The 56,661-nt window shown below is 73.7% G+C and carries 50 protein-coding genes and 1 pseudogene (1 of these 51 cut by a window edge); 35 read left to right on the top strand and 16 right to left on the bottom strand.

Annotation, left to right across the window (positions count from 1 at the left end; all coding sequences use genetic code 11):
- Nucleotides 1-2,514: the 3' portion of an efflux RND transporter permease subunit gene (locus MTDSW087_RS13960; RefSeq protein ID WP_144764831.1), read on the top strand. The gene continues 675 nt to the left of window position 1, outside the view; only the last 2,514 of its 3,189 coding nucleotides appear in the window; its start codon lies off the left edge, out of view; its stop codon occupies nt 2,512-2,514.
- Between the two features lie 59 nt (nt 2,515-2,573).
- Entirely contained in the window at nt 2,574-3,089 is a 516-nt protein-coding gene (locus MTDSW087_RS13965) for a hypothetical protein (RefSeq protein WP_144764833.1), read from the top strand.
- A gap of 10 nt (nt 3,090-3,099) precedes the next feature.
- Here the strand turns inward: MTDSW087_RS13965 and MTDSW087_RS13970 are convergent, their stop codons facing one another.
- Nucleotides 3,100-4,179 carry a sensor domain-containing diguanylate cyclase gene (locus tag MTDSW087_RS13970; RefSeq protein ID WP_144764835.1) on the bottom strand — a complete coding sequence of 360 codons (1,080 nt, stop codon included), beginning with the start codon at nt 4,177-4,179 and terminating at the stop codon, nt 3,100-3,102.
- A 149-nt stretch (nt 4,180-4,328) separates the two neighbouring features.
- The gene (locus tag MTDSW087_RS13975) at nt 4,329-4,907 is read right to left on the bottom strand and encodes a sugar O-acetyltransferase (protein WP_144764915.1); all 579 of its coding nucleotides are present in this window, start codon (nt 4,905-4,907) and stop codon (nt 4,329-4,331) included.
- 194 nt (nt 4,908-5,101) lie between these two features.
- Between MTDSW087_RS13975 and MTDSW087_RS30155 the strand changes: the two genes are divergently transcribed.
- Nucleotides 5,102-5,254: a hypothetical protein gene (locus MTDSW087_RS30155; protein WP_186383844.1), complete on the top strand. Its 153-nt coding sequence runs from the start codon at nt 5,102-5,104 to the stop codon at nt 5,252-5,254.
- Between the two features lie 115 nt (nt 5,255-5,369).
- Here the strand turns inward: MTDSW087_RS30155 and MTDSW087_RS13980 are convergent, their stop codons facing one another.
- From MTDSW087_RS13980 to MTDSW087_RS14020, 9 genes are all read right to left on the bottom strand, one after another.
- Complete coding sequence (locus MTDSW087_RS13980) at nt 5,370-5,909, bottom strand: phosphate-starvation-inducible PsiE family protein (protein WP_144764837.1); 540 nt, start codon at nt 5,907-5,909, stop codon at nt 5,370-5,372.
- A 382-nt stretch (nt 5,910-6,291) separates the two neighbouring features.
- Nucleotides 6,292-7,926, bottom strand: a complete 1,635-nt coding sequence (locus MTDSW087_RS13985) for a cytochrome c (protein ID WP_144764839.1) — start codon at nt 7,924-7,926, stop codon at nt 6,292-6,294.
- Between the two features lie 79 nt (nt 7,927-8,005).
- Complete coding sequence (locus tag MTDSW087_RS13990; protein WP_238179049.1) at nt 8,006-8,452, bottom strand: hypothetical protein; 447 nt, start codon at nt 8,450-8,452, stop codon at nt 8,006-8,008.
- Nucleotides 8,436-8,933: a TspO/MBR family protein gene (locus MTDSW087_RS13995; RefSeq protein ID WP_373321965.1), complete on the bottom strand. Its 498-nt coding sequence runs from the start codon at nt 8,931-8,933 to the stop codon at nt 8,436-8,438. Before MTDSW087_RS13995 ends, MTDSW087_RS13990 begins: the two co-directional genes overlap by 17 nt.
- Nucleotides 8,930-10,138, bottom strand: a complete 1,209-nt coding sequence (locus MTDSW087_RS14000) for a geranylgeranyl diphosphate reductase (protein WP_144764841.1) — start codon at nt 10,136-10,138, stop codon at nt 8,930-8,932. The genes MTDSW087_RS13995 and MTDSW087_RS14000 overlap by 4 nt, the downstream gene beginning before the upstream one ends.
- Nucleotides 10,139-10,142: 4 nt before the next feature.
- Nucleotides 10,143-11,504 (bottom strand): BCD family MFS transporter, encoded by a 1,362-nt coding sequence (locus MTDSW087_RS14005; RefSeq protein WP_144764843.1) that lies wholly within the window; start codon nt 11,502-11,504, stop codon nt 10,143-10,145.
- Nucleotides 11,504-12,388: a chlorophyll synthase ChlG gene (gene chlG / locus MTDSW087_RS14010; RefSeq protein ID WP_144764845.1), complete on the bottom strand. Its 885-nt coding sequence runs from the start codon at nt 12,386-12,388 to the stop codon at nt 11,504-11,506. Before chlG ends, MTDSW087_RS14005 begins: the two co-directional genes overlap by 1 nt.
- Nucleotides 12,389-12,802: 414 nt before the next feature.
- Nucleotides 12,803-14,236 carry a transcriptional regulator PpsR gene (ppsR, locus tag MTDSW087_RS14015; protein ID WP_373321966.1) on the bottom strand — a complete coding sequence of 478 codons (1,434 nt, stop codon included), beginning with the start codon at nt 14,234-14,236 and terminating at the stop codon, nt 12,803-12,805.
- Between the two features lie 33 nt (nt 14,237-14,269).
- Nucleotides 14,270-15,151, bottom strand: a complete 882-nt coding sequence (locus MTDSW087_RS14020; protein WP_144764847.1) for a cobalamin B12-binding domain-containing protein — start codon at nt 15,149-15,151, stop codon at nt 14,270-14,272.
- Between the two features lie 436 nt (nt 15,152-15,587).
- Here MTDSW087_RS14020 and bchF point away from each other — a divergent pair, with 436 nt between their 5' ends.
- From bchF to bchI, 15 genes are all read left to right on the top strand, one after another.
- Nucleotides 15,588-16,091, top strand: a complete 504-nt coding sequence (bchF, locus tag MTDSW087_RS14025) for a 2-vinyl bacteriochlorophyllide hydratase (protein WP_144764849.1) — start codon at nt 15,588-15,590, stop codon at nt 16,089-16,091.
- A complete protein-coding gene (locus tag MTDSW087_RS14030) occupies nt 16,088-17,350 on the top strand; it encodes a ferredoxin:protochlorophyllide reductase (ATP-dependent) subunit N (protein ID WP_144764851.1) in 1,263 nt (420 codons plus the stop codon). Before bchF ends, MTDSW087_RS14030 begins: the two co-directional genes overlap by 4 nt.
- Nucleotides 17,351-17,398: 48 nt before the next feature.
- Nucleotides 17,399-19,051: a ferredoxin:protochlorophyllide reductase (ATP-dependent) subunit B gene (bchB, locus tag MTDSW087_RS14035; protein ID WP_425324723.1), complete on the top strand. Its 1,653-nt coding sequence runs from the start codon at nt 17,399-17,401 to the stop codon at nt 19,049-19,051.
- On the top strand, nt 19,026-22,757 hold the full coding sequence (locus MTDSW087_RS14040) for a magnesium chelatase subunit H (RefSeq protein WP_144764854.1): 3,732 nt from the start codon (nt 19,026-19,028) through the stop codon (nt 22,755-22,757). The genes bchB and MTDSW087_RS14040 overlap by 26 nt, the downstream gene beginning before the upstream one ends.
- A complete protein-coding gene (gene bchL / locus MTDSW087_RS14045) occupies nt 22,754-23,644 on the top strand; it encodes a ferredoxin:protochlorophyllide reductase (ATP-dependent) iron-sulfur ATP-binding protein (RefSeq protein ID WP_144764856.1) in 891 nt (296 codons plus the stop codon). The genes MTDSW087_RS14040 and bchL overlap by 4 nt, the downstream gene beginning before the upstream one ends.
- Nucleotides 23,644-24,549, top strand: coding sequence for a magnesium protoporphyrin IX methyltransferase (bchM, locus tag MTDSW087_RS14050; RefSeq protein WP_144764858.1), 906 nt, complete (start codon nt 23,644-23,646; stop codon nt 24,547-24,549). Before bchL ends, bchM begins: the two co-directional genes overlap by 1 nt.
- A gap of 29 nt (nt 24,550-24,578) precedes the next feature.
- Entirely contained in the window at nt 24,579-25,958 is a 1,380-nt protein-coding gene (locus MTDSW087_RS14055) for a BCD family MFS transporter (RefSeq protein ID WP_144764923.1), read from the top strand.
- A 22-nt stretch (nt 25,959-25,980) separates the two neighbouring features.
- Nucleotides 25,981-26,751 (top strand): photosynthetic reaction center subunit H, encoded by a 771-nt coding sequence (gene puhA / locus MTDSW087_RS14060; RefSeq protein ID WP_144764921.1) that lies wholly within the window; start codon nt 25,981-25,983, stop codon nt 26,749-26,751.
- Nucleotides 26,748-27,398: a photosynthetic complex putative assembly protein PuhB gene (gene puhB / locus MTDSW087_RS14065; RefSeq protein WP_144764860.1), complete on the top strand. Its 651-nt coding sequence runs from the start codon at nt 26,748-26,750 to the stop codon at nt 27,396-27,398. The genes puhA and puhB overlap by 4 nt, the downstream gene beginning before the upstream one ends.
- A 5-nt stretch (nt 27,399-27,403) precedes the next feature.
- Entirely contained in the window at nt 27,404-27,832 is a 429-nt protein-coding gene (gene puhC, locus MTDSW087_RS14070; protein WP_144764861.1) for a photosynthetic complex assembly protein PuhC, read from the top strand.
- Complete coding sequence (locus tag MTDSW087_RS14075; protein ID WP_373321931.1) at nt 27,832-28,140, top strand: hypothetical protein; 309 nt, start codon at nt 27,832-27,834, stop codon at nt 28,138-28,140. The genes puhC and MTDSW087_RS14075 overlap by 1 nt, the downstream gene beginning before the upstream one ends.
- Entirely contained in the window at nt 28,137-29,222 is a 1,086-nt protein-coding gene (gene acsF / locus MTDSW087_RS14080; protein WP_144764863.1) for a magnesium-protoporphyrin IX monomethyl ester (oxidative) cyclase, read from the top strand. Before MTDSW087_RS14075 ends, acsF begins: the two co-directional genes overlap by 4 nt.
- Nucleotides 29,223-29,226: 4 nt before the next feature.
- The gene (puhE, locus tag MTDSW087_RS14085; RefSeq protein ID WP_144764865.1) at nt 29,227-30,018 is read left to right on the top strand and encodes a putative photosynthetic complex assembly protein PuhE; all 792 of its coding nucleotides are present in this window, start codon (nt 29,227-29,229) and stop codon (nt 30,016-30,018) included.
- A gap of 223 nt (nt 30,019-30,241) precedes the next feature.
- Entirely contained in the window at nt 30,242-31,459 is a 1,218-nt protein-coding gene (gene hemA, locus MTDSW087_RS14090) for a 5-aminolevulinate synthase (protein WP_144764867.1), read from the top strand.
- Between the two features lie 291 nt (nt 31,460-31,750).
- Nucleotides 31,751-32,779, top strand: a complete 1,029-nt coding sequence (bchI, locus tag MTDSW087_RS14095; RefSeq protein ID WP_238178871.1) for a magnesium chelatase ATPase subunit I — start codon at nt 31,751-31,753, stop codon at nt 32,777-32,779.
- 494 nt (nt 32,780-33,273) lie between these two features.
- On the opposite strand, the gene MTDSW087_RS31570 is transcribed toward bchI, so the two are convergent.
- Nucleotides 33,274-33,825: a hypothetical protein gene (locus tag MTDSW087_RS31570; RefSeq protein WP_483403748.1), complete on the bottom strand. Its 552-nt coding sequence runs from the start codon at nt 33,823-33,825 to the stop codon at nt 33,274-33,276.
- A gap of 474 nt (nt 33,826-34,299) precedes the next feature.
- Here MTDSW087_RS31570 and MTDSW087_RS31575 point away from each other — a divergent pair.
- The 4 genes and pseudogenes from MTDSW087_RS31575 to MTDSW087_RS14115 form a co-directional block, all read left to right on the top strand.
- Nucleotides 34,300-35,331: pseudogene (locus tag MTDSW087_RS31575) on the top strand (VWA domain-containing protein); the annotation flags it as partial.
- Entirely contained in the window at nt 35,328-36,221 is an 894-nt protein-coding gene (gene bchO, locus MTDSW087_RS14105; RefSeq protein WP_144764871.1) for an alpha/beta fold hydrolase BchO, read from the top strand. The pseudogene MTDSW087_RS31575 and the gene bchO, both read left to right, overlap by 4 nt.
- A 97-nt stretch (nt 36,222-36,318) precedes the next feature.
- Entirely contained in the window at nt 36,319-37,869 is a 1,551-nt protein-coding gene (locus tag MTDSW087_RS14110) for a phytoene desaturase (RefSeq protein WP_144764873.1), read from the top strand.
- A complete protein-coding gene (locus tag MTDSW087_RS14115) occupies nt 37,826-38,926 on the top strand; it encodes a phytoene/squalene synthase family protein (protein ID WP_144764875.1) in 1,101 nt (366 codons plus the stop codon). Before MTDSW087_RS14110 ends, MTDSW087_RS14115 begins: the two co-directional genes overlap by 44 nt.
- Before the next feature lie 536 nt (nt 38,927-39,462).
- Here MTDSW087_RS14115 and MTDSW087_RS14120 read toward each other — a convergent pair.
- Entirely contained in the window at nt 39,463-40,359 is an 897-nt protein-coding gene (locus tag MTDSW087_RS14120; RefSeq protein WP_186383845.1) for a carotenoid 1,2-hydratase, read from the bottom strand.
- Nucleotides 40,317-41,858: a 1-hydroxycarotenoid 3,4-desaturase CrtD gene (gene crtD, locus MTDSW087_RS14125; RefSeq protein ID WP_144764877.1), complete on the bottom strand. Its 1,542-nt coding sequence runs from the start codon at nt 41,856-41,858 to the stop codon at nt 40,317-40,319. Before crtD ends, MTDSW087_RS14120 begins: the two co-directional genes overlap by 43 nt.
- Before the next feature lie 438 nt (nt 41,859-42,296).
- Between crtD and MTDSW087_RS14130 the strand changes: the two genes are divergently transcribed.
- The 12 genes from MTDSW087_RS14130 to pufC all read left to right on the top strand — a co-directional run bounded on the left by MTDSW087_RS14130 (nt 42,297) and on the right by pufC (nt 53,286).
- Nucleotides 42,297-43,169 (top strand): polyprenyl synthetase family protein, encoded by an 873-nt coding sequence (locus MTDSW087_RS14130; RefSeq protein ID WP_144764879.1) that lies wholly within the window; start codon nt 42,297-42,299, stop codon nt 43,167-43,169.
- Nucleotides 43,166-44,320 (top strand): methyltransferase, encoded by a 1,155-nt coding sequence (locus MTDSW087_RS14135; protein WP_144764881.1) that lies wholly within the window; start codon nt 43,166-43,168, stop codon nt 44,318-44,320. Before MTDSW087_RS14130 ends, MTDSW087_RS14135 begins: the two co-directional genes overlap by 4 nt.
- An 89-nt stretch (nt 44,321-44,409) precedes the next feature.
- Complete coding sequence (gene bchC, locus MTDSW087_RS14140; protein ID WP_144764883.1) at nt 44,410-45,348, top strand: chlorophyll synthesis pathway protein BchC; 939 nt, start codon at nt 44,410-44,412, stop codon at nt 45,346-45,348.
- Nucleotides 45,345-46,331 (top strand): chlorophyllide a reductase iron protein subunit X, encoded by a 987-nt coding sequence (locus tag MTDSW087_RS14145; protein WP_144764885.1) that lies wholly within the window; start codon nt 45,345-45,347, stop codon nt 46,329-46,331. The genes bchC and MTDSW087_RS14145 overlap by 4 nt, the downstream gene beginning before the upstream one ends.
- A 4-nt stretch (nt 46,332-46,335) precedes the next feature.
- On the top strand, nt 46,336-47,901 hold the full coding sequence (gene bchY, locus MTDSW087_RS14150; protein WP_144764887.1) for a chlorophyllide a reductase subunit Y: 1,566 nt from the start codon (nt 46,336-46,338) through the stop codon (nt 47,899-47,901).
- A complete protein-coding gene (gene bchZ, locus MTDSW087_RS14155; RefSeq protein ID WP_144764889.1) occupies nt 47,901-49,373 on the top strand; it encodes a chlorophyllide a reductase subunit Z in 1,473 nt (490 codons plus the stop codon). Before bchY ends, bchZ begins: the two co-directional genes overlap by 1 nt.
- Nucleotides 49,374-49,417: 44 nt before the next feature.
- Nucleotides 49,418-49,669: a hypothetical protein gene (locus tag MTDSW087_RS14160; RefSeq protein ID WP_425324722.1), complete on the top strand. Its 252-nt coding sequence runs from the start codon at nt 49,418-49,420 to the stop codon at nt 49,667-49,669.
- A 178-nt stretch (nt 49,670-49,847) separates the two neighbouring features.
- Nucleotides 49,848-50,081 carry a light-harvesting antenna LH1, beta subunit gene (pufB, locus tag MTDSW087_RS14165; RefSeq protein ID WP_144764891.1) on the top strand — a complete coding sequence of 78 codons (234 nt, stop codon included), beginning with the start codon at nt 49,848-49,850 and terminating at the stop codon, nt 50,079-50,081.
- 11 nt (nt 50,082-50,092) lie between these two features.
- Entirely contained in the window at nt 50,093-50,275 is a 183-nt protein-coding gene (gene pufA, locus MTDSW087_RS14170) for a light-harvesting antenna LH1, alpha subunit (RefSeq protein WP_144764893.1), read from the top strand.
- 85 nt (nt 50,276-50,360) lie between these two features.
- Nucleotides 50,361-51,188 carry a photosynthetic reaction center subunit L gene (gene pufL / locus MTDSW087_RS14175; RefSeq protein WP_144764895.1) on the top strand — a complete coding sequence of 276 codons (828 nt, stop codon included), beginning with the start codon at nt 50,361-50,363 and terminating at the stop codon, nt 51,186-51,188.
- 14 nt (nt 51,189-51,202) lie between these two features.
- Nucleotides 51,203-52,180, top strand: a complete 978-nt coding sequence (gene pufM, locus MTDSW087_RS14180) for a photosynthetic reaction center subunit M (protein ID WP_144764933.1) — start codon at nt 51,203-51,205, stop codon at nt 52,178-52,180.
- On the top strand, nt 52,177-53,286 hold the full coding sequence (gene pufC / locus MTDSW087_RS14185; protein WP_144764897.1) for a photosynthetic reaction center cytochrome PufC: 1,110 nt from the start codon (nt 52,177-52,179) through the stop codon (nt 53,284-53,286). Before pufM ends, pufC begins: the two co-directional genes overlap by 4 nt.
- A gap of 19 nt (nt 53,287-53,305) precedes the next feature.
- Here the strand turns inward: pufC and MTDSW087_RS14190 are convergent, their stop codons facing one another.
- Both MTDSW087_RS14190 and MTDSW087_RS14195 read right to left on the bottom strand, forming a co-directional pair.
- Entirely contained in the window at nt 53,306-54,313 is a 1,008-nt protein-coding gene (locus tag MTDSW087_RS14190; protein WP_186383846.1) for an SLAC1 family transporter, read from the bottom strand.
- A 1-nt stretch (nt 54,314) separates the two neighbouring features.
- Nucleotides 54,315-55,736 carry an aminotransferase-like domain-containing protein gene (locus tag MTDSW087_RS14195; RefSeq protein WP_144764899.1) on the bottom strand — a complete coding sequence of 474 codons (1,422 nt, stop codon included), beginning with the start codon at nt 55,734-55,736 and terminating at the stop codon, nt 54,315-54,317.
- A 175-nt stretch (nt 55,737-55,911) separates the two neighbouring features.
- Between MTDSW087_RS14195 and MTDSW087_RS14200 the strand changes: the two genes are divergently transcribed.
- Nucleotides 55,912-56,343, top strand: coding sequence for a DUF983 domain-containing protein (locus tag MTDSW087_RS14200; protein WP_144764901.1), 432 nt, complete (start codon nt 55,912-55,914; stop codon nt 56,341-56,343).
- Nucleotides 56,344-56,661: the final 318 nt, after the last annotated feature.

Here is a 56,661-nt window from a genome sequence, read left to right on the forward strand (position 1 = left end):
CGCAAGGCCACCGGCGTGCGCGGGGCCGGCTTCGTCGACACGGCGAACCAGCGCGTGGTGCTGCGCACCGAGGGCCAGGCCCTCGACCCGGAGGTGCTCGGCCGCACCGTCCTCGTCAACGAGGGCGGGGCGAGCGTGGTGCTGGCGGACGTCGCCACCGTGCGCGCCGCCCCCGAGCCGCCGATCAGCGCGGCGCTGATCGACGGCAAGCCCGGCGTGCTCCTGATGGTCGGCGCGCAGATCGGCGCCAACACGCTGGAGGTCACCGACCGCGTCGAGGCGGCGCTCGCCGACCTCAAGCCGGCGCTCACCCGCGAAGGGATCGCGGTGCGGCCCGACCTGTTCCGGCCCGCGAACTTCATCGCGGTCGCCAACGGCAACGTGCTCCAGGCATTGGGCATCGGCGGGGCGCTCGTCGTCATCGTGCTCTTCGTCTTCCTCGCCGACTGGCGCACCAGCCTGATCAGCGCGGCGGCGATCCCGCTCTCCCTCGTCGCCGCGGTGCTCGCCCTGATGGCGGCGGGCGAGAGCCTCAACACCATGACGCTGGGCGGCCTCGCCATCGCCATCGGCGAGGTGGTGGACGATGCGGTGATCGGCGTCGAGAACGTGGTCCGGCGCCTGCGCGAGCGGCGGGCCGCGGGCGATCCCACATCGTCCGCCCGCATCGTCCTCGACGCGATCCTGGAGGTGCGCACGGCGGTGGCCTACGCGACCTTCGCGGTGCTCCTCGTCTTCCTGCCGGTGCTCGCCCTGTCGGGGGTCGCGGGCCGGCTGTTCGGGCCGCTGGCGCTCGCCTACATCTTCGCGGTCGTCGCCTCGCTCGCCGTCGCGCTCACCGTGACGCCGGCGCTGAGCCTCCTGCTCCTCGGCGGGCGGGCGGGCGGACAGGCCGCCGGAGCGCACGAGCCCCCGGTGATGGCCTGGTCGCGGGCGCGCTATGCGGGCCTCCTCACCCGCATCGGGCGCCATCCCCGCTGGATGATGGCGCTCGCCGTCCTCACCACCCTCGGCGGCGCCGCGCTGCTGCCGCTGCTCGGCGGCACCTTCCTGCCCGACCTGAAGGAGGGCCACCTGATCCTGCACATGGCCGGCGCGCCCGGCACTTCCCTGCAGGAATCGCAGCGGATGGGCGTGCGGATCACGGACGCGCTGCGCGCCATCCCCGGCATCCGGGCGGTCGCCTCGCAGATCGGCCGGGCCGAGGCCGGGCAGGACACGGCGGGCACCCATTACAGCGAGATCCATATCGACCTCGACCAGGGCCTCGACGGGGCCGCCCAGAAGGCGGTGGAGGCGCGGATCCGGGCGCTCGCCGCCGGCTTCCCGGGCGCCCATTTCTCGCTCAAGACCTTCCTGACCGAGCGCATCGAGGAGACGGTCTCGGGCTTCACCGCGCCGGTCGTGGTCAACCTGATCGGCAACGACCTCGACCGCATCGATTCCGCCGCGAAGGCGGTGGCGCGGGAGCTCGCCGAGGTGCGCGGCGCCCGCGACGTGCAGCAGGTCTCGCCCGCCGGCATGCCGCAGGTGAACGCCTCCTTGCGGCCCGCGGACCTGCGCCACTGGGGCCTCGACGCGATCGAGGTGCTGGAATCGGTGCGCACCGCCTATCAGGGCGACGTGGTCGGCCAGTCCTATGTCGGCAACGCCGTGTTCAACGTCATCGTCATCCTCGACGAGCGGGCGCGGGGGCGGATCGCGGGCCTCGGCGAGTTGCCGCTGCGCACGCCCGGCGGGCGCTACATCCGCCTGTCCCAGGTCGCCGACATCTACGAGACCACCGGGCGCTACCAGGTGCAGCACCAGGGCGCGCAGCGCGTCCAGGCGGTGACCGCCAACGTGGTGGGCCGGGACATCGGCAGCTTCGTGGCCGCGGCCAAGCGCAAGATCGCCAAGGAGGTGCGCCTGCCCGAGGGCGTCTACGTCTCCTTCGCCGGCTCGGCCGAGGCGCAAGCCCAGGCGCGGCGCGACCTCCTCCTGCATTCGGGCCTCGCCGGGCTCGGCATCGTGCTGCTGCTCGCCGTGGTGACGGGCTCGGGCGCCAACCTCGCCCTGGTCCTGGTGAATCTGCCCTTCGCCTTCGTCGGCGGCGTCGTGGCGGTGGCCGCGACCGGCGGCCTGCTCTCGCTCGGCTCCATCGTCGGCTTCGTGACGCTGTTCGGCATCAGCTTGCGCAACACCATCATGATGATCGCCCATTACGAGCATCTCGTCGTGGCGGAGGGCCAGCCCTGGGACGCGGCCACCGCCATCCGGGGCGCCGCCGACCGGCTGGTGCCGATCCTGATGACCTCGCTGGTGACCGGGCTCGGGCTGATGCCGCTGGCGCTCGGCGCCGGCGAGCCCGGCCGCGAGATCGAGGGGCCGATGGCGATCGTGATCCTCGGCGGCCTCGTCACCTCGACGGTGCTGAACCTGCTCGTCCTGCCGGGCCTGGCGCTCCGCTTCGCCCGCTTCGGCGGGGAGGAGGCGAAGGTCGGAGCGGAAGCGCGGCCGCTCCCGCAGGCGTGAGGCTCCGCCCGGGCCGGAACCTGCTATGGAGGATCCCGATTCCGGAGGATTCGATTCTCATGCGTCCGGCCCTGCGCCTCGCCCTCGCGGCCCTGCTCGTCACCGCCTGCCCCGCCCTGTCGGCCCCGGCGCCGGCCGGGCCGCCGCCGAGCCTGCCGGCACCGCCGCTCGCGCCGCCAGCTCCGAATTCTCCCGCCAATCCCCCCGCGAGCCCGCCCGCATCCGACCCGCAGGCGATCCCGACCTTCCCCATGCACCGCGTGGTGCCGCGGGGCGAGGTGCGCGCCATCGGCTTCTTCACCTCGCTCTACCCGGATTGCTCCGCGATCGGCCCGGTGGTGATCCGCACGCTGAGCCCGCCCCAGCACGGGCGCGTCAGCTTCACGGCGGTCGATTCCTTCCCGCGCTACGGGCCGAGCGCGCCGCTCGCCGCCTGCAACGCCCGCAAGGTGCCGGGCACGCGGATGACCTACGAGCCGGAGGAGGGCTTCGAGGGCCTCGACGGCTTCCGCCTGCTGGTGATCAACGCCGACGGCACCGCCGCCGAGTACGACGCCAAGGTCTCGGTGCGATAGGGCGCGTCGATCAGAGCCGGACCAGCGCCGCCCGGGGCACGCGGCGCGCGCCCGGCGCCGGGTCGGCTTGGTGGTCGAAGCTGCGGAAGGTGTTCCGGGCCGCGGCCTTGGCCGCGTAGAGCGCCCCGTCGGCGCGGGCGAACAGCTCGGCCGGCTCGCAGCCGGCCTGCCGGGCGATGCCCACCGAGGCGCCGAGCTGCAGGGTCAGGCCCGCATGCCGCACGGGCTCGGCGAGCGCCGCCACGATCCGCGCGGCGAGACGCTCCGGCAGGGCGGGATCGGGCAGGCCTTCCAGGAGGACGGCGAACTCGTCGCCGCCGATCCGCGCCACGAGGCCCATGGGCGCGCGGGCCTCGGCGCAGGTCTCCGCGCAGACGCGGCGGATCCGGGCCGCCATCTCCGCGAGGCAGGCATCGCCCACCGCGTGGCCGTGGCCGTCATTGACCGGCTTGAACCGGTCGAGGTCGACGAGGAGGAGGGCGCCCCCGCCCCGGCCGCCGAGCGCGGCGAGGCGCGCCTCGAACACCGCGCGGTTGGCGAGCCCGGTGAGGGCGTCGCGCTCGGCGAGCATCCGCAGCCGCTCCAGCTCCTGCCGCTCGGCGGTGACGTCGCGCTTCAGCCCGAACAGCCGCACCGGCACCCCGTCCGCGCAGGCGACCGAGGCGCTGATCCGGATCCAGCGATGCTGCCCCTGGGCGGTGACGATCTCGGCGTCGAGATCGAAGCCGCGCCGGGCGGCCAGCGCCGCGGCGCGCACCCGCTCCAGCATCGCGAGGGAATCCGGCGGGTAGTGGTCGAGGGCCCGCCCGCGGCGCAGGGCAGTCCCACGCGGCAGCCCGAACAGGTCGTAGACCGCGTCGGTCCAGGTCAGGCTCTCGTCGGCGAGCCGGCACTCGAACACGCCGAACCCGGCCGCCGCCACCGCCTCCGCTGCCGGCCCGTGGGGCCGATCGCGGCTCCGGGCGTTCCGGGCCTCGACCTCGGCGCAGAGGGTGGCGAGCCGCTCCAGGCGGACGCCGCGGACGAGGGAGAGGCCGCAGGGGAGGGCGGGGCGGGGACGCGACGGGTCGGGAACGGCGTCGTGGGACATGCCGTGGGCTGGCCTGCACGTCGTGGAGCATGGAAGCGTGACTATGGCAGGATTGAAGTCCGGTTAACACCCGGGCTCGACCTGCCGCATCCGGTTCCGTCCCGGCCTGTCCTTGCGTTCGACCCGCCTCCACTCCGGCGGAGAGCGCCCTATCCGCGGATCCGCGCGGGGTTGCCGACGGCGACCGCGCCCGCGGGCACGTCGCGCGTCACCACGCTGCCGGCCCCGATGATCGCGTCGTCGCCGATGGTGACGCCCGGCATGATGAGCGCCCCGCCGCCGATCCAGACATTCGCCCCGATGACGACCGGGCGCCCGAATTCCAGCATCTGCCGGCGCTGGGCCGGATCGCGCGGATGGTCGGCGGTGAGGATCTGCACGCCCGGTCCGATCTGGGTCATGTCGCCGATGGTGACCGCGACCACGTCGAGGACGCAGCAATTGAAGTTCATGAACACGCCGCGGCCGAGGCTGATGTTGTAGCCGTAGTCGCAATGGAAGGGCGGGCGGATGTTGCAGCCCTCCCCGACGCGGGCGAACATCTCCGCCAGGAGCGCCTGCCGCTCGGGCTGGCCCAGGGTGTTCGTCGCGTTGTAGCGGTCCATCCAGGCGGAGACGCGCCGGTTGTCGGCGGCGAGCTCCGGATCGTCGGCGATGTAGAGGTCGCCGGCGAGCATCCTCTGCTTCTGGGAGCGCGGGTCCGCCCCTTGGTCGGCCCCTTGGTCCATGCTCTCATCCAGCTCGTTCGCGCGCGTCATGATCTCTCCGGGCTCGATCCGTCCGAACCCCACACATAGCCCGCGCAGCCGCCCGGATCAGGGACGCGGCGCTCTTTGGCCGGGGCGCTATCCCCTTCGGCGGCGCGTGCCCTAGTTCCCCTGGCCTCACGCGACGTCACGCGACTTCGGCCAGGAGGATCGGGATGGGCTTCTTTATCGTCATCGCCTGTTCGTGGCTCGTCGTCGCCGGGCTCGACATCCTGGCCTCCCGGCGCCGCAACGAGATGGAGGCCGAGGGCATCCTCGTGCCCCGCAGCGGCGGCTCGGCCTACCTGAACCCGCCGCGCCCGTACTGAGGGCCCTCTCCTCCCCATCCAGATCGGGCCTGCCCGATCTGGACAGGCAAGAACGGATCTCGGGCAGGCCCGAGATCTGCGGGGAGGGGGAGACGCGCGGTCCCGACCGCCGGCCTCAGCCCGTCTCGTCCGACCCGGGGGTGTGCTCCTCGCCGGCCGGGCGCCCGTCGTCGCGGGCGCGGTGGAGCAGGAAGATCGACGCCACCATGGCGAGGATCAGCCCGGCCAGCACGCCGAGCTCGATCATCGAGGCCTGGAACAGCGCCTGCTTCTCCGGCGTCCAGTCCTTGCTGTGGGTGATCTCCGAGGATTGCAGGGTCACCACCAGCACGCGCCGGATCGAGGCGATCAGCCCGACGATCAGGAACGGCTCGCAGGTCAGCTTCCCCGAGCGCATGGAGACCCGCACCGTGTGCAGGATCTCGACCAGCATCAGCAGGAAGAGCAGCCGGTCGACCACTTCGAGGAGCTGCGGCGCGCGGCCGAGCGAGTGACTGGCCTCCAGCGTCAGCCGCCCGGCATCGAACAGCGCGAGGATGGCGGTGGCCGCAAGCAACAGGCCGAGGATCGCGTAGATCGCGTGCTCGGTGTGCAGGAACAGGAAGGTCGAGGCCCGGGTCAGCGTGCCCGGCTCCTCCTGCGACTCGTCGGCCATCGCGCCCCTCCTGGTGCGTGCCTGCGGTCCGGCGGGATCCGGTCGGCCCACACCCCGCTCGCAGGTCATTCCCGTTCCCGTTCCCAAACGCCTTCCGCGAAAGGCGCGGGTCCCCTCTCCACCCAAGTCGGGCCTGCCCGACTTGGGCATCCGGGTGCGGATCTCGGGCAGGCCCGAGATCCGTCGGGAGAGGGACAGGGTGAGGGTCGAGAACGCGCCGGATAAGGCGGAGCCGGAGCCGCCTCACCGTCGCGACCACTCCGGAAGCTTCTCATCCCTCACCCCAACCCTCCCCCGAACGGGAGAGGGGGCGCGTCGCGCTCGGCCGATACCCTCGTGCGGATCCGATACGGTCTCTCCGCCGAGAGAGGGCGCCCCCGGCTCACGGCCGGGCCGGCGTCGCCGGCGCGCCGGCGCTCGCTCGCTTCTCCGGGTTGCGGGCCTGGCTGTAGGCGATGCTGGCGAAGGAGCCGAGCACCGAGGCCCAGGGGCGGGCGGCCTCCGGGGCGCCGGCCTTCTGGCGCTCCAGATAGGGGTCCTTGCCCACCTGGCAGAACAGGCTGGTGAGGCCGTTGACGAGGGCGTCGTCCACGCTCTGGCCGCCGGTCTCGGCCGGCTTGGCGCCGTAGGCCGCCTTCACCTGCGGCAGGAGCTGGGCCAGGATCGGCACGACCTTCTCCTGGGTGACCGGCTCGCGGGCGAGGCCCTTGAGCCGCTCGGCCGCGCCGGCCGAGTCGAAGGCCTTGCGCACCGTGTCCTGCGCGACCTCGGCGCAGGGGGCGTTGCCAGCGAGCATGGTCTGGGTCGCCGCCCGCGCGTCGGAGGCGGCGCTGTCGGAATCGATCACCGGCGCGCTGTTGCCCCAGCTGTTGCGGATGTAGTCCACGACGTTGCGGACCTCGACATCGGTCATCTCCTGGCCGATCGCCGGCATCGGCGCGTAGCCGCTCTGCGCAGCCAGCCCGCCATAGATCACCCGCAGCACCGTCTCGGGGCCCCTGGACTGCACCGAGGTGTTGCCGGCGAGCGCCGGCACCGCGCCCGGGATGCCCTTGCCGTCCGGCTGGTGGCAGGAGGAGCAGTAGGTGAGGTAGGTGGCGCCCCCCGGCGCGCCCTTGCCGTCGAAGGCCTGGAGGTTCTTCTCCTGGTAGGTCTGCTTGGCGGGGACCGTGCGCAGATACGCGACCATCGCCTTGAGGTCGGCGTCGGACATCTTCGAGAGCGATTCCTCGATGGTCTGGCGCATCGGGCCGGCGGCCACGCCCGGGCGGGTGCCCGGCGCCGTGCCGGTCTTCAGGTAGGTGACCACCTCCATGTCGGACCATGCGCCGATGCCCTGGTGGCCGTCCGGCGTGATGTTGGGGGCGTACCAGCCGTCGATGACGCCGCCGCCGAAGCGGCCGGCGAGGCTCGTATTGCCCACGAGCTTGCGCTCGTTGTGGCACATCCCGCAATGGCCGAGCCCCTCCACGAGGTAGGCGCCGCGGTTGACCTCGGCGCTGGCCTGCGGGTCCGGCTTGAAGCGGCCCTCGCCGAAGAAGGCGGTGCGCCAGGTGACGAGCGTGGTGCGCACGTTGAACGGGAAGGGGATCTCGTTGTCCTTGCGCGCCTCCTTCACCGGGGGCAGCGACTTCAGGAAGGCGAAGATCGCCTTGGTGTCCTCGTCGGTGACCTTGGTGTACCAGCCGAACGGGAAGGCCGGGTAGAGATACTCGCCGTCGTCGCCGATGCCCTGGCGGAAGGCGCGCTCGAAGGTGGCGTAGTCCCACTTGCCGATGCCGGTCTCCGGGTCCGGCGTCAGGTTCGGCGTCATGATCGCGCCGATCGGGGTGTTGAGCCGGTAGTTGCCGGCAAACGGCTTGCCCCCCGGCGCCGTGTGGCAGGCCACGCAATCGCCCGCCGTGACGAGGTATTTGCCGCGCGCGATCAGGTCGGGATCGGCGGGGTTCGGGTCCTGCGCCGCGGCCGGGGCGGCGGCGAGGAGCCCGGCGAGGGCGAGGGCGGCGATGCGGTCCATGGTGCTCTCCTCCGGGTTACCGCCGGGAGACAGGTGCAAATGCACGCAAGGTCGGGGAGTCCGCCCCACGGGCGGGCCCTCAGGCTCTGTGTCGGCCCCGGTGCCGAAGCGGCGCGACGCGGCCCGGCGCCCGGGCCGCAGGACCCGGATGAGGGCCCGGATGCGGGGGAGCATGCGCGGGCAACGCGGGCGGCTCCGGCGATGTTGCGACGGGTTCCCTGCGGCGAAGCGCCTCCGCCCGGCGCAAGCCCATCTCGGTGAGGTGGGCGGCGAAGGCGGCTGCGAGCGCGGCGGCGATCCAGGGCCAGGGCGCGCCGACCAGCGTCGCGCGGAGCGCCAGCAGCAGCCCGGCCCCCGCGGCGAGGCCGGCGAGGAGCGGCGCGCGCGGGCCGAGGCGCCCGGGCAGGAGGGCGACGAGCAGGGCCTCGGCGGCGACGAGGAGGAGGATCGCGTCGGCGATCCGACCCGACTCGAACAGCGGGGCGAACAGGTGGCCGAGCGCCTCCATCTCAGCCGCCCCGCGCATCGGCCGCGAGGCCGGGATTGAGCCGCAGGATGCGCAGGTTCAGGAATGCGGCCACGCCGACCCAGCCGAGATAGGGCAGGAGCAGCACGGCCCCGGCGAGGCTGACGCGGGCGAGCAGGATCACCAGCAGCAGGATCGAGAGCCAGAGCAGCACGATCTCGGCGAGCGCCCAGTCCGGCCGGCGCAGCTGGAAGAACAGCACGCTCCAGGCGATGTTGAGCACCGCGTTGAGACCGAAGGCAGAGAGCAGCAGGGTGCGCTCGGCCGTGCCCGCGCTCGCGCTCCAGCCGAGGCTCGCGGAGGCCGCGGCCAGCGCCAGGATCACGGCCCAGATCGGCCCGAAGGCCCGGTCCGGCGGCTTCCAGGCCGGCACGCGAAGGCTGCGGTACCACGCGTCGGTGCGCGTCGCGACGCCGCCGGCGAACCCGACGAGGAGGGCGGCGGCGCCCGCGACGAGGACGGGGAGGATGGACCCGCTCACGGCGAGACCCAGCGGAACAGGTGGGCGAGGTCCTTCAGGAAGATCCGCACATGGGCGACGGGCTTCCTGCGCACCAGCTCCTTGTTCATGTAGGCGTCCCAGGTGAGCTGCTGCACGTCCTTGTCCCGGCAGATCGAGACGAAGCGCTCGCGCAGGCCGTCGCTGCGGTACCAGACCCACTGCATCATCCGCAGGATCAGGAAGACGCGCCCGTGCAGGCGCATGAAGCGGGCCCGCGCCCCGGCGAGCGCCCGCGCGTCGCCGGTGGCGAGGAAGGCCTGCGCCGCCTCGGCCGCGAGACGGCCGCCGAGCATCGCGTAGTAGATGCCCTCGCCCGAGGCCGGGGCGACGATGCCGGCGGCGTCCCCCGTGAGGAGCACGTCGCGGCCGTTGTCCCAGCGCCGCAGGGGCTTCAGGGGCAGCGGCGCGCCCTCGCCGCGGACGAGGGCGCCCTGGTCGAGGCCGGATTCGGCGCGGAGCTTCCGGATGGCGCCGCGCAGGGAGAAGCCCTTGCGGGCGCTGCCCGTGCCGACGCTGATCGTCTCGCCGTGCGGGAAGATCCAGGCGTAGAAATCCGGCGAGAGCCGGCCCTGGTAGTAGACGTCGCAGCGGCTCGCCTCGCAATCGGCGGGCGCGGCCGGCTTCCGCACGATCTCGTGGTAGGCGAAGACCTGCCGCATGGCGGCGTGGCCGGGGATCTCGGCGCGGCCGACCGGGGAGCTCGCCCCGTCGGCGCCGATGACGAGGCGGGCGGTGACGCGGCGCTCGTTGCCGTCCTCCCGGCCGCCCTCCCGGAAATGCACGGTCGTGAGCCCGTCCGCACGGGTGATGCGGAGGAACAGGCCGTCGCGGCGCTGCGCCCCGGCCTCGGCGGCGCGGGCGCGCAGCCAGGGGTCGAACTGCTCGCGGTCGACCATGCCGACGAAGCCCTCGCCCACCGGCATGTCGACGGCCTTGCCGGATGGCGCCACCATCCGGGCGGCGCGGATGCGCGCGACGAGGAGATGGTCGGGGATCGCGAAGTCGCGGATCAGGCGGGGCGGGATGGCGCCGCCGCAGGGCTTGATCCGCCCGGCCCGGTCGAGGAGCAATACGCGGATCCCGGCGCGGGCCAGCTCGGTGGCGGCGGTGGCGCCGGCCGGCCCGCCGCCCACCACTACCACGTCGAAGGTCTCCGGGGTCTGGGGCGCGGCGGGATCGGCCATGGCGCTACCTCGCTTCGAGTTCCGGGCCTAGGGAGAAACAGGCGGTCCGCGCGAGGGCGTTGCCGCCGGGAGCCGGCGCGAGGCGCAGCGCGATGAGGGCGGCGAGCACGAACAGCCCGGCCTCGGCCGCGAAGACGGCGGCGTAGGCCTGGGCCGGCTCGGTGGCGACGAGGCGGGCGAGATCGACGGCGAGCGTGCCGAGGAACCCGCCCGCGCCGAAGGCCACCCCTTGCGCCGCGCCCCAGACGCCCATGCGGGTGCCGCGCTCGGCCGGGCCGCCGGCACCTGCGAGCCCCATCATCGAGCCGATGGCGGCGACCGCGTAGACGCCGTTCGAGAACCCGAGCGCGAAGACCGCGGCGCGCATCGGGAAGTCCGGCCCGAGCGTTGCGCCCATCGCGATGGCGAGGAGGGCCACGGCCGAGCCGAGGCAGCCCGCCACCGTCCAGAGCCGCAGGGAGCCGAGCACCGGCCCGCCGATCCCCGCCGTCACCGCGGCCACCGCAAGCATGCCGGCGAGCACGCCGCCGTGCTGGAGCCCGGCGAGCTTGGTGGTCGCCCCCGGCGTCATCGCGAAGGCGAGGCCGGCATAGGGCTCGAGGATCAGCTCCTGCGCGCTGTAGGCGAGCATCGAGACGAAGATGAACACGGTGAAGCGCCGCGCGGCGGGCTCGGCCAGCACCTTGCGCAAGACCGCGGAGAAGGGCGCCTTCTGCGGCCCCCCCTCCGCCGGGGCGGTGATCCGGCCCTCGACCCCGGAGACCGCGAGGCACGCGACCGCGAAGGCGAGAAGCGAGACGGTTCCGGAGACCGCCATCAGCCGCGCCCCCGAGAACGGGTCGAGGAAATGCCCGGCGAGCGGAGCGGTCACCGCGAAGCCGGCGATCATCATCACCCAGACGATGGTCGCCGCCGCCCCGCGCCTCGCCTCGGCGACGCCGCCCGCGAGCAGGACGAGGAGGGAGGTCCCGGCCGCGCCCGCCCCCATCCCGACGAGGAGGAAGGCCAGGACCGCGAGCCCCATCCCGGCGGCGAGCTGCGTCTCGGCGAGCGCCGTGGCGCAGGCCGCCCCGAACCCGCCGAGACAGAGGGCGGCCATGCCGCCGACGATCCAGGGGGTGCGCCGCCCGTGCCGGTCGGAGCCGTAGCCCCAGCGCGGCCGCAGCATCTGCACGGCGTAGTGGAGCCCGAGCAGGGCGCCCGGCACCAGGGCGGGCAGCGCCAGCTCCACCACCATGACGCGGTTGATGGTCGAGGTGATCAGCACCACCACGGCGCCGAGCGCGGTCTGGACGAGGCCGAGCCGGGCGATCTGCCCCCAGGAGAAACCCGATGTGAAACCGGAGGATGTGAAGCCCGCGCCCATCACAAGCCCCCCTGCACGAGGGGGCGCAGCGCGAAGGCCGCGGCCAGCATGCCGAGCACGTAGAGGGTGGTGCCGGTGCCGTTGTACCAGGCGGCGCGCCCGCGCGGATCCTTCAGGAAGCGCGCCATCAGGGCGAGCTGCCCGGCGAGCAGCGCCGCGACCAGGGCGGCGTACCAGGGCCGCTCCCAGTGGGCGAGCAGCGCCACGACCACGGCCTGCGGCAGGGCCATCACCCAGCAGGCGAAGCGCGCCGCGCGCTCCGGCCCGAGCTGCACCGGCAGGGAGGCGACGCCCATGCGCCGGTCGCCCTCCACGGACTTGAAGTCGTTCAGCGTCATGATGCCGTGGGCACCCAGGGAATAGAGGAGCGCCAGGGCCAGCACCCGCCGGTCGGGCAGGGCGGCGGCCATCACGGCGGCCCCGGTGAACCAGGGCAGGCCCTCATAGCAGAGCGCCACCGCGGCGTTGCCCCACCAGCCGTTGCGCTTCAGCCGGATGGGGGGGGCCGAGTAGATCCAGGCGAGCGTCAGGCCGAAGGCGGCCGCCCCCAGGATCCAGGGCCCGAGCGCGGCGGCGACGAGGAGGGAGAGCACCGTCCAGCCCGCGGCGAGGTAGAGGCCCCAGCGGCCCGGGATCCGCCCCGAGGGGATCGGCCGGCCGGGCTCGTTGATCGCGTCGACCTCGCGGTCGAACCAGTCGTTGGCGGCCTGGCTGGTGGCGCAGACCAGGGGTCCGGCGAGCAGCACGCCCGCCGCGATCACCGGCCATTGTCCGGAAGCCGGGTATCCCGAGGAGACCACGCCGCAGGCGAAGGCCCACATCGGCGCGAACCACGTGATCGGCTTCAGGAGCTCGACGACTGCGCTCGGAGCGGGCGTTGCCATGCTCGGAGGCTAGGTCTCGCCGCCTCCATGTGTCAACTCAAATTTACACTTCGGCGCTGACACCGGCCCGCCTGCGACAACCCGCTCGCACGTTGCAGTGCACGAATATTGTCTTGTGCGAAGCAATATCCAAGTGAATGCAAAGTACAGCCACGGTCGAGGGCATCGCTCCATCAGCAGGAGCCGGTGATTCGAGCCTGTGGGCTTGTCCCCGCCCCCTTGCGGGGAGGGGTCGGAGGTCGGGGTGGTTCAGGATTGGGCGCCGAGCGTCGTTCTGCACCGCCCCCACCTCCGGCTCCTCCCCATCCAGATCGGGCCTGCCCGATCTGGATGGGCAAGGGCAGATCTCGGGCAGGCCCGAGATCCGTGGGGAGGAGAGGCCCAGCGTGGGCCGACGCGACCGCTCCGGAAACTCTACGCCTCGTCCGGCCCGTCGAGGTCGCCGACGCCGTAGCGGCGCATCTTGGCGTAGAGGCCCTGGCGGCTGAGGCCGAGCATCTCGGCCGCGGAGGCGCGGTTGTCGCGGGTGATGCGGAGCGCCGCCTCGATGCAGAGCTTCTCGATGAGGTCGGTGGTCTCGCGCACCAGGGTCTTCATCGAGACGCGGCCGACGAGCTCGGTCATCTGCTCGACCGAGCGGGGCAGGCTGCCGGAGGCCGGCACCGCCCGGCGCGGCCCGGCGCGGAAGGAGAAGCCGAGGCAGCCCTGGCCCGGCACCGCGACGGCGGCGACCTCCACATCCTCCACCGAGCCGTACTGGCCGCGCAGCACGGTGCTGAACCGGCGCACCGAGCCGTGCTCGCGCAAGGTGGCGAACAGCGCCTGCGCCTCGGTCTCATCGTGGCCGAGCCAGCGCTCCAGGGGCTGGCCGCGGGCCTGCTCCTCGGTGGCGAGCTGCACGCGCTCAAGGAAGGCGGCGTTGGCCGCGAGCACGCGCCGGCCCGAATCGGCGACGACGAAGCCCTCGGGCAGGGCGCGCAGCAACTCGGCGGCGTGGGCGGAGAGGCCGGAGCCCTCCTCGCGGGCGGCCGGCGCCGCGAGGCGCAGCAGCACGCTGGTGCTGGTCTCGCCGCGGAACAGGGAGGCGGAGACGGTGGCCGGGCCCCGGTTGTGGGCGAGCCGCGCCTCGAGGTCGGGCGCCTCGCCGGAGACGCGCAGCGTCGTGAACAGCACCTCCAGGTCGCGCGCGCTGCGGTCCTCGAACAGGTCGACCACGTCCTGGCCGGCGAGGCGCTTGGCGGCGCGGCCGAGCAGGCGGGAGGCGGCGGGGTTGACCTCGGTGATGCGGCGCGTGCCGGCATCGACCACGAGGACCGCCTCGCCCGAGAGCTGGAAGAGCAGGCGGTAGCGCGTCTCGGCGGCGCGCAGGCGGTCGTAGTCGCGCTCCATCGCCTGCTGCGCCTCGGCGAGGCGCCGCTGCAGGGCCGCCACGGCGCGCAGGTTCCGCCCGACCAGGATGACCGGCCCGTCGGCCTTGGCCCGCAGGGCGGCGTAGCGCACCGGCAGGTCCGGCCCCTCGGGGCAGGGATGGTTCACCTGGCGCCAGCGGGTGAGGGCGCCCGCCCGCGCCTCGCGCAGCAGCGCCTCGACCTTCGGCCGGCTCTCGACGGTGACGGTGTCGCTCAGGGGGCGGCCGCGCCAGGCGGCCACCGTGTCGGGGCCCGGATCCTCGCCGCCGGCGCTCACCTCGCGGATCACGCCGTCCGGATCGATCACGAGGGATAGGTCCGTGACCGCCGCGACGACCAGCCCGGCCGCCGCCCCGTCGAGGAGGCCGGCCGTGATCGGCAGCGCCACGTGCGGCGCGCGCGGGACGGGTCTGGCAGGTGCGCTCACAGGTGCGCTCACGATCGTCACGTCTGGTGGGCCAAATGGATCCTTTCAACAGGCTCGCGCCCGCATTTCAAGCAAGGATTCGGCGATATCCGGTGCGGAACCCGCCACCGTCGCGCAGGCATCGGCTCCGACCGCGCCGACCTGCTCGGGATGGCGCGCGAAATACGCCCCGCCGACCAGGATGCGCATGTCCGGGTTGCAGGAGGCCGCCCGCAGGGCGGCGATCGCCGGGGCGAGGGCGGGCAGGTGCACGTCGCTGGCGAGGCTCAGGCCCACCACGTCGAAATGCTCGCGGGCCACCGCCAGCACGCCCGGGCCGCCATCCGGCAGGCCCACCGTCCAGCCCGCCTCGCGGAAGGCGCTCGCCACGATGACGATGCCGAAGACGTGGGTCTCCCCCGGGCAGGGCAGCAGCAGCACGCTGCGCCCGCGCGGCGGCGGCTCGGACTCCAGGCGGGCGCAGAGCATCCGGGCGATGATCTGGAGCCGGCCGAGCGCCGTGGTCACCGCGAGGAAGTCGCACTCGTCCTCCTCCCAGAGGCTGCCGAGATGGCGGGCGGCCGGGGCGAGGAGGTCGACGAGCAGGCTCTCCAGGGGCAGCCCGCGCGAGAGCAGGTCGGCGACGGCGGGGCGCACGTCGTCCCCGCCCGCGAGCTGGGGGCCGGGGCTGAGCAGCAGGGTGGCGAAGCGGGCGGCCTCGGCCGCCGTCGGGCGCCGCGGCGCCGTGGCGCGGGGCGGGGCGGCCTCGCGATGCACCAGCATCAGCCGGGGCAGGATCTCGCCCTCGATGAGGCGCGACAGCGTGTCCGGCCGTTCGAACGGGGAGGGGCGGGCTTCGAGCGCCGCCGGGGCGAGATCGAGAAGAGCGCAGTCGAAGACGAGGTCGCCGACGTCCGGCCCCCAGCGGTAACACCGTGCATCGCCCATCGGCAGCCTCCCTGATCGCGAGGGCCTCCGACCTCTCGCAGGGTGCCGGCAGAAGCGGCCGGCATCGCGGCGGGACGGTGCCCGGTGCCGGGCCTCCGCATGGCGTTACGGGCTCCCCGCCGCGGGGGAATCTTCTCGCGGACTCGCCCCTCGTCGCCTGCGCGCTCACCTCCAGGCCGGGCCGGGATCCAGAAGATCCCACTCGGCTGCGAGCGCTGTGCGGGCTTGGCCGCGGGCTTGACCGATAAACCCTGACGATACGCCGATGCCGCCGCTTGGCAATGGTGAACCCGAAGAATTCTTACATGTAAGCGGACAATCATTGTCACATGCAAATGACGTAAAGACAGATTGACACTTCTGGGACGGCGGGCCTAGGTTCCCTGTCAAGCGGGGCCCCCGAACGGGGCCCGGATGGTGGACGAGGGCGGACGCGATGGGTCCAGGCCGGCCGACACCGCTCTACACGGAGGCCCAGCGCCGACGCCGGGACGCCACCCGGTGGACGCTGGTGCAGGGCGTGCTGGCCCCCCTCCAGTTCCTCGCCTTCCTGGTGAGCCTCGCGCTGGTGCTGCGGGCGCTCGCCACCGGGGAGGGGCTGCTCGCGGCCAACCTCTCGGTCGTGGTCAAGACCGGCCTCCTCTACGCGATCATGGTCACCGGCTCGATCTGGGAGAAGGCGGTGTTCGGGCGCTACCTGTTCGCCCCGGCCTTCTTCTGGGAGGACGTGGTCAGCATGCTGGTGCTGGCGCTCCACACCGCCTACCTCGCCGCCCTCGTCGGCGGCCTGCTGGCGCCGGAGCCGCTCCTCGTCCTCGCGCTCGCGGCCTACGCCGCCTACCTCGTCAATGCCGGCCAGTTCCTGCTCAAGCTGCGCGCGGCGCGGCTGCAGGGTGCGCCGCGCGCGGGGCACCTCGACGCCGCGGGAGGCCTGCCGTGAACGCCCCCCTCCCGGCCGAGGCCTGCGGCATCGACCTCGTGCGCGAGCGCGGGCAGCGCGCGGTGTTCTGCGGGCTCACCGGCATCGTCTGGCTGCACCGCAAGATCCAGGACGCCTTCTTCCTCGTGGTCGGCTCGCGCACCTGCGCGCACCTGATCCAGTCGGCGGCGGGCGTGATGATCTTCGCCGAGCCGCGCTTCGCCACCGCCATCCTCGACGAGCGGGATCTCGCCGGGATCGCCGACGCGGAGGCCGAGCTGGACACCGCCGTGGAGCGGCTGGTGGCGCGCCGGCCCGACATCCGGCTCCTGTTCCTCGTCGGCTCCTGCCCCTCCGAGGTGATCAAGCTCGACCTGACCCGGGCGGCCTTCCGCCTCTCGCGCCGCCTCGCGCCGGTGCGGGTGCTGACCTATTCGGGCTCAGGGATCGAGACCACCTTCACGGAAGGGGAGGATGCCTGCCTCGCCGCCCTGGTGCCGGAACTGCCCGAGGCGGAAGCGGGGGACGGTGCCCTGCTGGTGGCCGGCGCGCTCGGCGACGTGGTCGAGGACCAGTTCGCGCGGCTCTTCGCCGATCTCGGCATCCCGGTGCGCTTCCTGCCGGGGCGGCGGGCGGAGGCGATGCCGGCGGTCCGGCCCGGCATGCCCTACCTGCTGGCGCAGCCCTTCCTGGCGGGCACCGCCCGGGGGCTCGACGGGCGCGGCCTGCGCCACCTGCCGGCGCCCTTCCCGCTCGGGGCCGAGGGCACCACCGGCTGGCTGCAGGCGGCGGCCGAGGCCTTCGGCGTCGCGCCCGAGCGCTTCGCGGCGGCGACGCAGGCCGGGCGGCGCCGGGCCGAGACGGCGCTGGCGCCCCACCGGGCCGCGCTCGCCGGGCGGCGGATCTTCTTCTTCCCCGATTCCCAGCTCGAAGTGCCGCTCGCCCGCTTCCTGGCGCGGGAGCTGGGCGCCGGGATCGTCGAGGTCGGCACGCCCTACCTGCATCGCGGCCTCCTCGCCGAGGAGATCGCGCGCCTGCCGGTGGGCACCCGCGTGGTCGAGGGCCAGAGCCTCGACGACCAGATGGACCGCGCCCGCGCCGCCCGGCCGGACCTCGCGATCTGCGGCCTCGGCCTCGCCAACCCGCTCGAGGCGGAGGGCCTCGCGACCAAGTGGTCGATCGAGCTCCTGTTCACCCCCGTCCAGGGCTACGAGCAGGCCGGCGACCTCGCCGAGCTGTTCGCCCGCCCGCTGCGGCGGCGCGCCCTCCTGGAGGTCTAGATGCAGCTCACGCTCTGGACCTACGAGGGACCGCCCCATATCGGCGCCATGCGGGTCGCCACCGCGATGCGCGGCCTGCACTACGTGCTGCACGCGCCGCAGGGGGACACCTACGCCGACCTGCTCTTCACCATGATCGAGCGGCGCGACGCGCGCCCGCCCGTGACCTACACCACCTTCCGCGCCGAGGATCTCGGCCGCGACACCGCCGAGCTGTTCAAGCAGGCCTGCGCGGACGCCTATGCGCGCTTCCGGCCGCAGGCGATGATCGTCGGCGCCTCCTGCACGGCGGAGCTGATCCAGGACGATCCGGGCGGCCTCGCCCGCGCCCTCGACCTGCCGATCCCGGTGATCCCGCTCGAGCTGCCGGCCTACCAGAAGAAGGAGAACTGGGGGGCCTCCGAGACCTTCTACCGGCTGGTGCGCGCGCTCGCCGCCGCGCCCGTTGCGCCGGCCCCGGGTGGGCGCGACCGCCGCCTGTGCAATATCCTCGGGCCCACCGCCCTCGGCTTCCGCCACCGCGACGACCTCGTGGAGGTGCGCCGCCTGCTCGCCCGGCTCGGCGTCGGGGTGAACGTGGTGGCGCCGCTCGGCGCCAGCCCCGCCGACCTCACGCGGCTGCCCGAGGCCGCCTTCAACGTGGTGCTCTATCCCGAGACGGGCCGCGCCGCCGCGCAGTACCTGGAGAAGGCGCACGGCCAGCCCTTCGTCGAGATCCCGCCGATCGGCGTCGGCGCGACCAAGCGCTTCGTCGAGGCGGTGGCGGCGCAGGCCGGCGTCGAGGCGGGCCCCGTCCTCGACGATCCCGGCTCGCGCCTGCCCTGGTACGCGCGCTCGGTCGATTCGACCTATCTCACCGGCAAGCGCGTCTTCGTGTTCGGCGACGCCACGCATGCGGTGGCTTTGGCCCGGCTCGCGGCCCGCGAGATCGGCTTCCGCGTCGTCGGGCTCGGCACCTACGAGCGCGGCTTCGGCCGCGAGGTCCGGGCCGAGGCCGCCCTGCACGGGATCGAGGCGCTCGTCGCCGACGACTACCTGGAGGTCGAGGCGGCGATCCAGGCGGCTGCGCCCGACCTCGTTCTCGGCACGCAGATGGAGCGCCACGTCGCCAAGCGGCTGGGCCTGCCCTGCGCCGTCATCTCGGCCCCGGCCCATGTGCAGGACTACCCCGCCCGCCATGCGCCGCTGATGGGCTTCGAGGGCGCCAACGTCCTGTTCGACACCCTGGTCCACCCGCTGATGATGGGGCTGGAGGAGCACCTCCTCGGCCTGTTCCGCGAGGACCGCGAGTTCCATGCCGAGGCCGCGCCGTCGCATCTCGGGGCAAGCACCGTCCCGCCATCCCTGCAGGACGAGGCGCGGGCCCCCTCTCCCGATCGGGAGCGGGTTGGGGTGAGGGTCGAGAACGCGCAGGACGAGGCTGCGACCGACCCGCTTCACCGTCGCGATCTCTCCGTAGAGTTCTCATCCCTCACCCCAGCCCTCTCCCGATCGGGAGAGGGGGCCGGTCGCGGCCCCGGTGACCGACCGGCAGCCCCCGCCGCCGCCTGGGCCCCGGAGGCCGAGCGCGAGCTCAAGAAGATCCCCTTCTTCGTCCGCTCCCGGGCGCGGACCAACACCGAGACCTTCGCGCGCGAGCGCATGATCCCGCTCATCACCCTCGAGACCCTCTACGATGCCAAGGCGCATTTCGGCCGATAGGGCGGATGCCGGCGCGCAGGGGCGCCCGGGCATCCGCATCGTCATCGTGACGCTGGACAACCATCTGGCGAGCGCGGTGGAGCGGGCGCGCCTGCGGCTCCGGTCCGAGATGCCGGGGCTCGATCTCGCCTTCCACGCCGCCGCCGAGTGGGAGACCGCGCCCGACGCCCTGGCACGCGCCGAGGCCGACATCGCGCAAGCCGACATCGTGCTCTGCGCCATGCTGTTCCTCGACGAGCATGTCCGCGCCATCCTGCCCGCCCTGCAGGCGCGCCGCGCGGGCTGCGACGCCATGGTCGGCTGCCTGTCGGCCGGCGAGATCGTGCGGGTGACGAAGCTCGGCCGCTTCGACATGAGCGGGGGCAAGCGCAGCGCCCTCGACTTCCTGAAGCGCCTGCGCGGCAAGCCGGGCGCGGAAGGAAACGCCGCCCGCCAGATGGCGCTGGTGCGCAAGTTGCCCAAGATCCTGCGCTTCATCCCGGGCTCGGCCCAGGACGTGCGGGCCTACTTCCTCACCCTGCAATACTGGCTCGCAGGCTCCGAGGCGAACGTCGCCGCCCTGGTGCGCTTCCTGGTGCAGCGCTACGCCGCCGGCCCGCGCGAGCCCTGGCGGGATCTGGCGCCGGCGCCCGCGCCCCTCGACTACCCCGAGACCGGGCTCTACCACCCGCGCCTGCCGCGCCGCATCGGCGAGGACCCGGCCGCGCTGCCGCGCATGCCCGGGGCGAAGGGCCGGGTCGGCCTCCTGCTGATGCGCTCCTACGTGCTCGCCGGGAACACCGCCCATTACGACGGGGTGATCGCGGCGCTGGAGGCGCGCGGCCTCGACGTGGTGCCGGCCTTCGCGAGCGGCCTCGACAACCGCCCGGCGGTGGAGGCCTTCTTCACCCGCGGGGGCAAGGCCACGATCGACGCGCTGGTCTCGCTCACCGGCTTCTCGCTGGTCGGCGGCCCCGCCTACAACGACGCCGCGGCGGCCGAGGCGCTGCTCGCCCGCCTCGACGTGCCCTACCTCGCCGCCCAGGCCCTCGAGTTCCAGACGATCGAGCAATGGGAGGCGGGCGCCCGCGGGCTGTCGCCGGTGGAGGCCACCATGATGGTGGCGATCCCCGAGCTCGACGGGGCCACCGCGCCGATGGTGTTCGGCGGACGCTCCTCGGCGTCGGGCAGCGACAATGCCCGCGACATGCGCGCCCACCCGGAGCGCGCCGGCCGCCTCGCCGAGCGGGTCGAGCGTCTGGTCGCGCTTCGCCGCACGCCGAAGGCCGAGCGGAAGCTCGGGATCGTGCTGTTCAACTTCCCCCCGAATGCCGGCGCCACCGGCTCGGCGGCCTTCCTGGCGGTCTACGCCTCGCTCCTCAACACCCTGCGGGCGCTGCGGGCCGACGGCTACGCGGTGGAGGTGCCCGAGAGCGCGGACGCCCTGCGCCAGAGGATCCTCGGCGGCAATGCGGACCGCTACGGCATGCCGGCCAACGTCCATGCCCGCATCCCGGCCGAGGACCATGTCGCCCGCGAGCCGCACCTGCCCGAGATCGAGGCGCAATGGGGCCCCGCGCCCGGCCGCCACCAGAGCGACGGGGCCGCCCTCCTCGTGCTCGGCGCGTCGTTCGGCAACGTCTTCGTCGGGGTGCAGCCCGCCTTCGGCTACGAGGGCGACCCGATGCGGCTCCTGTTCGAGCAGGGATTCGCGCCGACCCACGCCTTCTGCGCCTTCTACCGCTGGCTGCGCGAGGATTTCGGGGCCGCGGCGATCCTGCATTTCGGCACGCACGGCGCCCTCGAATTCATGCCCGGCAAGCAGACCGGCCTGTCGGCCGCCTGCTGGCCGGAGCGGCTGATCGGCGCGACGCCCAACATCTACCTCTACGCCGCCAACAACCCCTCCGAGGGCACGCTCGCCAAGCGCCGCTCCGCCGCGACGCTCGTCAGCTACCTGACGCCGAGCCTCGCCACCGCCGGGCTCTATCGCGGCCTCATCGACCTCAAGGCCTCGCTGGAGCGCTGGCGGGCGCTGCCGCCGGAATCGGCGCACGAGCGCGCCGGCCTCGCCGCCCTGATCCAGGGCCAGGGCGCCGCCCTCGACCTCGTGGCGGGCGAGCCCGCCTGGACCGGCGAGACCGGGCCGGTGGAGGCCCTGCGGGCCGCCCTCGACGAGCTGGAGCAGACCCTGATCCCGCACGGGCTGCACGTGCTCGGCGAGCCCATGCCGGAGGCCGAGCGGGCCGATCTGCTCGCCGCCCTGGCGGAGGCCTCGCACGGGCTGAAACCGGCGCCTTCCGCGCTGGCCGCCCTGGCTGCGGGGGAGGGGGCGGAGGCCGCCTTCCGCGCGAGCGGCCTGGCCGAGACGGCCCGCCCCGCCTTCCAGGCGCTCGCCGGGATCAACGGGCAGCTCACCCGCTCGGAGGAGGTCGCCGGCCTGCTGCGGGCGCTGGACGGCCGCTTCGTCGCCCCGGTGCCGGGCGGCGACCTGCTGCGCAACCCCGCCATCCTGCCCACCGGCCGGAATCTCCACGGCTTCGACCCCTACCGCCTGCCCTCCGCCTTCGCGGTGGCCGACGGGGCCGCCCAGGTCGAGCGGGTGCTGGCCCGCCACCGCGCCGACGGCAGCCCGCTCCCCGAGAGCGTCGCCCTCGTCCTCTGGGGCACCGACAACCTGAAGAGCGAGGGCGGCCCGATCGCGCAGGCGCTGGCGCTCGTCGGCGCCGCGCCCCGCTTCGACGGCTACGGCCGCCTCGCCGGGGCCGAGCTGATCCCGCTGGAGCGGCTCGGGCGCCCGCGCATCGACGCGGTGGTGACGCTGTCCGGCATCTTCCGCGACCTGCTGCCCTTGCAGACCAAGCTGCTCGCCGAGGCGAGCTACCTCGCGGCCACCGCCGAGGAGCCCGTCGAGCAGAACTTCGTGCGCAAGCACGCGCTCGCCATCCAGGCCGAGCAGGGCTGCGACATCGAGACGGCGGCGCTCCGCGTCTTCTCGAACGCGGAGGGGGCCTACGGCGCCAACGTCAACCAGCTCGTGGAATCCGGCCGCTGGGACGACGAGGCCGAGCTGACCGAGGCCTTCTCGCGGCGCAAGAGCTTCGCCTATGGCCGCTCGGGCCGGCCGGCGCCGCAGCGCGCCCTGATGCAGGCGGTGCTGGGGCGCGTCGACCTCGCCTACCAGAACCTCGATTCCGTCGAGGTCGGCGTCACGAGCGTCGACCATTACTTCGACGGGCTCGGCGGGGTCAGCCGGGCGGTGGCCCGGGCCAGGGGCGCGGCCGTGCCGGTCTATATCAGCGACCAGACCCGCGGGGAGGGCCGCGTGCGCTCGCTGCCCGAGCAGGTGGCGCTGGAGACGCGCACCCGCATGCTCAACCCGAAATGGTACGAGGGCCTGCTCTCCCACGGCTACGAGGGCGTGCGCCAGATCGAGGCGACGCTGACCAACACGGTCGGCTGGTCGGCCACCGCCAACGCGGTCCAGCCCTGGATCTACGAGCGCATCACCGAGACCTTCGTGCTGGACGCGGCGATGCGCCAGCGCCTCGCCGAGCTGAACCCCACCGCCTCGGCCAGGGTCGCGAGCCGCCTCATCGAGGCGCATCGCCGCGGCTTCTGGACCCCGGACCCGGCCACCCGCGACGCGCTGGAGCGCGCCGAGGAGGAGCTGGAGGACCGGCTGGAGGGCGTCGTCACAGGTGTCACACCAGGAGTGGCCGCATGAACATCGCGATCCGCAATCCCGTCGCGCGCCGCGAGGAGGGCAGCCTCCAGGTCGCCCTCGACCCGACCGTGAAGATCGACACCGCCAAGGTCTTCGCGGTCTACGGCAAGGGCGGCATCGGCAAGTCGACCACCTCCTCGAACCTCTCGGTCGCCTTCTCGAAGCTGGGCAAGCGCGTGCTCCAGATCGGCTGCGATCCGAAGCACGATTCGACCTTCACCCTGACCAAGCGCCTCGCCCCCACCGTCATCGACGCGCTGGAATCGGTGAACTTCCACTCGGAGGAGCTGCGCGCCGAGGATTTCGTGGTGCCGGGCTATAACGGCGTGATGTGCGTCGAGGCCGGCGGCCCGCCCGCCGGCACCGGCTGCGGCGGCTACGTGGTCGGCCAGACGGTGAAGCTCCTCAAGGAGCATCACCTGCTCGAAGATACCGACGTCGTCGTCTTCGACGTGCTCGGCGACGTGGTCTGCGGCGGCTTCGCCTCGCCGCTCCAGCATGCCGACCGGGCGCTCATCGTCACGGCCAACGACTTCGACTCGATCTTCGCGATGAACCGGATCGTCGCCGCGATCCACGCGAAGTCGAAGAATTACGGCGTGCGGCTCGGCGGCGTCATCGCCAACCGCTCGGCCGGCACCGACGAGATCGACCGCTTCAACGCGGCGACGGGCCTGCGCCGCCTCGCCCATTTCCCCGATCTCGACGTGGTGCGCCGCTCGCGCCTCAAGAAGGCGACCCTGTTCGAGATGGAGGACACGCCGGAGCTGCGCGCGGTCACCGACGAGTACATGCGGCTCGCCGAGATGCTCTGGGCCGGGGTCGAGCCTTGCGAGGCCGCGCCGATGAAGGACCGCGACCTCTTCGAGTTCCTGGGATTCGACTGATGGCCGGCACCACCTACGACGCCCGCCGCGGCGAGCTGACCGCCTATTTCGACCGCACGGCGGCCGAGGCCTGGGCGCGGCTCACCTCCGACGCGCCGGTGAGCCGGATCCGCGCCACGGTGCGGGCCGGCCGCGACGCCATGCGGGCGAACCTCCTCGCCTGGCTGCCCGAGGACCTCGCCGGCACCCGCCTGCTCGATGCCGGCTGCGGCACCGGGGCGCTCGCCGTCGAGGCGGCCCGCCGCGGGGCCGAGGTGGTGGCGGTCGACGTCTCGCCGACCCTCGTCGGCCTCGCCCGCGAGCGCCTGCCGGCGATGCCGGGGCGCGGACGCGTCGAGTTCCGCGTCGGCGACATGCTCGATCCGGGGCTCGGGCCTTTCGACCACGTCGTGGCGATGGATTCGCTGATCCATTACAGCGCCGCCGACATCGTGCGGGCGCTCGCCCGCCTCGCCCCGCGCACGGAGGGCTCCCTCCTCTTCACCGTGGCGCCGCGCACCGCGCTGCTCACCCTGATGCACGCGGCGGGCAAGCTCTTCCCCAAGGCCGACCGGGCGCCGGCCATCGTGCCGGTCACCGAACGCGCCCTGCGCCGCCGCATCGCCGCCGAGCCCATGCTCGACGGCTTCGCAGTCGCGCGCACGCACCGCGTGAACAGCGGCTTCTACCTCTCCAACGCGGTGGCGCTCACGCGCATCCCCTCTCCCCGCACGCGGGGAGAGGGGCTCGCCCCCCTCGTCGGGGGCGAGCCGAGCGGTCGCGAAGGTGAGGGGGCGGCTCAGGCAGGGTCTCTTCCGGCATCGCCCCCTCACCTTCGGCTGCCGCCTCGCCGCGCCGACGACGGGGTCGTCGCGGCCCTCTCCCCGCAAGCGGGGAGAGGGGATCAAGGGGGCCGGCCGTCGTGAGCCCCGCCCAGACGATCACCCGCGCCCTGATGCGCCTCACCCCCGCGATCCTGCCCTTCGCGGATGCGGCGACGCCGGAACTCCCCATGGGCCGGCTCCTGCGGCTCGCCCTGTTCCAGGTCACGGTCGGCATGGCGGCGGTGCTGCTCATCGGCACGCTGAACCGCGTGATGATCGTGGAGCTCGGCGTGCAGGCCTCGGTGGTCGCGGTGATGCTGGCCCTGCCCCTGATCTTCGCGCCGCTGCGGGCGCTGGTTGGCTTCCGCTCGGACCGGCACCGCTCGGTGCTCGGCTGGCGGCGGGTTCCCTATCTCTGGTTCGGCACGCTGCTGCAGTTCGGCGGCCTCGCCATCATGCCCTTCGCCCTGCTGATCCTGTCGGGCGACACCACCGGCCCGCTCTGGGTCGGGCATGCGGCCGCCGCGCTCGCCTTCCTGCTGGTCGGGGCCGGGCTCCACACCGTGCAGACGGTGGGCCTCGCCCTCGCCACCGACCTCGCCCCGGCCGAGGCCCGGCCGCGGGTGGTGGCGCTGCTCTGCGCCATGCTGCTCGCCGGCATGATGGGCAGCGCCGTCGCCTTCGGGCTGCTGCTGACGCATTTCTCGGCCGTGCGGCTGATCCAGGTGATCCAGGGCGCGGCCCTCCTCACCATGGTCCTGAACGGCGTCGCGCTCTGGAAGCAGGAGCCGCGCGATCCCGGCCGTACCCGCACGGCGGTGCGGGGCCCGGGCTTCTCCGAATCCTGGCGCGGCTATGCCGGGCGCGGCCGGGCGCGGCGGCGGCTCTGGGCGATCGGGCTCGGCACGGCCGGCTTCTCCATGCAGGACGTCCTGCTCGAACCCTATGGCGGGCAGATCCTCAACCTCTCGGTGGCCGCCACCACCGCGCTCACCGCCATGCTGGCGGCGGGCGGCGGACTCGGCCTCTGGCTCGCGGCGCGCTGGCTCGCCCGCGGCGGCGACCCGTTCCGGGTGGCGGCGGCGGGCTGCGGCACCGGCATCCTCGCCTTCTCGGCGGTGATCTTCGCGAGCCCGCCCGATTCCGCCCGCCTCTTCGCGGCCGGCGTCACGCTGATCGGCCTCGGCGGCGGGGTGTTCGCCCCCGGCACGCTCACCGCCTCGATGGCGGCGGCGGGCCCGGAGGATACCGGCCTCGCGCTCGGCGCCTGGGGCGCGGCGCAGGCGAGCGCGGCGGGCGCGGCCATCGCCGCGGGCGGCCTGCTGCGCGACGGCGGCGCCGCCATCGCCCAGTCGGGCCTGCTCGGCGAGGGCATGAACGAGCCCGCCATCGGCTACCTCATCGTCTACCACGTGGAGATCGCGCTGCTCTTCGCGGCCCTCGTGGCGATCGGTCCCCTCGTCCGCGCGGAGGGCGTCGCCGACGCCCGCCTCGCCCAACGACCCGCCTGAGGAGGAACCCATGCCCCATGGCCTGCCGACCGGAGCGCTGACCGGCTACCTCGATGTGGCGCAGCTCACCCTCTACGCCTTCTGGCTCTTCTTCGCGGGCCTGGTCTTCTACCTGCGCCGCGAGGACCGCCGCGAGGGCTACCCGCTGGAGAACGAGGCGGTGGGGCGGCTCAAGAGCCCCGATCCCATCCTGATCCCGACGCCGAAGCATTTCCGGCTGTCGAGCGGCCACACCATGTACGCGCCGCAGACCAACGTCGCGCAGGACACGGCCATCCCGAGCCGCAAGGTCGAGCCCTGGCCGGGCGCCCCCTACGAGCGCACCGAGACCTCCCTCCAGGCCGGGGTCGGCCCCGGCTCCTGGGTGCCGCGCCACGACGAGCACGACCGCACCTGGGACGGGGAGAAGCGCATCGTGCCGCTGCGGGTGGCCGAGCATTTCGTGGTGCACGAGGACGGGCCGAACCCGATCGGCCGGCCGGTGCTGGGCGCCGACCGGGAGGCGGCGGGCACCGTCGTCGACCTCTGGGTCGACCGGGGCGAGAGCCTCGTGCGCTATTACGAGGTGGAATTGCCCGACGGCTCCCGCCGCCTGATGCCGGCCGCCTTCTGCCGCACGCCGCGGGGCGACGGCCCGGTCACCTCCGAGGCGCTGCTGGGCGCCCAGTTCGCCGAGATCCCGACGTCGCGCGACCCCGACTCGGTGACCCTGCTGGAGGAGGAGCGCATCGTCGCCTGTTTCGGCGCCGGCACGCTCTACGCCTCGCCCGCCCGCGCGGAGCCGCTGCTGTGAGCGCCCATTCCGACTTCCTGCCCGAGGGCACGCCGCGCGGCCTGCCCGGGCCCCTGCCTGCCGGCGAGCGCATCCTCTGGCAGGGCGCGCCGAGCGCGCGCGGCATCTGGCTGCGGGTGTTCCACGCGCCCCTCATCGCCCTGTGGTTCTCCGCCTGCGGGCTCGTCCTCGCCGCGATCTCGGAGAGCCCGGTCCGCACCCTGCTGCCGGTCGCGGCCGCGCTCGCCGCCGCCCTCGCCCTGCTCCGGCTCCTCGCCGTCGCCTGCCACCGCACCACGCTCTACACGGTGACCGACCGGCGCCTCGTGCTGCAGATCGGCATGGCGCTGCCCGTGACCTACAACCTGCCCTTCGCCGAGGTGGAGGGTGCGGGCCTGCACCTGTTCCGCGACGGCAGCGGCGACCTCGCCGTGCAACTGAAGCCGGGTCAGCGCATCGCCTATCTCCAGCTCTGGCCGCACGGCCGGCCCTGGCGGGTCTCGCGGCCGGAGCCGATGCTGCGCAGCCTGCCCGACGCCGCGGATGCCGCCGCGATCCTCGCCCGGGCGCTCACCCACCACCGCGACGGCGCCGGGGCGGCCCTGCCGGTGATCGTGGCGCGGCCTCAGGTCCAGGCGGCGCCCGGCCGCCTCGTGGCGGCGGAGTGAGCGCCATGGCCGCCCGGACCATCTCCCCCCTGATCGGGGCCGGCGCCCTCCTCGGCTTCACCCTGCTCGCGGTGGCCGCCGGGCGGGGCGCGCCGGCGACCCCCGAGCCGGAGGCCACCCCGGTCGCCGCGCTCGCCTTCCGCGCCGAGGACGAGGCCGATGGCGGGATCGCCCTGCGCGAGGCCGGCTCGGCGCGGCTCGTCGAGCGGATCCGCCCCGGCGCCGACGGCTTCGTGCGCGGGACCCTGCGCGGCCTCGCCCAGGCCCGCCAGCGCGAGGGGCTCGGCCCCGAGGAGCCCTTCCGCCTGCTGCGCTACGCCGACGGCAGCCTCGCCCTGCGCGACGACGCCACCGGCCGCCGCGTGGCCCTCGACGCCTTCGGCCGCACCAACGTCGCCGCCTTCGCGCGGCTCCTCGATACGGAGACACGCTGATGACCTTGCCGATGACTTGGCTGTCGCGAACGCAGGTCGAGGTGCCCTGCACCGTCGAGATCGAGCAGACCCCCGAGAGCCTGCACGCCCATGTCACGCTCGATGCCGGCTTCGAGATCGAGCCCGGCGACGCGGTGACCGTGCACGACGCGCCGGTCTCCGTCCCCTACGGCGAGCGCCTCGTCGTCCGCCGCAGCGCCACCGTCTCCCGCGCCTCCCGCCTGGAGCGCGCCTGGACCAAGCTGATCGCCCATCTCGAGCTGACCGAGCTCTACGAGGTGAGCTTTTCCGAGAGGAGGAGCCTGTGACCGCGCATCCGCACCCCGTCCCGACCCCCGCGCCGAAGACCCCGGTCAACGATTCGACCCGCGCCGCGCAGGAGACCACCTTCCTGTCGCCGCGCTTCTACACCACCGATTTCGCGGAGCTCGACCGCACCGACGTCGAGCCCGTCCGCGCCCAGTGGGACGCCTTGATCGCCGAATTGCGCTCCGATCCCAACAAGCGCCACTTCATCCGCAACGGAGAGTTCGACTGCGACCTCTCGCGGATGGAGCCGGAGCTCAGGAAGGAGTTCCTCGACTTCCTCGTCTCCTCGATCACCGCCGAGTTCTCGGGCTGCGTGCTCTACGCCGAGATGAAGAAGCGCGCCAAGAACAAGGACATCCGCGAGCTGTTCGGCTTCATGAGCCGCGACGAGGCCCGGCATGCCGGCTTCATCAACGACACGCTGAAGGATTTCGGCATCGGCGTCGATCTCGGCTTCCTGACGAAGACCAAGAAGTACACCTTCTTCCGGCCGAAGTTCATCTTCTACGCGACCTATCTCTCCGAGAAGATCGGCTATGCCCGCTACATCACCATCTTCCGCGAGCTGGAGCGCCACCCGGAGCGGCGCATCCATCCGATCTTCAAGTGGTTCGAGCTCTGGTGCAACGACGAGTTCCGCCACGGCGAGGCCTTCGCCCTGCTGATGCGCGCCAACCCGAAGCTGACGAGCGGGATCAACCGCTACTGGATCCGCTTCTTCCTGCTCGCGGTCTTCGCCACGATGTACGTGCGCGACCATCACCGCCCGGCCTTCCACAAGGCGCTCGGGGTCGACCCGACCGACTACGACTTCAAGGTCTTCCGCATCACCAGCGAGATCTCGAAGCAGACCTTCCCCGTCACCCTCGACCTCGACAGCCCGAAGTTCCGCGCCGGGCTCGACCGGCTGCTCGACTGCTCGCGGGGCATCGCGGCGGCGAAGGCGCGGGGCGGGCTCCTCGGCGCGCTCGGCCAGGGCCTCCACGCCGCCCGCGCCGCGCTCGCCTTCGCCCGGCTCTACGCCCTGCCGGTGCACGAGCACGCCATGCCCGCCGACATCCGCCTGCGGCCGGTCTGGTGAGCGGATGAGCGCGCTCGGGGCCCCCGCGCTCGCCGCGATCCTGCTCTGGTGGTCCTCCACCGGGCTGATCCTGGCGCTCGACCACCTGCCGCGGCGCACGCACCGCTGGAGCCTGGCGGGGGCCAGCCTGTGCCTCGGCCTCGCCCTCTGGGCGATCGCGGCGAGCGCGGGCGACCCGTCGGAGGCCGGCGCCTACACCGCCTTCGCGGCGGCGCTCGCGATCTGGGGCTGGCAGGAGATGGCCTATTACATGGGCTTCGTCTCCGGCCCGCGGCCCGTGGCCTGCGCGCCCGCCTTGCGCGGCCTCGACCGGTTCCTGGCCGCGCTCGCCACCAGCCTCTGGCACGAATTCGCCATCGTGGTCGGGGGGCTCGCGATCCTCTGCCTGGTCTGGGGCGCGCCGAACCGGGTGGCGCTGTGGACCTACGCGGTGCTCGTGGCGATGAACGCCTCGGCCCGGCTCAACCTCTATCTCGGGGTGCGCAACCTCCAGCTCGAATTCCTGCCGGAGCACCTGCGCTACCTCGCCTGCTACCTGCGCCAGCGGCCGATGAACGGGCTGTTCCCGCTCTCGGTGAGCCTCGGCACGGCGGCGGCGGTGCTGCTGGGGCAGGGGGCGCTCGCCGCCGAGCTGCCCCATGCCCGCATCGGCCTCGCCCTGGTGGCGACGCTGACCGCGCTCGCCGTGCTGGAGCACTGGCTCCTCATGCTGCCGCTGCCCGCCGCCGCCCTCTGGCGCTGGAGCCTGCCGAAGGCCGCCGCGGGCAAGGCCGGCTCAGCCGGGGAGGGGGCGTGATGCGGGGCGCCACGTTTTCCCTCCCCCCTCTGCGGGGGAGGGTGCCGAGCGGATGCGAGGCGGGAGAGGAGAGCGACGGTGCAGGACAGTGCTCGGCATCGACGCTGGGCCCTCACCGGCAAGCCGGGCTCCCCTCTCCCGCCCCCATCGGGGGCCACCCTCCCCCGCAGAGGGGGGAGGGAGGGCGACGTCGATGAAACAACCAACAGGGGAGGAACGGCCCATGGACTACGATGCCTTCTTCGGGTCCGAGATCGGGTCCCTGCGCCGCGAGGGCCGCTACCGCATCTTCACCGAGCTGGAGCGGCGGGCCGGGGCCTTCCCGCGGGCCACGCATCACCGCGCCGACGGCACGCACCCCGTCACGGTCTGGTGCTCCAACGACTATCTCGGCATGGGCCAGCACGAGGCCGTGCTCGCGGCCATGCACGCGGCGCTCGACCGCTGCGGCGCGGGGGCAGGGGGCACCCGCAACATCTCCGGCACCAACCACGAGCACGTGCTCCTCGAGCATGAGCTCGCCGACCTACACGGCAAGGAGGCGGCCCTGCTCTTCACCTCGGGCTACGTCTCGAACTGGGCGGCGCTCGGGACGCTCGCCTCCCGCCTGCCGCACTGCGCCGTGTTCTCGGATTCGGAGAACCACGCCTCGATGATCGAGGGCATCCGCGCGAGCCGGGCCGAGCGCCACATCTTCCGCCACAACGATCCCGGCGACCTCGACGCCAAGCTCCGGCTCGTCGATCCGGCCCGGCCCAAGCTCGTGGCCTTCGAGTCGGTCTATTCCATGGACGGCGACATCGCGCCGATCGCGGAGATCTGCGACGTGGCGGAGGCTCACGGCGCGCTCACCTATCTCGACGAGGTCCACGCGGTCGGCCTCTACGGCGCGCGCGGCGGCGGCATCTCCGAGCGCGACGGCGTCGCCCACCGCCTCGACGTGATCGAGGGCACCCTCGGCAAGGCCTTCGGCGTGCATGGGGGCTACATCACCGGCTCCGCGCGGCTCTGCGACTTCGTGCGCAGCTTCGCCTCGGGCTTCATCTTCACCACCTCGCTGCCCCCCGCGGTGGCGGCCGGCGCAGCGGCCAGCATCCGCCACCTCAAGGCGAGCGGGGCGGAGCGGGCGCGCCACCAGGACCGCGTCGCCCGCACCCGCGCGGCGCTGACGGCGGCGGGCATCCCGGTGCTCCCGAACGACAGCCACATCGTGCCGGTGATGGTCGGCGACCCCGTGCTCTGCAAGGCGATCTCCGACACCCTGCTCGACGAGTTCGCGATCTACGTGCAGCCGATCAACTATCCCACCGTGGCGCGCGGCACCGAGCGCCTGCGCATCACCCCCTCGCCGCTGCACACCGATGCCGACATCGCGCATCTGGTGGGCGCGCTCTCCGCGATCTGGGCGCGGATGGGCGTGGAGCGGAAGGCGGCGGAGTAGGGCGCAGCGGGTGCTCTCCTCCCCCTTGCGGGGGGGAGCCGGAGGTGGGGGTCGTGCAGGATGGAGCGGTGCGGTGCCTCCTGCACCACCCCCACCCCTGACCCCTCCCCGCAAGGGGGAGGGGAAGCCCGATCTGGATGGGAAGGGCGCAGATCTCGGGCTCGGCCGAGATCCGTGGAGAGAGGAGCGAGTCCCATGGACAGCGTGAGCGCACGGCGCCGGGAGCGCGAGCCGGAGACCGCGTCCGAACCCGTGGCCGCGCGGGAGCCCGCCCCCCGGAAGCCCGCCCCGATGGCCCGCACCCGGCCGGCCGTCTTCCCCTTCAGCGCCATCGTCGGCCAGGACGAGATGCGCCGGGCCCTGCTCGTCGCCGCGGTCGATCCGTCGATCGGCGGCGTGCTGGTGCTCGGCGACCGCGGCACGGGGAAATCCACCGCCATCCGGGCGCTCGCCGCCCTGCTGCCGCCGATGCGGGCTGTGGCCGGCTGCCCCTATGCCTGCGATCCGGACGGCCCGGCCGAATCCTGCCCCCACTGCGCGAAGGGCGCTTCGCGCCGGGCCGAGACGCGGCCGGTGCCGGTGGTGGACCTGCCGCTCGGCGCCACCGAGGACCGCGTCGTCGGCGCCCTCGACCTGGAGCGGGCGCTGACCCGCGGCAAGAAGGCGTTCGAGCCGGGGCTGCTGGCCCGCGCCAACCGCGGCTTCCTCTACATCGACGAGGTCAACCTGCTGGACGACCACCTCGTGGACTTGCTCCTCGACGTGGCGGCCTCAGGCATCAACACGGTGGAGCGCGAGGGCCTGTCGCTGCGCCACCCGGCCCGCTTCGTCCTCGTCGGCTCCGGCAACCCGGAGGAGGGGGAATTGCGCCCGCAGCTCCTCGACCGGTTCGGCCTCGCCTGCGCGGTGGAGACCCCCACCGACATCGCGACCCGCATCGCCGTGGTGCGCGCCCGCGACGCCTTCGAGCGCGACCCCGCCGGGTTCTGCGCCCGGCACGCCGAGGCGGAAGCCGAGGTGCGGGAGAAGATCCTGGCGGGGCGGGCCCGGCTCGGCGCGGTCGCGGTGCCGGACGCCGCCCTGGAGCGCGCCGCCCGGCTCTGCCTCGCGCTCGGCACCGACGGCTTGCGCGGCGAGCTGACCCTGATGCGCGCCGCCCGCGCGCTCGCCGCCCTCGACGGCGCGACGACGGTCACGGACGACCACCTCACCCGCATCGCCCCCGCCGCCTTGCGCCACCGCCTGCGCCGCAACCCCCTCGACGAGACCGGCTCGGGCGCCCGCGTGGCCCGGGCCGTGGCCGAGGTCTTCGGGGGATGAGCGGGCCGAACCCCTCACAGGACCCGCGACAGGCCCCCTCTCCCGTTCGGGAGAGGGCTGGGGTGAGGGATGAGAACGGTCAGGATGGGGCGCGCCGGTCCGTGCCGGGCCTCCCCTCCCCACAGATCTCGGGGCTTGCCCGAGATCTGCCCTTGTCTGTCCAGATCGGGCAGGCCCGATCTGGATGGGGAGGAGCCGGAGGTGGGGGTGGCGCAGGATCGGACGTCGCGGTGCCGTCTGCACCACCCCCACCCCTGACCCCTCCCCGCAAGGGGGAGGGGAGGCCGCGAACAACCGTTCCGATCACTCCGACATCGTATGAGGACGCGCCGGACAGAGCACAGCAGGGCTGCGGCTCCCGCGAGCCCTTTCCTGCCCCTTCTCGGCCCTCTCCCGACGGACCTCGGGCCCGCCCGAATTCCGCATTCGAGGGCCCAAATCGGGCAGGCCCGGCTTGGGCGGAGAGGGGACCCGCGCCAGATCCTGAAGCCGTCTCATCCGATGGGGCAGGGGACTCCCCCTGGGCCACGGCCCTCCGCGTCGCCGCGCTCCTCGCCACGGACCCGCACGGGCTCGGCGGCGTGGTGGTGCGGGCCGGGGCCGGGCCGGTGCGGGAACGCTGGCTCGATGCCCTGCGCGCCGCCCTCGGCGACCGCCCCTGGCGGCGCCTGCCGCCCGGCACCGGCGACGCCCGGCTGATCGGCGGCCTCGACCTGCCCGCGACCCTGGCCGCCGGTCGCCCGGTGACCGCCCGCGGCCTGCTCGCCGAGGCGGATGGCGGCGTCGTGGTGGTGCCGATGGCCGAGCGCCTGGACCCGGGCACGGCCGCCCGCCTCGCCGCCGTGCTCGATACCGGCGCGGTCGCCCTGGAGCGCGACGGCCTTGCCGCCCGCCACCCGGCCCGGATCGGCCTCGTCCTCCTCGACGAAGGCGGCCCGGACGAGGCGGTGCCCGAAGCCCTCGCCGACCGCATCGCCTTCCGGATCGATCTCAACGGGATCGGGCTGGGAGATCTGGGCGACGGGCGAAGCCTGGAGGCCGGGCACGCGCAGGACCGGGCTCCGAGCACCTGTCTACCGGCACCATCCCAGTCTCCCCCTCATCCTGAGGGGGTTGGGTGGGATGATGCGGGTCCCGGCGGCTCACCCCTCTCCCGGACGGGGGAGGGGGCATGTCACGCTTCGCACCCGGAGCCGGAACCCGGGTGCGCCACTCATCCCGATCCCGCCGCCGATCCCGCCGCCGACCCCGTCGCCGCCCTCTGCACCGCCGCCGCCGCCCTCGGCATCGCCTCGCCGCGGGCGCCGCTCCTGGCCCTGCGGGTGGCGCGCGCCGTCGCGGGGGCCCCATCCGACCTGCGACCTCATCCTGAGGTGCCGCGCCAGCGGCCTCGAAGGAGGCCTCCCGGGATCGCGGAGGCTTCTGGAGACCTCCTTCGAGGCTGCTTCGCAGCACCGCAGGATGAGGTCGAAGGGTGGGATCGGCCGGGGATCCCGCGAGGCCTTTCCGCCGTGCCCGGAGACGCGCCGGGCACGGCGGCGCTGACCGAGGCGGCCCGCCTCGTCCTGGCGCACCGCGCCACCTGCCTGCCCGCCCCGGAGCAGGCGCCGCAGGACGTGCCGGACGACGCGCCCGAGCCGGAATCCGCCGAGACTCCTGAGGCGCCCGAGGATCCCGGCCACGCGTCGGAGCCCCCCGACGACGTGGTGCTCGCCGCCGCGCGCGCGGCGATCCCGCCGGACCTGCTCGCCCGGCTCGCCGCCGGGACGCCCGTCTCCGGCCCGCGGGCCGGGCGCTTCGGGGCGGCGAAGGCCGATCCGCGCGGCGGCCGGCCCGCGGGGGCGCGGCCGGGCGACCCGCGCCGGGGCCGGCTCGACCTCGTCGCGACGCTCCGCGCCGCCATCCCCTGGCAGCGCCTGCGGCAGGGTGCGCACCCAAGCGCGCGGCCGATCCGCATCCGCGCGGAGGCCCTGCGCATCCGCCGGCTGGTGCGCGCGCCCGAGCCCACCACGATCTTCTGCGTCGATGCCTCGGGCTCGGCGGCGCGGGAGCGGCTGGCCGAGGCCAAGGGCGCCGTCGAGCTGATGCTGGGCGAGGCCTATGCCCGCCGCGACCGCGTCGCGCTGGTGGCCTTCCGCGGCGCGGGGGCCGAGCTCGTGCTGCCGCCGACCCGGGCGCTGGCCCGGGCCCGGCGCGACCTCGCGGGGCTGCCCGGGGGCGGGGGCACGCCGCTCGCCGCCGGGCTCGACGCCGCCGCCGCCCTCGCCACCCAGATCCGCAGGGGCGGGGGCCGCCCGGTCGTGGTGGTGCTCACCGACGGGCGCGCCAACGTCGCCCGCTCCGGCGCGGGCGGCCGCGCCCAGGCCGGCGCGGAGGCGGAATCCGCGGCGCGAGGCCTGCGCGGCCTCGGGATCCCGGTTCTCGTCCTCGACACGGGCGCGCGCGGGGAGGGGGCCCGGGCCCTGGCCCAGGCCGCCGGCGCCCTCTACCGCGCCCTGCCGCAGGCCGATCCGGAGACGCTGCGCGAAGCCGCGCGGACGCTCCACCCGTGAGCGGCTTCTTCGACGAGGACCGGCCGCTCTGGTCGCGGGAGGGCCGCGACTGGCCGCACCGCGCGGCGAGCCGCTTCGTGACAGCCGCGGGCCTCACCTGGCACCTGCAGGAATTCGGCGCCGCCGACGCCCCGGTGCTCCTGCTCCTGCACGGCACCGGCGCCTCGACCCATTCCTTCCGGGCGCTCGCGCCGCTGCTCGCCGAGGCATACCGCGTGCTGGTGCCGGACCTGCCCGGCCACGGCTTCACCGATCCGCTGCCGCCGGGGCGGCTCTCGCTGCCGGGCATGGCGGCGGCGCTGGCCGCCCTGCTGCGGGCGGAGGGCGCCGCGCCGCGGATCGTCGTCGGCCATTCCGCGGGCGCGGCGATCCTCGCCCGGATGTGCCTCGACGGGGCGATCGCGCCGGCCCGCCTCGTCGCGATCAACGGCGCGCTCTCGCCCTTCCCCGGGGCCGGCAGCCTGCTCTTCCCGGTGATGGCGCGGATGCTGTTCCTCAACCCGCTCACCCCGAAGCTCTTCGCCTGGAGCGCCGACACCGCCGCCGTCGAGCGGCTGATCGCCGGCACCGGCTCGCGCCTCGACGCGGCGGGGGTCGCCCAGTACCGGCGCCTGTTCGCGCGGGCCGGCCATGTCCGCGGGGCGCTCGGCATGATGGCGAACTGGGACCTCGCCGCCCTCGACCGCGACCTCGGCCGGCTCGCGGTGCCGACCCTCCTCATCGTCGGCGACCGGGACCGGGCGATCCGCCCCGACGACGCCCTCGCGCTCCGCGACCGCCTGCCCGACGCCCGGGTCGAGCGGATCGGCGGCCTCGGCCACCTCGCGCACGAGGAGGATCCCGAGCGCGTCGCCCGCCTCATCCGCGACGAGGCGGCACGCGGCGCCTGACGAGGCCGGCCTCAAGGCGCGCCGGGCTCCGCCTCGAAGCCGCGACGAGGCGAGAGAAGTGCTTGCGCGGCGGCAAACCCGGCCTTACTGTCAACTCATGTTGACACTGGCCGACAAGACCGGTTCACAGATCGACGCCGATCCGCGGCCCCATGCCGTGGTGATCGGCTCCGGCTTCGGGGGGCTCGCCGCGGCGGTGCGGCTCGGCGCCCGCGGCTACCGCGTCACGGTGCTGGAGCGGCTGGACCAGCCCGGCGGCCGCGCCCGGGTCCACCGCCAGGACGGCTTCACGTTCGATGCCGGCCCCACCATCGTCACCGCGCCCTTCCTGCTGGAGGAGCTCTGGCGCCTCGCCGGGCGGCGGCTCGCCGACGACGTCGCCCTCGTGCCGATGGATCCGTTCTACAAGATCCGCTTCGACGACGGCGCGACCTTCGCCTATTCCGGCGACCCGGCCCGGATGCGGGCGGAGGTGGCGCGGATCGCACCCGGCGACGTCGACGGCTACGAGCGCTTCATGGCCTTCAGCCGCGAGGTCTGCCGCATCGGCTTCGAGGAGCTCGGCCACGTCCCCTTCGGCAGCGTCGGCAGCATGCTGCGCATCGCCCCGGACCTCATCCGCCTCTCCGGCCACCGCTCCCTGCATGCCGTGGTGGCGCGCTTCATCCGCGACCCGCGCCTGCGCACGGTGTTCAGCTTCCACCCGCTGCTGATCGGCGGCAACCCGTTCCGGGCGAGCGCGCTCTACGGGCTGATCGCCCATCTGGAGCGGGAATGGGGCGTCCACTTCGCCATGGGCGGCACGGGGCGCCTCGTGGACGGGCTCGTCGGGCTGATCGAGGCCCAGGGCGGGGCGGTCCGCTGCGGCGCCGAGGTCGCGCGGATCACGGTCGCGGGCGGGCGCGCCACCGGCGTGGCGCTCGCCGACAGCACGGAGGTCCCCGCCGCCATCACCGTCTCGAACGCCGATTCCGCCTATACCTACGGCACCTTGCTCGCGGGCGGCAGCCGCCGCTGGACCCCGCGCCGCCTCGCCCGGGCCCGCTCCTCGATGGGTCTGTTCGTCTGGTATTTCGGCACGCGCCGGAAGTATCCGCAGGTCGAGCACCACACGATCCTGCTCGGCCCCCGCTACCGCGAGCTCCTCGCCGACATCTTCGACCGGAAGCGGCTCGCCGAGGACATGAGCCTCTACCTGCACCGCCCGACCGCGACCGACCCGCTGCTGGCGCCGGAAGGCTGCGACGCCTTCTACGTGCTCTCCCCCGTGCCGAACCTCGCCGGGGGCCAGGACTGGGCCGACCTCGCCGAGCCCTACCGCCGCCGCGTCCAGGCCCGGCTCGAGGCGACGCTGCTGCCCGGCCTCTCCGACGCCCTCGTCACCTCGCGGGTGACGACGCCGCAGGATTTCGCCGACGACTTCCTCAGCGTGCGCGGCTCCGGCTTCGGCCTGGAGCCGATCCTCACCCAGTCCGCCTGGTTCCGCCCGCACAACCGCTCCGAGGCGGTGGAGAACCTCTTCCTCGTCGGGGCCGGCACCCATCCGGGCGCGGGCCTGCCCGGCGTCCTCTCCTCGGCCCGCATCCTCGATTCCGTGGTGCCCGATGCACGCTCCTGCGCAGACCGTTCCGCACGCCGCGCCCACTGACCATGCGGCCTGCCGCGCGGCGATCCGCGCCGGCTCGAAGAGCTTCTACGCGGCCTCGCTGCTGCTGCCGGCGCGGGTGCGCCGCCCGGCCTACGGGCTCTACGCCTTCTGCCGCTGCGCCGACGACGCGGTGGACGAGATCCGCGGCCCCGCCCGCCGCCGCGCCGCGGTGGAGGGCCTCGCCGCGCGCCTCGCCCGCGCCTATGCCGGGTACCCCGCCGACGGCCCGGCCGACCGGGCGCTCGCCGACGTGGTGGCGGAGCACGCGATCCCCGAGGCGCTGCCCCGCGCCCTCCTCGAAGGGCTCGCCTGGGACGCGGAGGGCCGCCGCTACGCGGACCTGCCGGCGCTCACCGCCTACGCCGCCCGCGTCGCCGGCACGGTCGGGGCGATGATGACCCTGATCATGGGCCGGCGCGCGCCGGAGGTGCTGGCCCGGGCCTGCGACCTCGGCGTCGCGATGCAATTCACCAATATCGCCCGCGACGTGGGCGAGGATGCGCGTGCCGGCCGCCTCTACCTGCCGCTCGCCTGGATGGCGGAGGCGGGGCTCGATCCGGACGCCTTCCTCGCCGCCCCCGCCCACGATGCGGCGCTCGCCGGCATCGTCGCGCGGCTCCTCGCCGAGGCCGACCGGCTCTACGCCCGGGCCGAATCCGGGATCGCGGCGCTTCCCGCCGATTGCCGCCCGGCGATCCGCGCGGCCGGGCTGATCTATGCCGGGATCGGCCATGCCGTGGCCGGGAACGGCCACGACGCGATCTCCCGCCGCGCCCGGGTCGGGACGGCGCGCAAGCTCGCCCTGCTGGCCCGCGCCGCCGCCCCAGGATTTTCCGCTCCGGGATTCCCTGCCCTGGGCCCTGCCGCCTCCGGCCTCACCGCGCCGGCGCTGCCGGCCACCGCCTTCCTGGTCGAGGCCGTGCCCCAGTTCGCGGCTCCGCACGGGCCGGCGCGGGCGCTCCCGGCCTGGTGGAACCTGCGCGGCCAGGCGCTGCACGTCCTCGACCTGATCGAGACCTGGGAGACCCGCGACGCCCGCCGCACCGCGCTGCCGTGAGGGATCCGAAAGGAGAGCGGGCTCCCTCCCCACCCAACTCGGGCCTGCCCGACTTGGGCACCTGGGTGCGGATCTCGGGCAGGCCCGAGATCCTGCGGGAGAGGGCAGCGTGAGGGTCGAGAATTTTCAGGATGGGGGCTCCGCAGGAGCCGCTTCACCGTCGCGGTCTCAGACGATTTCGGATCGATCGGAACGGCCGCTCGCGGGTCCCCTCCCCCTTGCGGGGAGGGGTCAGGGGTGGGGGTGGTGCAGGAGGCACCGCTCCATCCTGCACGACCCCCACCTCCGGCTCCTCCCCATCCAGATCGGGCTTGCCCGATCTGGACAGACAAGGGCAGATCTCGGGCAAGCCCCGAGATCTGTGGGGAGGAGAGGCCCGGCGCGGACCGGCGCGCTCCATCCTGACCGTTCTCATCCCTCACCCCAACCCTCTCCCGCACGGGAGAGGGGGCTTGTCGCACCGCCTGCGCGCGTCCTGAACCGTCGCTTCCTCACCCGACCCGATCTCGCAGGGGAGAGAGGAAAGGCGCCCCGCCTCACCCCAGCGCCCGCGGCATCCGGAAGGGCAGCATGAAGCGCACCAGCGGGTGGGTGAGGCGCGTCAGCGACAGGCTTTCGTGGACCGGGCGCACGCGCTCGCCGCCGATCTGCGCCGCGAGCACGGAGCGGGCGTAGAAGGGCGTGTCCTCGAAGGTGCGCACCACCTCGGCCCGGCCGTCGTCGCTGCGGGTGGCACGGGGCATGCGCCAGAGGCGCGTCGGCGGCAACGGGGCGGGGAGGGGCGGGCGGATCTCGCGGCGGCTGCCGTCGCGGGCGAAGCGGAGCGAGAGGTTCTGGCCGCTGCCGTCGCGGCGGCGCACGTCGTAGAGGATCGCCGCGCCGTCCGAGAGGTCGGCCCGGCACCAGGTCCAGTCGGTGAAGGCGTCCTCCAGGGCCTCGTCCCCCGCATTGGTGTCGAGATAGCCGGTGCCGCGCCAGCGCAAAGCCGGCTCGTCGAGCTCGACCTCGACGCGGGCGGAGGGCGCGATCGGCCACCAGCGGTGACGGCCCGCCCCGTCCAGGGTGAAGGGGCCCGCGGTGATGCCCTCCGGATAGAGCCGCACCGTGCCGCGGATCGGCCGCGGGATCGGGGCCGCGCGCTCGTCGATGCGCACGGTGAGCGCGCTGCCGTCCCAGGCCAGCGCGCTCGGGCCGATGGCGAGATGGGCCGCGCCCCGGTCGAGGGCGCGCGCGCCCCGCTCGGTCAGCGCGAAGCGGCTCGGGCCGCCGTAGAGCGCCACGTTGAGGGCGCAATGCGCGTATGGATCGCGCGCGCGGTCGAGGGCGTAGTAGGTCGAGAAGACCGAGCCGATGAAGGCGATGAGCGTGAGCCCCTGGCGCCCGTCCTCGCTCAGCGCGTCGACATACCACCAGGCATAGCCGCCCCGCGCCACCGGGACGTCGAAGCGCGGTCCGCGAGGTCCCGGAGCAGGGCCTGCGCCGCCAGCCGGCCCGACTGCGCCGCCATCGGCACCCCCGGGCCCGGATGGACGCTCCCCCCCGCGAGATAGAGGCCGGGCAAAGCCGTCCGCGCCGCCGGGCGCTGGAACGTCGCCGTCGACCCGCGCGAGGCGCGGCCGTAGAGCGCCCCCCTCGTCCCCGGGAACAGCCTCGCGAACTCCGCCGGGCCGGTCGTCACCGGCGGATCCGCATCCGTCAGGCTCAGGCCGTTGCGGGCGAGCTTGCCGCGCAGATTCGTCACGCATCTCTCGATCTCCTGCGGGGAGGGGCGCTCCGGCCCGTCGGCCGGGGCGTTGACGAGGAGGAGCAGGCGCTCGGGGCCCGCGGGCGCGGCAGCCTCGTCGCGGTCCTGCGCGCAGACGTAGATCGTCGGATCCTCCGGCAGGCTCCGCCCGCGCAGGATCGCGTCGAACTCCGCCCGGTAGTCGCGGGAGAAGAACACCGTGTGGTGGGCCAGCGGAAAGCCCGCGGCCGTCGCCCGGGCGCAGACCGTCACCGCCGAGAGCGAGCGCTCGGACGCCGCCAGGCGCTCGCCGGGAGGCGCCGCCGCCTGCCCGAGGAGCCCGGCCCCGAGGGCGGCCGCGTCGGCGTTGCAGATCACCGCCTCGGCGGGCAGGCGCTCGCCATCGGCGAGGTCGAGGCCGGCGACGCGCCCGCGCTCGACCGCGATGCCGCGGACCTCGGTGCCGTAACGCAGGCGGGCGCCGCGCGCCGCGGCGAGGTCGGCCACCGCCCGGGCGAGCGCGCTCAGGCCCCCGGCGACGCTCCAGACCCCGGCCTGCTCCACATGGGCGACGAGCATCAGCGTGGCCGGCGCCTCGAAGGGCGAGGAGCCGCAATAGGTGGCGTAGCGCCCGAAGAGCTGGCGCAGGCGCGGATCGCGGAAATCCTCGCCGAGCGCCGACCACAGCGTGGCGAAGGGCTGGATCCGCCAGAGCCGCGGCAGGCCGAAGGGCCCGACCCGCAGCGCGAGATCGAGAGCCGTGGGCCGGTCGGCCCGGATGAAGGGGCCTTCCAGAGTCTCGTAGACCTCGGCCGCCCGGGCGCAGAAGCGGCGATAGCCCTCGGCCTCGCGCGCCCCGGCGAAGGCGTGGATGGCCTCGGCGGATTCCGCGACATCGGCGAAGAGGTCGAGGGTGCCGCCCGCCTCCCAGGCATGGCGGGCGAGGAGCCGCGCGGGGGTGAGGGCGACATGCGCGTCGAGGCTGGCGCCGCACTCGGCGAAGACCTCGTCGAGCACCCAGCGCATGGTGAAGACGGTGGGCCCCGCCTCGATCGCGGCCGGCCCGACGGGGAGGGCGCGCATCTTGCCGCCGGGGGCGGGCGCGCGCTCCAGCACGGTGACGTCGAGCCCCGCATGGGCGAGGCGGAGCGCCGCCACCAGCCCCCCGATCCCGGCGCCGATCACCGCGACGCGCATGGGCGTGCTCATGGGGAACTCATGGGGAACTCATGGGCGTGCGGATCCGGTCGGATCGCCACCACGGGCCATCTCGAATGCGGGATCGCGGGGAAGCGATCGCGACGTCCTCTCCCTTCGAACCTGCCCGAGCACAAAGCGTCTCTCGACGAAGGCGCGGGTCCCCTTTCCCGAACGGGAGAGGGGGCGCGTCGCGAGTCCTGCGGGCGTCCGGATCCCGTTCCTTTCTCCCCTACGGAGCGGGGAGCGAGCGAGCGCGGCCCCGATGCATGGACGAGCCCGCAATGCGGCTTCCAGCCCCCCTCGGACCGTGCGGGCTTCCCGCATGTCCCGCCCTCCCTCGGCCGGTCCGTGAACCGGTGCCGCAGATCCGGCTTGATCCGCAGCCCGAGCAATGTCACTCTAAAATGACACAGTCAATGTCATTTCCAATAGACATGGAGCTGCGTCATGGACCCCGGATACCGGATCGAGACAGCCCTCGACATCGCCGTCTCCTGCGCGGAAGCCCCCGGAGCCCCGCCTCACCTGGCCGAGGCGATTCGCTATGCTGTCTTCCCAGGTGGACACCGGATCCGTCCGAGGCTCTGCCTCGCGGTGGCCCGGGCCTGCGGCGACGACGATCCCGGGGCGGCCGACGCGGCGGCGGCGGCCATCGAGCTCCTGCACTGCGCCTCCCTGGTCCATGACGACCTGCCCTGCTTCGACGACGCGCCCCTGCGCCGGGGCAAGCCCGCGGTGCACGTGGCCTACGGGCCGGCGCTCGCCGTGCTCACCGGCGACGCGCTGATCGTGGCCGCCTTCGAGACCCTGGCCCGCGGCGCCGCGCGGCGGCCGAGCCGGCTCGCGAGCCTCGTCGGGCTGATCGCCCGGGCGGTGGGCTCGCCCGCCGGCATCGTGGCGGGGCAGGCCTGGGGATCGGAGCCCTACGTGGCGCTGTCCGACTACCAGCAAGCCAAGACCGGGGCGCTCTTCGCCGCGGCCACCGTGGCCGGCGCCGCCGCGGCGGGGGCCCGGCCGCTGCCCTGGCGTCTGCTCGGCGAATGCCTCGGCGAGGCCTACCAGGTCGCCGACGACCTGCGCGACGTCGCCTGCCGTCAGGAGGAGATCGGCAAGCCGGTGGGCCGCGACGTCACCCTCGGGCGGCCGAACGCCGCCGCGCTCCTCGGCACCGGCGGGGCGCTGGCGCGGCTGGAGCGCCTCTCGGCCGAGGCCGTCGCGGTGATCCCGGACTGCCCCGGCGCGGAGGCGTTGCGGGCCGAGATCGAGGCGCAGACGCGGCTGTTCCTGCCCGCTTCCTTGCGCGCCCCGGCCGGCGGATGAGCGCCGGGGCCGGGCCCGCGCCGCCCGTGAGCCTCTGGGCCGGCTGGCGCGAGCGGGTCCGGGCGTGGCGCAACGCCTGCGTCGCGAGCCCGGCCTTCCAGCGCTGGGCGGCGGGCTTCCCGCCGACCCGGCGGCTCGCGCAGGCCAATACCCGGGCCCTGTTCGATCTCTGCGCCGGCTTCGTCTACGCACAGGTGCTGTTCGCCTGCGTCGAGCTCGACCTGTTCCGGGTCCTCGCCGCCGGCCCGCAGGGCGCGGAGGCCCTGGCGCGGCGCCTCGGCCTGCCGCCGGAGCGGATGGGCACGCTCCTGCGCGCGGCCGCCTCCCTCGACCTGCTGCGGGCGCTGCCGGACGGGCGCTTCGCGCTCGCCGATCTCGGCGCGGCGCTGCTCGGCAACCCGGCCGTGGCGCGCATGATCGAGCATCACGCCCTGCTCTATGCCGACCTCGCCGACCCGGTGGCGCTGCTGCGCGGGGAGGGGGGGCCGACGCGGCTCGCCCGCTACTGGCCCTATGCCGGCAGGCCGGCGCCGGACGGCCTCGAGGCGGAATCGGTGGCGCCTTACGGCGGCCTCATGGCCGCCTCGCAGGCGCTGATCGCCGCCGACGTGGCCGAGGCCTACCCGCTGCACCGGCACCGGCAGCTCCTCGATGTCGGGGGCGGGGAGGGGGCCTTCCTCACGGCGGTCGCCCCGCGGGCGCCGGCCTTGCGGCTCGCCCTGTTCGACCTGCCGGCGGTGGCCGCGCGCGCCGCGACGCGGCTGGAGGAGGCGGGCCTCGGCCACCGCGCCGCCTGCCACGGCGGCAGCTTCCACCGCGATCCCCTGCCCCGGGGGGCCGATTGCGCCACCCTGGTGCGCGTCCTCCACGACCACGACGACGGGCCGGCGCTGGCCCTGCTCCGGGCGATCCGCGACGCGCTGCCGCCGGGGGGCACGCTCCTCGTCGCCGAGCCGATGGCCGGCACGCGCGGGGCCGAGCCGGTCGGGGACGCGTATTTCGGCTTCTACCTGCTCGCCATGGGCAGCGGCCGCCCCCGCACGGCGGCCGAGATCGGCGGCCTGCTCCGCGAGGCCGGCTTCCACGCCATCGCCGAGCGCCGCACCCGGCGCCCCCTCCTCGTCCGCCTGATCCGGGCGCGACGCGCCTGATGTTTGTTAATTAGAGTTGACGTTTCAAAGTGTCATTCTAGAATGACAGTACCGATCCAGATCGGTCACAGACGCGGAAGATCCGAATCATGGACACCCTCGCCGTCGTCCTGGAAAAACCCGAGCACCTCGCGCTCAACCGCCTGGCGCTCAACCCGGCCGGCCCCACGGACGCCGTCGTGGCGGTGACGTGGAGCGGGATCAGCACCGGCACCGAGCGCCTGCTCTGGTCGGGCCGGATGCCGCCCTTCCCCGGCCTCGGCTATCCCCTCGTCCCGGGCTACGAATCGGTGGGCACCGTCGTCGACGCCCCGTCCGAATCGGGCCTCCTCCCGGGACAGAGCGTGTTCGTGCCGGGCGCCCGCTGCTTCGGCCCGGTCCACGGCCTGTTCGGCGGCGCGGCCTCGCATCTCGTGGTGCCGGCGGCGCGCCTCGTGCCGGTCGATCCCGATCTCGGCGAGCGGGCCTGCCTGATCGCGCTCGCGGCCACCGCCTTCCACGCCCTCGGGCGCCTCGACCCGGGCGAGCGCCCCCTCATCGTCGGGCACGGCGTGCTCGGGCGGCTGCTCGCCCGGCTCACCCTGCTCGCCGGCGCCGAGCCCGTCGTCTGGGAAAGGGATCCCCGCCGGGCGGCGGGTGCGGCGGGCTACGCCGTCCATGCGCCGGAGGACGATCCCCGCACCGACTACGCCCGCATCACCGATGTCAGCGGCGATTCCGCCGGCCTCGACAGGCTGATCGCGCGGCTCGCCCGTGGCGGCGAGATCGTGCTCGCGGGCTTCTACGAGGCGCCCCTGTCCTTCGCCTTCCCGCCCGCCTTCGCGCGCGAGGCGCGGATCCGGGTCGCGGCGGAATGGCGGCCGGCCGACCTCGCCGCGGTGAACGCCCTCGTGAGCGACGGGCGCCTGTCCCTCGACGGCCTGATCACCCACCGCGTGCCGGCGGAGCAGGCGGCGGATGCCTACCGCATCGCCTTCAGCGACCCGGCCTGCCTGAAGATGGTCCTCGACTGGAGAGCCTGTTCATGAACCTGCACCTGAACACGGCGGCCCTGCGCGCGGAAGCGGCGGTCGAGCCGGATGCGCCCGTGACCGGGCCGGTCAAGCGCGAGACGCAGATCATCGCGATCTACGGCAAGGGCGGCATCGGCAAGTCGTTCACGCTCGCCAACCTCTCCTACATGATGGCGCGCCAGGGCAAGAAGGTGCTCCTCATCGGCTGCGACCCGAAGAGCGACACCACCTCGCTCCTCTTCGGCGGCCGGGCCTGCCCGACCATCATCGAGACCTCGACGCGCAAGAAGCTCGCGGGCGAGCAGGTCGCCATCGGCGACGTCTGCTTCAAGCGCGGCGGCGTCTTCGCGATGGAGCTCGGCGGCCCCGAGGTCGGGCGCGGCTGCGGCGGGCGCGGCATCATCCACGGCTTCGAGCTCCTGGAGAAGCTCGGCTTCCACGAATGGGGCTTCGACTACGTCCTGCTCGATTTCCTCGGCGACGTGGTCTGCGGCGGCTTCGGCCTGCCGATCGCCCGGGACATGTGCCAGAAGGTCATCGTCGTCGGCTCGAACGACCTGCAATCGCTCTACGTCGCCAACAACGTCTGCTCGGCGGTCGAGTATTTCCGCAAGCTCGGCGGCAATGTCGGCGTCGGCGGCCTCGTCATCAACAAGGACGACGGCACCGGCGAGGCGCAGGCCTTCGCGGAGTCGGTCGGCATCCCGGTTCTGGCCGCGATCCCCGCCGACGAGGACATCCGCCGCAAGAGCGCGAACTACGAGATCGTGGCCGAGCCGGACGGGCGCTGGGGCCCGCTCTTCGCGGCGCTCGCCGAGAATGTCGGGGCCGCCGCACCGCACCAGCCGACGCCGCTCGGCCAGGACGGGCTCCTCGGCCTGTTCAAGGGCAGCGCGGTCGGCCGCGACGTGGTGCTGGAGCCCGCGACCATGGCCGACATGTGCGGGGTCGAGCCCGCCGTGAAGCCCTCCCTCGAAGTGATCTACGACGAGGGCTGAAGGCATGGCTGTCTCCCTCGACATCGCGGATCTCCGGGCGCGACGGCGCTCCTCCGAAGCGGAGGCCGGTGCGACGCACGAGAGCGCGCCGCAACCTGCCCCCGCCGACGGCGCGGGCTGCCATGCCGGCAAGGCGGTGATGCGCGAGGCGGCCGAGGCGGCCTCCACGGAATCCGGGATCGCGGAGACCCTCGCGACCTATCGCCGGGACTACCCGGCCGGCCCGCACGACCAGCCCCAGAGCATGTGCCCGGCCTTCGGATCCCTGCGCGTCGGGCTTCGCATGCGGCGCACGGCGACGATCCTCTCCGGATCGGCCTGCTGCGTCTACGGGCTGACCTTCACCGCGCATTTCTACGGGGCGCGGCGCAGCGTCGGCTACGTGCCGTTCAATTCGGAGACGCTCGTCACCGGCAAGCTGTTCGAGGACATCCGCGAGGCGGTGCACGCGGTTGCCCGCGCGGGCGAGCATGATGCGGTCGTGGTGATCAACCTCTGCGTGCCCACCGCCTCCGGCGTGCCGCTGCGCCTCCTGCCGAAGGCGATCGACGGAGTGCGCATCATCGGCATCGACGTGCCGGGCTTCGGCGTGCCGACCCATGCCGAGGCCAAGGACGTGCTCGCGGGCGCCATGCTGGCCTATGCCCGCCGGGAAGCCGAGCAGGGCCCGGTCCAGGCGCCGCGCGGGGGCCGCTCCGAGCGCCCGGCCGTGACGCTCTTGGGCGAGATGTTCCCGGCCGATCCCGTGGTGATCGGCGCGCTGCTGGAACCGCTCGGCCTCGCCGCCGGCCCCGTCGTGCCGACGCGGGAATGGCGCGAGCTCTACGCGGCCCTCGACGGCGCGGCGGTGGCGGCGATCCACCCGTTCTACACCGCGTCCCTGCGCGAGTTCGCGGCGGCCGGCCGGCCGGTCGTCGGCTCGGCGCCGGTGGGCCATGACGGCACGGCCGACTGGCTCGACCGGATCGGCGAGGCCTGCGCCGTGCCGCGCGCCCGCGTCGAGGCCGCCAAGGACCGGCTGCTGCCGCCGATCCGCGCGGCGCTGGCGGCGAACCCGGTCCGCGGCCGCGTCACGCTCTCGGGCTACGAGGGCTCGGAGCTGCTGGTCGCCCGGCTCCTCGTCGAGAGCGGGGCGGAGGTGCCCTATGTCGGCACCGCCTGCCCGCGGACACCCTGGTCCGAGGCCGATTGCGCCTGGCTCGAGGCGCGCGGCGTCGCCGTGCGCTTCCGCGCCTCCCTGGAGGACGATCTCGCCGCCTTCGACGCCTTCGCGCCCGACCTCGCCATCGGCACGACGCCGGTGGTGCAGGCGGCCAAGGAGCGGGGCGTGCCCGCCCTCTACTTCACCAACCTGATCTCGGCCCGGCCGCTGATGGGGGTGGCCGGGGCCGGCTCGCTCGCCCGCGTCGTCAACGCGGCGCTCGCCAACCGCGACCGCTTCGCGGCGATGCGCGGCTTCTTCGAGGGCGTCGGCTCGGGCCACGCCGCCGGGATCTGGCAGGAGGTGCCGCAGGTGAAGGCCGCCCCGAAGGCGGCCGCGCCGAAGGCGCCGATCGGGGAGATGGCCTGATGCTCGTCCTCGATCACGACCGGGCCGGGGGCTACTGGGGCGCCGTCTACGTCTTCACGGCGGTGAAGGGCCTGCAGGTCGTCATCGACGGCCCCGTCGGCTGCGAGAACCTGCCGGTCACCTCGGTCCTGCACTACACCGACGCCCTGCCGCCGCACGAATTGCCCATCGTCGTCACCGGGCTCGCCGAGGAGGAACTCGGCCGCCACGGCACGGAAGGGGCGATGAAGCGGGCGCATGCGACCCTCGACCCCGCGCAGCCCAGCGTCGTCGTCACCGGCTCCATCGCCGAGATGATCGGCGGCGGCGTGACCCCCGAGGGCACCGGCCTGCAGCGCTTCCTGCCGCGCACCATCGACGAGGACCAGTGGCAGGCCGCCGACCGGGCCATGGCCTGGCTCTGGCAGGAATACGGGGCCAAGCGCTACGCCAAGAAGGGCATCCCGAAGCGGCCCGAGCGCAAGCCCGGCGAGACGCCGGCCGAGAAGCCGCGGGTCAACCTGATCGGCCCGGCCTACGGCACCTTCAACATGGCCTCCGATCTCGCCGAGATCCGCCGCCTCGTCGAGGGGATCGGCGCCACGGTGAACCTCACCTTCCCGCTCGGCTGCCACCTCGCCGACGTGCCGAAGCTCGTGGAGGCGGACGCCAATATCTGCCTCTACCGCGAGTTCGGCCGCGGCCTCTGCGAGAGCCTGGAGCGGCCCTACCTCCAGGCCCCGATCGGGGTCATCGCCACGACGAAGTTCCTGCGCAGCCTCGGCGCGATCCTCGGGCTCGATCCCGAGCCCTTCATCGCCACCGAGCGCCACACCACGATCAAGCCGGTCTGGGACCTCTGGCGCTCGGTGACGCAGGACTTCTTCGGCACGGCGAGCTTCGGCATCGTCGCGACCGAGACCTATGCAAGGGGCGTGCGCCGCTTCCTCGAGGACGAGATGGGGCTGCCCTGCCACTTCGCCTTCGGGCGGCAGCCCGGCCACAAGCCCGACAACGCGGCCGTGCGGGCGGCGATCGCCGAGCGGCCCCCGCTCGTCCTGTTCGGCTCCTACAACGAGCGCATGTACCTCGCCGAGAGCGGCGGCCGGGCGGCCTACATCCCGGCCTCCTTCCCCGGCGCGATCGTGCGGCGGCATACCGGCACGCCCTTCATGGGCTACGCCGGCGCCACCTACCTCGTGCAGGAGGTCTGCAACGCGCTGTTCGACGCGCTCTTCCACATCCTGCCGCTCGCCCGCGACCTCGACGCCGTGGAGGCGACGCCGGCGCGGGCCCACCGCGAGCTCGCCTGGGAGGAGGACGCGCGCACCCGGCTCGACGCGCTGATCGAGGCCGAGCCGGTCCTCGTGCGCATCTCCGCCGCCAAGCGGCTGCGCGATGCCGCCGAGCGCACCGCACGGCGCCTCGGCGCGGAGCGCGTCGCCCCCGTCCATGTCGAGCGCGCCGCCGCCCATGCGGAGGCCGCCGCATGAGCGCCCCCGTCCGATCCCGCATCCAGCCCGTGGAGACGCTATCCATGAAGACCTGGCCCATGCTGAGACCGATGCCCGCGACGGCCCGCCTGCAGCGCGACCTGCACCGCGAGGCCCTCCAGTTCCGGATCATCCTCGGGCTCACCTACCCGCTCTTCCTGGCCGCGGCCGTGCTGCAGCGGCTGCGTCCCGGCCCGGTCCGGGCGGGGCTGGGAGCCGCCGCGCCGCAGCGCAGCGTGTTCGGCGAGGCCCGGGCGATGGCGGCGCAGGCCGTCCCCTTCGCCTTCATGGGGTGAATTCGGGGCTGAGTTCGGGGCCGGGTCTCGAGCCCTTGGCCCTCGATCCGGGTCCGTCCGGGCCCCGCGACGCTTCCGTCCGGTGGATCCGGGAAAGACCCGCCGTGATCGCCTCGGGTCACGGCGGCACCCGTCGCATCCCGCCCGGGATGCGGCCAACACAACGGAGGTTCGACCGATGGCAAGCGGAGTGACACCCGAGAGACCGAGCAGCCTGTCCGGGCTGACGGAAGCCGAAGCCAAGGAGTTCCACGCGATCTTCCTGACGAGCTTCATCATCTTCACGGCGATCGCCGTGGTCGCCCACATCCTCGTCTGGCTGTGGCGGCCCTGGCTGCCCGGGCCGCAGGGCTACGCCTCGCTCGAGGGCGTCGGCGAGACGGCCCGAGCGCTTCTTCCTCTCATCGGCTGAGGAGATCGGCGATGCACAAGATCTGGCTCCTGTTCGATCCGCGGCGGACGCTGGTGGCTCTGTTCACCTTCCTGTTCGTCCTGGCGCTGCTGATCCACTTCATCCTGCTCTCGACCGACCGGTTCAACTGGCTCGACGGCCCCAAGAAGGCCGCCGACGCCCAGAGCCTCGTCCTGCCGAGCCTGCCCGCCTGACGGGCGGAACGCCGCGGCGCCCTCCGGTGCCGCGGCCCACGAGCGAGAGAGCTTTCGGGAGGCCCGACGCCGGGAGGGATTCGCCATGGCGATGCTGAGCTTCGAGCGCAAATACAGGATCCGCGGCGGCACGCTCCTCGGCGGAGACCTGTTCGACTTCTGGATCGGACCATTCTACGTCGGATTCTTCGGGGTCACGACGATCTTCTTCTCGGTGCTCGGCACCGCGCTGATCCTCTACGGGGCGGCGATCGGGCCGACCTGGAACATCTGGCAGATCAACATCGCGCCGCCCGACCTGAAATACGGGCTGGCCCTCGCGCCGCTGCGGGAAGGCGGGCTCTGGCAGATCATCACCTTCTGCGCGATCGGCGCCTTCTGCTCCTGGGCCCTGCGCGAGGTCGAGATCTGCCGCAAGCTCGGCATCGGCTACCACGTGCCGTTCGCCTTCTCGGTGGCGATCTTCGCCTACGTGGTGCTGGTGGTGGTGCGCCCGTTGCTGATGGGCGCCTGGGGCTACGGCTTCCCCTACGGCATCCTGAGCCACTTGGACTGGGTCTCGAACACCGGCTACCAGTATCTCCACTTCCACTACAACCCGGCGCACATGCTCGCGGTGAGCTTCTTCTTCACCACGACCTTCGCGCTGGCGCTCCACGGCTCGCTGATCCTGTCGTCGACGAATCCACCCAAGGATGACGACGTGGTGAAGACGCCCGAGCACGAGGACACCTTCTTCCGCGACACGATCGGCTACTCGATCGGCACGCTCGGCATCCACCGGCTCGGCCTGTTCCTGGCCCTCTCGGCCGGGTTCTGGAGCGCGGTCTGCATCGTGATCAGCGGCCCGTTCTGGACCCGCGGCTGGCCGGAATGGTGGGGCTGGTGGCTCAATCTTCCGGTCTGGCGCTGAAGGGGGAGGGCGGCATGGCCTATTACCAGAACATCTTCACCCAGGTTCAGGTGCGCCCGGTCGAGCCGGAGCGCGGCATCCCGGTCGCGGTCGACGCCCGCGTCGGGAAGGCCTTCAACAGCTACCTGTTCGGGCTGATCGGCAACAGCCAGGTCGGGCCGATCTACGGCGGCTATCTCGGCGCGCTCTCGCTCGCCTGCGGGCTGATCGCCTTCGAGATCATCGGGCTCAACATGTGGGCCTCCGTGAACTGGGATCCGGTGCAGTTCGTGCGCCAGCTCCCCTGGCTGGCGCTGGGGCCGCCGCTGCCGAAATACGGGCTGAAGGTGCTGCCGCCGCTGAACGAGGGCGGCTGGTGGCTGATCGCCGGCTTCTTCCTCACCGCCTCGATCCTGCTCTGGTGGGTGCGGCTCTACCGGCGGGCGCGGGCGCTGGGTCTCGGCACCCACGTGCCCTGGGCCTTCGCGAGCGCCATCTGGCTCTACCTCGTGCTCGGCTTCATCCGGCCGCTGCTGATGGGCTCGTGGAGCGAGGCGGTGCCGTTCGGGATCTTCCCGCACCTCGATTGGACCGCGGCATTCTCGCTGCGCTACGGCAACCTGTTCTACAACCCGTTCCACATGCTCTCGATCGCGTTCCTGTACGGATCGACGCTGCTCTTCGCGATGCATGGCGGCACCATCCTCGCCTGCTCCCGCTACGGCGCCGAGCGCGAGATCGACCAGATCGTCGACCGCGGCACGGCCACCGAGCGGGCCGCCCTGTTCTGGCGCTGGACCATGGGCTTCAACGCCACGATGGAATCGGTCCACCGCTGGGCCTGGTGGTTCGCGGTGCTGACCACGCTCACCGGCGGCATCGGCATCCTGCTCACCGGCACCGTCGTCGACAACTGGTACCTCTGGGCGGTCAAGCACGGCGTCGCGCCCGCCTATCCCGACGTGTTCGGCCCGATCATCGACCCGCTCAAAGCCCCGGGAGGCACGCCATGAGGACGGTGCTCGGCATCATCGCGGGCGTCGCCGCGCTGCTCCTCACCGTCGCGCAGTTCGGCACGGCGGGCTGGACCAAGCCGCCGATCCTGGCCAACCAGCACGGCTTCCGCGGGACCGGCATGGACCAGGTCAAGACCAAGGCGGAGGCCGCCGCCATCCGGGACGCCAACGTCGCCCCGGCCCCGGCCGAGAAGGTCGAGCCCGGCACCGACAAGGCCGGCACGACCTACGAGAACGTCCAGGTGCTCAAGGACATCAGCACCGAGGAGTTCAACCGCCTGATGGTCTCCATCACGGAGTGGGTCTCGCCGCAGCAGGGCTGTACCTACTGCCACAACACCGAGAACATGGCCGACGACAGCCTGTACCAGAAGAAGGTCGCCCGCCGGATGCTGCAGATGGTCCAGCACATCAACGCGGACTGGAAGGAGAAGCATGTCGGCGAGGCGGGGGTGACCTGCTACACCTGCCACCGCGGCAACCCGGTGCCGGCCCAGGTCTGGTTCGACGCGCCGAGCCCGACCCGCGGCTTCATCGCCCGCAACAACGGGCAGAACATGGCCACGCCCTCGACCGGCCTCGCCTCGCTGCCCTACACCTATCTGGAGGACTACCTCGCCAAGCCCGATCCCGACCAAAGCGCGATCCGGGTGAACGCGACCACGGCGCTGCCCGAGGGCAAGGGCAAGCCGATCCAGCAGGCCGAGCGCACCTTCGCCCTGATGATCCACATGTCGGAATCGCTCGGGGTGAACTGCACCTACTGCCACAATACCCGCGCGGTGGCGGAGTGGTCGCAGAGCACGCCGCAGCGCACCCTGGCCTGGCACGGCATCCGCATGGTGCGCGACCTCAACGGAGCCTACATCACGCCGCTGACCGCGACCTTCCCGCCGAACCGCCTCGGGCCGAAGGGCGACGCGCCGAAGATCAACTGCGCCACCTGCCACAACGGCCAGAACAAGCCGCTGGGCGGCGCGCACGTGATCGAGGCCTATCCGGAGCTCGCCCGCAACACGGCGGCGGCCTCCGCCCCGCAGGAGAAGCCGGCTCCGGCTCCAACGCCTGCACCGACGCCTGCACCGGCTCCGGCGCCGCAATGAGGCGGAGGCGCCGGCGGGGTCAGCCCGCCGGCGCCCGCCGGCTCCCGAGCAGCAGGGCGAGGGTCCGGACCGCGATCCAGCCGATGACGAGGTTGGCGGCCACGAAGAGCGGGACGGCGAGGGCCGCGCTCGGCCCCGCCAGCCCGCGCTCCGTCAGGCGCAGGGCGGCGAGGGGGAGGGCGGAGACGCCGAACGTATAGGCCCAGGCCGCGGGCGAGAACGGCTGGCGCCGCAGCCAGGGCACCAGCCGCAGCGTCACCAGGGCCTGGAACAGGGCGTAGCCGAACAGGATCTGGGCGAGCCGGTCCGGCGGCCCGTCGGTGACCGCGAGATAGGCGACGCAGGCCACCGCGGGCGGCGCGAGGTGCAGCCCGAGCGAGGCGCGCAGCCCCACCGGCAGGGTCTTCAGGATCAGCCGGTGCACGACGACGGATTCCAGCGTCAGCCAGGACAGGAGGCCGGCTCCGAAGAAGAGCAGGCCCAGCTCCTTCATCTCGAGCGAGGCGCAGGTGATGGCCGCCACGAAGCCCCCGCCGACGGTGGGCGTGTAGAGGATCGGCGACGTCGCCTCGAAGGCCCGGTTCCCCATCCAGAGGCCGCCGACGCCCCAGGCGGCGAACAGGGTCGTGCCGACGAGCCCGGCCAGGGCCATCGCCCCCGCGGCGGCCGGCCAGTGCGGCGCGAGGCCGACGGCGGCGATCATCGTGGCGATCGGGACCAGCGAGCCGAGGAACGCGGCGGTCGGATCGCGCGCCTCGGCGCGGACGGCGTCGCGGTCGTTCAGCCACCGGAGGGCGTAGAGGGCGATCCAGGCCGCCCAGACCGCCACGCCGCAGAGGGAGACCGCCTCGCCGATCCAGGCCGGCGCCAGCCCGATCCGGGCGGCCGTCCGCCAGCCATTGCCCAACCCGCACAGGCCGAGGACCATCCCGAAGAAGGTGGCCGGGACCCGGAGCCGCGACATCCGCCCCCGCGGGGCCCGGTCGGCGCGCGCGGAGGCCTTCTTCGTCTCGGCCGCGTCGCTCATCTCAGACGACCGTGGTGACGGCGCCGGGCGGGTGCGCCAGCAGCGTCCCGAGCAGGCTGAGGCCGTAGCGCAGCGTCTCGCGGTCGGGCGCGGCGCCGAGCGACACCCGGATCGCCTCCGGCGCGGGCCCGACCGCGAAGGCATCGCTCAGGACGACGGACAGACCGAGCTGCCGCGCATGCGCCCCGAACGCGTCCCGGCGCCAGGGCTCCGGGAGCGGGAGCCAGAGATGGTGCCCGCAGGGCTGCGCCCGCAGGTCGAGGCCCTGGAGCGTCTCCTGCGCGATCGCCTGCCGGAGGCCGTTCTCCTGCCTGACGGAGGCGACGATCGCGTCGATCTCCCCGTCGGCGATCCACCGGGAGGCGAGGGCGGCCGCGAGCGGCGAGGCCATCATGCTGATGGCGCGCAACTCGGCGGCGAGCCGGACCGCCTCGCTCGTCCCCGGCGCCGCGACATAGGCGATGCGCAGCCCCGGGCTGACGCATTTCGACAGCGTCGCGACGTGCCAGGTGATGTCGCCCGCCAGGGCGGCGATGGGCGCCGGCGCGTCGGGCGGCAGCGCGCCGTAGGCGTCGTCCTCGAGGATCGCGACCCCGTGCGCGCGGGCGATCTCGGCGATGCGCGCGCGCCGCGCCCGCGGCAGCGTCGCCGTGGTCGGGTTGTCGAGGGTCGGGACCACGTAGAGGGCGCGCGGCCGCTCGGCCCGGCAGCAGGCGAGGAAGGCCTCCGGCAGGAGCCCGTCCGCGTCGGCGGCCACGGGGACGAGGCGGGCGCTCCGCCGCTCGGCGATCATGCGCAGCCCGGGATAGGTCAGGGCCGGGACGCAGAGGGCGTCGCCCGGCTTCAGGAGGACGGCGAGGGCGGCGGCGAGGGCGGCCTGCGCGCCCCCCGCCACGAGGACGCGCTGCACCGGGAGCGGCCCGAGCCGCGCGCCGAGCCAGTGCGCCGCCGCGGCGCGGTCGGCGAGGTTCCCGGCGCTGTCCTGATACTGCATCCGGTTGAGGAAGCCGGCCGAGCCGGCGACGTGCGACAGGCCGGCCTCCAGGCGCTCGGCCAGCCGCGCCGCCGCCGGCTGCGGCGGCATGTTCATGCTGAAATCGACGCTGCCGGAGGGGTCCGGCATGCGCGGGGGAGGGGGAGGGGGAGGGGAAGGGGCGGGGAAAGCGGACGGCGGCGCGGGGCCGCGGACGAAGCTGCCCCTGCCGGCGGCGGCCTCGATCAGGCCCGTCCGGCGCGCCTCGTTGAAGGCGCGGGTGACCGTGGTGAGGTCCACCTCGAGCCGCTTGGCCAGGGCGCGCTGCGGCGGCAGGCGCGCGCCGGGGGCGAGCCGCCCCGTGCGGATGTCCTCGGCTAGGGCCTTGACGATGGCCAAGTATTTCGGCCCGGCGCCGCCGTCGATTGTCGGGCTCCAGGATTCCATCATTGACCCCTGTCGTTGTCCGGATGTATGCATACATACAACTTGCGGACAAGGGATACGGCCTCTCCGGCCATCACCCATCCTCGGAAATGTATGGTTCAATGATCCATACATTCGCGACAGGCAAGGCATCCGTCCCGCCATCGGACAGAGCGGGCCAGTTCAGGAACGGTGGACCATGCACAGGACGACCGATCGATCGCCGCTCTCCGTCGGGCTGCGCTGCCGCTGCCCGCGCTGCGGCGAGGGGCGCCTGTTCGACGGCTTCATCACCCTGAAGCCCGGCTGCGAGGCCTGCGGGCTCGATTACGGCTTCGCCGACCCGGCGGACGGCCCCGCCTTCTTCATCATGATGACGATGGCCTTCCCGGTCACCGCCTTCGGCATCTGGCTGGAGCTGACCTACGATCCGCCGCTCTGGATCCATGCGGCCGTCACGCTGCCGCTGCTCCTGCTGGCCTGCGTGCCGATCATCCGGCCGCTGAAGGGGCTCTTCATCGCCAGCCAGTACGTCAACAAGGCGGAGGAGGGCCGTTTCGCGGTCCCGTCCGATCCCGTCCGGACGAGGGCCCAAGTGGGGCAGGCCAGCACGATTGAAAACGCCTCGTAATCCCTCGGTATCGATCCGTAACATGAAAATTTTCACAGATTTCCTGAACTGAATATTTGACACTCATCAATTTCCGACCCACGACGCCAGGGGACAACGCGGCCGGATTACTGTCGGTCTCGGCATAGTCCACCCCGGATCACTGCGGAATGACGCAGCGGCCGGGGCACCGGCGGGGGGCTGTCACCGTGCTGTTCGCGTCCCCGCCATTCCTGTTCATATTCCTGCCGTGTGCGGTGCTGGGCTTCTTCCTGATCGGCCGGAGCGGGCGGCCCGCCCTGGCGCTCGGCTGGCTCGCCGCGGCCTCGCTGGTCTTCT

The sequence above is a fragment of the Methylobacterium dankookense genome, from assembly GCF_902141855.1.
GTDB lineage: Bacteria > Pseudomonadota > Alphaproteobacteria > Rhizobiales > Beijerinckiaceae > Methylobacterium > Methylobacterium dankookense.

Bases quoted from the DNA above. Each gene is read 5' to 3' on its own strand.
- MTDSW087_RS13965 (WP_144764833.1), top strand. From the start codon at position 2,574: ATGCGTCCGGCCCTGCGCCTCGCCCTCGCGGCCCTGCTCGTCACCGCC.
- MTDSW087_RS13970 (WP_144764835.1), bottom strand. From the start codon at position 4,179: ATGTCCCACGACGCCGTTCCCGACCCGTCGCGTCCCCGCCCCGCCCTC.
- MTDSW087_RS13975 (WP_144764915.1), bottom strand. From the start codon at position 4,907: ATGGACCAAGGGGCCGACCAAGGGGCGGACCCGCGCTCCCAGAAGCAG.
- MTDSW087_RS30155 (WP_186383844.1), top strand. From the start codon at position 5,102: ATGGGCTTCTTTATCGTCATCGCCTGTTCGTGGCTCGTCGTCGCCGGG.
- MTDSW087_RS13980 (WP_144764837.1), bottom strand. From the start codon at position 5,909: ATGGCCGACGAGTCGCAGGAGGAGCCGGGCACGCTGACCCGGGCCTCG.
- MTDSW087_RS13985 (WP_144764839.1), bottom strand. From the start codon at position 7,926: ATGGACCGCATCGCCGCCCTCGCCCTCGCCGGGCTCCTCGCCGCCGCC.
- MTDSW087_RS13990 (WP_238179049.1), bottom strand. From the start codon at position 8,452: ATGCGCGGGGCGGCTGAGATGGAGGCGCTCGGCCACCTGTTCGCCCCG.
- MTDSW087_RS14000 (WP_144764841.1), bottom strand. From the start codon at position 10,138: ATGGCCGATCCCGCCGCGCCCCAGACCCCGGAGACCTTCGACGTGGTA.
- MTDSW087_RS14005 (WP_144764843.1), bottom strand. From the start codon at position 11,504: ATGGGCGCGGGCTTCACATCCTCCGGTTTCACATCGGGTTTCTCCTGG.
- chlG (WP_144764845.1), bottom strand. From the start codon at position 12,388: ATGGCAACGCCCGCTCCGAGCGCAGTCGTCGAGCTCCTGAAGCCGATC.
- MTDSW087_RS14020 (WP_144764847.1), bottom strand. From the start codon at position 15,151: ATGGGCGATGCACGGTGTTACCGCTGGGGGCCGGACGTCGGCGACCTC.
- bchF (WP_144764849.1), top strand. From the start codon at position 15,588: ATGGGTCCAGGCCGGCCGACACCGCTCTACACGGAGGCCCAGCGCCGA.
- bchB (WP_425324723.1), top strand. From the start codon at position 17,399: ATGCGGGTCGCCACCGCGATGCGCGGCCTGCACTACGTGCTGCACGCG.
- MTDSW087_RS14040 (WP_144764854.1), top strand. From the start codon at position 19,026: ATGCCAAGGCGCATTTCGGCCGATAGGGCGGATGCCGGCGCGCAGGGG.
- bchL (WP_144764856.1), top strand. From the start codon at position 22,754: ATGAACATCGCGATCCGCAATCCCGTCGCGCGCCGCGAGGAGGGCAGC.
- bchM (WP_144764858.1), top strand. From the start codon at position 23,644: ATGGCCGGCACCACCTACGACGCCCGCCGCGGCGAGCTGACCGCCTAT.
- MTDSW087_RS14055 (WP_144764923.1), top strand. From the start codon at position 24,579: ATGCGCCTCACCCCCGCGATCCTGCCCTTCGCGGATGCGGCGACGCCG.
- puhC (WP_144764861.1), top strand. From the start codon at position 27,404: ATGGCCGCCCGGACCATCTCCCCCCTGATCGGGGCCGGCGCCCTCCTC.
- MTDSW087_RS14075 (WP_373321931.1), top strand. From the start codon at position 27,832: ATGACCTTGCCGATGACTTGGCTGTCGCGAACGCAGGTCGAGGTGCCC.
- puhE (WP_144764865.1), top strand. From the start codon at position 29,227: ATGAGCGCGCTCGGGGCCCCCGCGCTCGCCGCGATCCTGCTCTGGTGG.
- hemA (WP_144764867.1), top strand. From the start codon at position 30,242: ATGGACTACGATGCCTTCTTCGGGTCCGAGATCGGGTCCCTGCGCCGC.
- bchI (WP_238178871.1), top strand. From the start codon at position 31,751: ATGGCCCGCACCCGGCCGGCCGTCTTCCCCTTCAGCGCCATCGTCGGC.
- MTDSW087_RS14110 (WP_144764873.1), top strand. From the start codon at position 36,319: ATGTTGACACTGGCCGACAAGACCGGTTCACAGATCGACGCCGATCCG.
- MTDSW087_RS14115 (WP_144764875.1), top strand. From the start codon at position 37,826: ATGCACGCTCCTGCGCAGACCGTTCCGCACGCCGCGCCCACTGACCAT.
- crtD (WP_144764877.1), bottom strand. From the start codon at position 41,858: ATGAGCACGCCCATGCGCGTCGCGGTGATCGGCGCCGGGATCGGGGGG.
- MTDSW087_RS14130 (WP_144764879.1), top strand. From the start codon at position 42,297: ATGGACCCCGGATACCGGATCGAGACAGCCCTCGACATCGCCGTCTCC.
- MTDSW087_RS14135 (WP_144764881.1), top strand. From the start codon at position 43,166: ATGAGCGCCGGGGCCGGGCCCGCGCCGCCCGTGAGCCTCTGGGCCGGC.
- bchC (WP_144764883.1), top strand. From the start codon at position 44,410: ATGGACACCCTCGCCGTCGTCCTGGAAAAACCCGAGCACCTCGCGCTC.
- MTDSW087_RS14145 (WP_144764885.1), top strand. From the start codon at position 45,345: ATGAACCTGCACCTGAACACGGCGGCCCTGCGCGCGGAAGCGGCGGTC.
- bchY (WP_144764887.1), top strand. From the start codon at position 46,336: ATGGCTGTCTCCCTCGACATCGCGGATCTCCGGGCGCGACGGCGCTCC.
- bchZ (WP_144764889.1), top strand. From the start codon at position 47,901: ATGCTCGTCCTCGATCACGACCGGGCCGGGGGCTACTGGGGCGCCGTC.
- MTDSW087_RS14160 (WP_425324722.1), top strand. From the start codon at position 49,418: ATGAAGACCTGGCCCATGCTGAGACCGATGCCCGCGACGGCCCGCCTG.
- pufB (WP_144764891.1), top strand. From the start codon at position 49,848: ATGGCAAGCGGAGTGACACCCGAGAGACCGAGCAGCCTGTCCGGGCTG.
- pufA (WP_144764893.1), top strand. From the start codon at position 50,093: ATGCACAAGATCTGGCTCCTGTTCGATCCGCGGCGGACGCTGGTGGCT.
- pufL (WP_144764895.1), top strand. From the start codon at position 50,361: ATGGCGATGCTGAGCTTCGAGCGCAAATACAGGATCCGCGGCGGCACG.
- pufM (WP_144764933.1), top strand. From the start codon at position 51,203: ATGGCCTATTACCAGAACATCTTCACCCAGGTTCAGGTGCGCCCGGTC.
- pufC (WP_144764897.1), top strand. From the start codon at position 52,177: ATGAGGACGGTGCTCGGCATCATCGCGGGCGTCGCCGCGCTGCTCCTC.
- MTDSW087_RS14190 (WP_186383846.1), bottom strand. From the start codon at position 54,313: ATGAGCGACGCGGCCGAGACGAAGAAGGCCTCCGCGCGCGCCGACCGG.
- MTDSW087_RS14195 (WP_144764899.1), bottom strand. From the start codon at position 55,736: ATGATGGAATCCTGGAGCCCGACAATCGACGGCGGCGCCGGGCCGAAA.
- MTDSW087_RS14200 (WP_144764901.1), top strand. From the start codon at position 55,912: ATGCACAGGACGACCGATCGATCGCCGCTCTCCGTCGGGCTGCGCTGC.